Source organism: Cupriavidus sp. 96C5-1, assembly GCF_057798855.1.
This window is the reverse complement of the sequence record NZ_JBYOJU010000065.1, coordinates 1-43,532: the sequence shown is the minus strand read 5'-3', so window position 1 is coordinate 43,532 and position 43,532 is coordinate 1. Positions and strand designations below refer to the sequence as shown.

Below are 43,532 nucleotides of genomic sequence, written 5' to 3'. Positions count from 1 at the left end.
GCGTTCACCTACGGCATGAACGTGGGCCACAGCGGTGGCGGTGATACCCGCGATGTCACCAGCGTGGGCGGCAATGCCTCCTATGTATCGCCCGTCGCCTCGGTCAACGTCAACGCGAGCCGGAGCAGCGTCTACCGGCAGGTCGGCGCCGGCATCTCCGGCGGGATTGTCGCCTACCCGGGCGGAGTCGTCTTCGCGCCCAGCATGAGCGACACGCTGGCGATCGTCGAGGCGAGGGATGCCATCGGCGCCCGCGTCGCCAATGCCAGCGGCCTGCGCATCGATCCATGGGGCCGTGCGGTGGTCCCCAGCCTGACGCCATTCGCCAGCAACGCCGTCGAGATCGACCCCAAGGGCTTGCCACTGAATGTGGAACTCAAATCGACCGAGCAGCACGTCGCACCAACAGCAGGTGCCGTCGTGAGGCTGCGGTTCGAAACCGAGAACACGGGGCGCACGGCGATCCTCCAGGCCAGGACCAGCGACGGCAAGCCCTTGCCCTTCGGCGCAGAGGTTTTCGATGTCAGCGGGCAAAGCGTTGGCACCGTGGCGCAGGCCAGCCGCATCATCGCGCGCAGATTGCACAAGGACGCTGGCGAGCTGACCGTCAAGTGGGGCGGTAGCCCCTCCGAACAGTGCGCGGTGGCCTACAGCCTGCCCGAGACGGCCCCCGGCAGCACTCCCCCCTATTCCGCAACGGCATTGGTCTGCAAATGACGCACGCAATGATGGTACCTTCGCTTTCCCGAGAGCAGCGCACTGACGGCCGGCGCATCCGGCAATCCGTCATCTGTCTGAAGACCGCCATCCTGCTGTGGCTGGCGGCCTCCTGCTCCCCCGCCTTCGCCGTCATGTCGTGTTCCGCTAGCTTTGGCGCCCTCAACTTCACTTTGCCGACCGGGCCCTATGCGGTTCCGCGGGATGCGCCGACAGGCACCCGGATCACCCCCTTCACGAACCACCAGCCAACCTACCAGAATCTCTGGACCTGCAACAAATGGGATACCGGGCAAGTCGGCCAGTGGTATAACCCACTGCTTTCCTCCTCCGGCCGAAAGTACACGGAAAACGGAACGGAATACGAGGTATTCAATACCGGTCTTCCCGGCGTAGGCTTGATCATCCAGGTCATCTCCTATCTGCCAGGCCGCACGCTCGGGCCATTCGCGATCATGGCCTACTCCTGGTGGAACGCCTACGCCGCCTTCGGGCCTTTTGGCGGCATATCCTTCGGTACGAGTATGGCATTCGCCTTCGTGAAGACCGGGCCCATTACACCGGGCACAGTGTCCCTCGGCCCCGTTGCCCAGACCGCCGTGGCCGAAGACGGCATCGTTGCGACGACACGACTACCGGTAACGGTGACCGGGAGTCCGGTATTCACTGCGGCGGCGTGCACCACGCCGGATATCCCAGTCAATCTGGGCACGCATCGGACCTCCGCATTCAGCGTCCCCAATACGTCTACGCCTTCAGTCAACTTCGATCTTGCGTTGAACAATTGCCCGGCGGGAATGCGCGCCATCCAGTACCAGGTCGACGCCGTCACACCGATCATCAGTGCGATAAATTCGGTGGTCGCGCTGGATGCCACATCCACCGCGACCGGCGTGGGCGTGCAGCTGCTGGACGGCGCCGGCTCCTCCTTCCCGCTTGGGTCTGCCCGGACCTTCAGCGGCTACAGCAGCGGCACCGGCGGCAGTTACACCATCCCCTTCAAGGCCCGCTACTTGCAGACGGGATCTACGGTGGGACCTGGCAGGGCCAACAGCGTGATGAGATTCACCATGACCTATCAGTAGCATCTGCCTACCGTCTTGGCCTCGCTTTGCCTGAGTTGCGGGCGCTCTATCGTTCGGGAAACAGTGGTCAGCACATCGACAGAAAGCGGGCGGACAGGCAGCGCGCCCATTGGAGGTTTAGGGATGACACAGACTCGAATCTCCGCACCGGGCCCTACGGAACTCGACCTCGCTTTTACGTCGTTCTTTGGAATGGATGGCGGCAATCCCGATGCGGCCATCTGGGTGTGCGATGTGGCTCCGTTGTTCAGCTGCATGCCATCGCTGAAAGCACTGCGCCCGGAGAAGCAGCCCGGCTCCTGGAACGCCGCCTTTCGTCGAGCCAATGCTCACTTCTTCCAGCAATGGCAAACGCACTACCGAATTGCGCGCGTCATCGCAGCGGCCCACGCATCGACCCTGGCGCCAGAGCATAGCCCAATCGACGCGACGGAGTATTTCTACCACTATCTCTATGCGCCGCATGGCTGGGAGTTCAAGTTGAATCTCTTTCCATTTCCAGAAAATCCACGTCCCAGCCGGCCATGGAACGAGGCGTTCGAAGAGAATTCCGTCCTGCGCTCCAAATCGGCCTACTTGCACTTGTGCCGCAATGGTGGCCGATTCCGCTTCATCTCCAAGCTGCGCCATCAGCATCAACCGCGCATCATCCTGTGCTTGGGCCAACGGCACAGGTACGATTATCTGCGTGCGTTCGGCTTCGAAGGTATCGATGGAATTGAGGAAATTCTGCAGCCAGCGGATATGCCTCAATCGCTATATGTCTTTGAACATGAACGAACTGCGCTGGTGCTTAGCCCTTCACTCGGCGGCCCCAAAGGGCTGAGTTCCAATGTGCTTCTTGACGCGCTGGGAGCCTACTTGGCGCGGCGGCTGGACGCATCGGATTTCCCTTCCCATCCGGACGCACGGCTGACCGCCTTTTCCCTTTCCGCACCACAGTGAGCCTCCACCGCATTGACCCGGACCCCGAACCAGGCCGAGTCCAAAGCAGGAATGCCGGGCCACTGGATCCATGACTTGGAGTCGGGCTGACCGGCAGACAATTCGGGAAGACCTGAAACTCCTTGAAGCGAAACACTTCATCAGCGTCCTTGTCTCGTTTGGTATCCGGCGAGACGACGCCAGCGGCATGGGCGGCGGGTTAGGTGGCCGATCAGCACGTTGGCGCGCTGGGTTAGCTGGGCGCATTAAGCTGTAAGGGGAGCAGTATGGAAAATGCCGTGTTTACAAGGTCTGAGTTGGACGGCTATTTTGCTTCGTATGTCGGGATGGAAGGGGGGAATCCGGGGGCGTCGGTGTGGTTCTGCGACGGAAGCCCACATCCGTGGTTCGAACATCTGACCGCGCCGCTGAGGCCGCGCATGTCCCCTCCGGCATGGGATGCAGCGTTTCGCACAACGTATCGCGAGAGCCTCGGAAAATGGATGGGCCACCAGCATATTGCCCGCATCATGGCGGCGGCTCGCGCCGAAGTGTTGGGCCTCCCCCTGGGTGCCACTGACTGCCAGCAGTATTACGAACAGCAGCTGTATGGGCCCTGGGGCGCCGAGTTCAAGCTGAGCCTGTTTCCGTTGCCATTGCATCTCGATGGCCTAACGCCGTGGTCCAAGGTGTTCCGCGGACAAAGGGAGTTGGTACCCAAGCAGCGCTACCTGGACCTTTGCCGCCATGGCGGGCGTTTTCGCTTTCTGTCCGAGATCTGCACGCGTTGGCAGCCAAAGCTCGTGGTGTGCTTGGGCCATCGGCATACGGAAGACTTTGTTCGAGCCTTCGCGCTCGGCGATGTGGTCGCCGAAGAACTGCTGTTGCAGCCAGCCGATCAGGCGAAACACCTGCGCATGTTCAAACGGCGTGGAACCGGCTGGATCATCTGCCCCGCTCTGGCAGGCACATCGGGCATGAACTCAGATGCACTGCTGAATGCATTTGGCAGGTTGCTTGCCACTTACCTCAATCCGTCTGACTTTCATATTCCGAAGGACAGAGGCTGACTGATATGGATACTCGCGCAACGAGCGACCTGGCAACCCGCGTCTCGCCTTAAAACAGCAAATCAAGCCACCGCCATGCCAATCGCTGCTCCGACCTTTTCTGTTTGCATTGCTTGTCAAGGCCGGACTCAAATATCGTACGGCTGGCCAGCTTCAAAATTCCGGCACAGGCTCTGCGGCTGCGTCCGCCTCGACGCCATTCTGTAGCAGCCTTACGCCCACAGGGCCAGGGCAGACATGGGAGCGCCATCACGCCAGACCATGTTCGAGCACTTCCGGCGCTATCTGCTGACCGCCGGCGTCACGCTGGCCACGTTCAGCGCCGACCGCATTGACGCCTTCTGGCAGACGCCCAAAGCAGTAAGCGTCTCGCCGCTCCACCTTGCCAGTCAACGACGTTTGGGAGAACACATCGGCTTGCAGCGGTCTCATCGCGGGTGATACTTGGAGATGTCGTCCAGTCGGCCGACTGAGGATATCTCCCGAGATGACAAACACCAAGTCCCTGCAGCTTCAAGCCAACGCCCTCGCTGCCATGCTGGACTGCACACCCGGCGCCCTCTTGGCGCTCGCGCATGCCGGCTACCGCCAATGGACAAAGGCCCGACACCTGAATTTCCAGCCCGCGCTGCCGCCTCGCAGAGGCGGTAAGGTGTTGGAATACTCGATTCTCAGTATATAAATTCCGGCATGAACAGATCTGACCGCCTCTGGCTAACCAATCCCACCTTGGCCTATGCCGACTGGCAAGCCCGCGAGGCCGCGGGCGGGGACCGGCGCCCATTCTCCGCACGGTCCATCGTCCAGCACGAGGCCATGTTCGAACGCTTCCGACGGCACCTGCTGGCGGCCGGAGTCACCCTGCCCACCTTCGGCTCCGACCACATCGATACCTTCTGGCAGGCGCCGGAGGCCGAAGGCTACACCGCTGCCACCCGCAGGCGATACCTGAAGCTGCTCGACCGGCTGTGCCGCCACCTGGTGGCCATCGGCGTGCGACAAGGCAACCCTGCCGAGAAATTGGTATGCGACGGCCAGTGGCCACAAGACGATCCCCTGCCGATCTTCGTCCCGGAAGACGCCGATGCCCGGCTGCAGGCCCATGTGCAGCCGCGCGCCGGCGACGATCTGCCAACGCTGCGAAGCCGCGCCATCGTCGCCTTGTTTCTCGGCACCTGCGTCACGGTTGCAGAGGGCCGAGCTGCCCAGGTGGCCGACCTGCAGCCCGCGGCCGCACCGCCCTATCTGCATGTTCCCGCGCACGGCGCGCGTGATGCCCGCACCGTGCATCTGGACGCGTTCGCCGTGCCCATCCTTTCGGCCTGGCTCGTACGCCGCGCCACCCTGCCGATCGCCAGCGATCTCTTGTTCTCGCTCAAGGCCAGCGGCACGCCGATCACGGAGATGAGCCTGGGCAAGATCGTGCGCGCCGCGCTGGAAACCATCGCTTTCGAGGCGGACGACATGAGCCCCCGAATCCTGCGCAATACCTTCTGCCGGCGCCAGCTGCTCGCTGGCCGCTCGAACGAGGATGTCAGCAAACTGATGGGCTTGGCCGGCTCCTGCAGGATGGCCAACAGGTGCCTCCAGAGAAAACCCTGTCAGGGTTTTCGCAACAGGTCAAAATCGAAGGCTCAACGGAATCGGGACGCAGGACGCGCGCGAGAATTGCTTACTTCGTTCGCGTGGGCGCAGCTTGACTCAAATCGGGTCAGACAAACCTGATCCGCGGGCGCGATCCAGATACTCACGGCTCCGTCCTAGTGATCATTATTTTCGATCAATAGTTAGATAAATGCGAATTTACGCAAGGGTGCCAGGCGCATATACTCGCACTCATCAAGTCCGCCAGGTCATAGCTGGACTCGACCGACGGATCGAAAAAACAAAGGCAATGGGCCCAAGCAAAGTCGAAGGAGCGGAGACACGAATGCGGAAAAAATTAACTCTCACCTATGTAGGGCTGCTATTGACCTTGTCCGGCGCCTACCCGCTTGGCGCCGCGGTTGCAGCTGATGCCTATCCGACCAAGTCAATCCGCTTTGTGGTGCCTTATCCGCCAGGCGGGCCGACCGATCTAATGGCAAGGCTGCTGCAGGCCAGCATGCAGGCCCGCCTTAGCGTACCGGTAGTCGTGGAAAATCGCGCCGGTGCGGGTGGCAATATCGGGACTGACGCCGTCGCCAAAGCAGCGCCTGACGGCTATACGATCCTGCTCGCGGCCAGCGGGCCGATGGCCGTGAATCCGACGCTCTACAAGAGCCTGCCGTTTAACCCGCAGAAGGATCTTGCACCGGTGATCCAGTTATCCGCGTTCCCGCTGGTGCTGGAAGTCCATTCCAGCAGCCCGATAAAGGACGCGAAATCATTCATTGCCGCAGTCAAGAGCAAGTCCGGCGCCTATAGCTTCGCCTCGGCCGGGAATGGCACGCCTCAGCACCTGGTCGGCGAATTGTTCAACACCGCTGCATCCGCGAAGATGCAGCATATTGCTTACAAGGGGGCTGGCCCCGCCCTGAATGACGTGCTGGGCGCGCAGGTGCCGGTGATGTTCGATATTCTGGCCAGCTCGCTGCCCTATCTCAAAGCGGGCAAACTGCGCCCGCTCGCCGTTACCACCAAGGCTCGCGTACCGGCGCTACCGGATGTTCCGACCCTGGCGGAATCTGGTCTGTCAGGTTTCGAGTTCGTGGCTTGGCACGGAATTGCCGTACCTGCAACCACGCCGCGTGACATTGTTCTCAAACTCAACAGCACCATCAATGCAATCTTTGCCGATCCTGAATTCCGCAATCGTTGGGAGGCTATCGGAACTCCGGCGGTAGGTGGCACGCCTGAGGCCTTCGGCACGCTTATTCGCGGCGAGACGATCCGGCTCGGGAAAATCGTGCGGGACACGGGTGCGACGGTGGATTGAGTGATGGGCTTTTCGAGGCCGCAACCCAAATCTCACGATGAGAGGAGGAAATGATCAACTGTGATCATAAGTACGCACATCCCAGGTGCGCATGCCGGCACGCGCTTCCATGAAATAGCAAAGCGCCATACGCTATGGTAGCCGCTGCATCCATTGGAATACCACTCTCCTTGCGTCCGTGCAGGGCATCTGGGCTCCGCGTACTATGAAGGGTCGAGTGCGTCAATGTCTTAAAAACGTATATGCTGCTCAATTAACGCATAATTTTCTGTTCCGCTGCTGGTGCGGTATTCACAAAGTTAAGTGGCTGTTTGAAAATCTCCGGCAGATGTGGCTTGACGTGCCGATGTGGGAAAAAGAACAACGCCAGCTCAATAACGCGATGACAAAGTCAATTCGGATGACTTCAATACGCGTTGATACTCTTGAATAAGGTCGACCACATGCCGTCCGAAATCGCTACCGGTTTTGGCAAGTGGCAGCAGTCCTTTTTCCGCCCGTAGCTGGATGAACGCCGGATTCTCTAACAGCTTGTTTATCGTCGCCACCCACCGAAGGTAGTCGACATCACCGACGTGCGGCCCCATGTACACCCCTCGAATGTTCGGCCACACGATGTCGATGCCCTCTTCTCTGGCCGTGAGCACGTCCTTAGACTGGTTCGGCAGACGCGATGACGATAATACCGAGAGAATACGCAGCTCCGCGCCGTTGCGAATCAGCCCGAGAGCCTCGGAGTAGTCACCGGAAACCACGTCGACGTATCCCTTCAAAAGCGCCTCGCTGGCTTCGCCACCGCCCTCGAAGCCCACGAAACGAAAGGCGTTGCGGCCAACTTTGGCCGCCTTGGCGATCAGCGCGACCTTCATCCAGTCCTGGCTGCCCACCGTTCCGCTTCCGCCCAGCACCACCTTCTCCGCGTTTCTTCTCAAGGCGAGGAGCAGGTCCGTCAGGTTGCGAAAGGAGGAATCGCGCCGAACGATCAACACGCCGTGGTCGACACCAATGCCAGCCAGCCAGCGGACGTCCTGTGCGCCGTACTTGCCGAATCTCCCTTGCGAGATGCCGAACAGGGAGCCTCCCGAAAAAGCCACCAGGGTATCGGGTTCCGCATTACGCTGGGTGATGATGGCGTTGAAGGTGACCGCCCCAATGCCACCCGGCATGTAGCTGACGGTCATCGGTGCCGCCTGCGGTTCGCTCCAGCGCAGCCCGGTTTTGATCAGTTCACAGGTAAGGTCAAATCCTGCTCTCGGCTTGGCTGGCGCAATGCACTCGCTGCCCTGCGCTAAGGCCGTCGACAAGGCGAGGCCACCGGCACAGATCCAGCGGCGCAGCGAGGGGAGGTCATGTGGTTTCATTGGGGGGCTCCTTGATGAAGCGCTCTGGCACTTTCTTACAAGCGGGCAAAACCAGTTGTATCGTCAGACCAGGCGTCTCGGAGTCATCGACGATTTGCAAACTGCCATGGTGTTGCTCCATGATGGTCTTGACAATCGCCAACCCCAGGCCGGCGCCCCCGGCCGCCACAGACTTTCCCCGGCGAAACCGCTCGCCGATATGCGGTCGCTCGGCAGCAGGAATGCCCGGCCCACTGTCGGAGATGCTGACACGTGCATCACCGTTCTGCCGATCCACCATCAGGCCGATGTGCCCACCTTCCGGTGCATATTTGATCGCGTTGTCCACCAGATTCATCACAGCCTCGCGCAGCAGCACTTCCGCGCCCTCGACGAAAACACCTGGCACCGGCGCCAGGAAGGAGAAAACCTGCCGCTTACGCCGAGCCTGCGGCAGCAGGGTGCGCGCCACATCGTCGACTAGGCTGGTCAGACACAGCGGTTCGGTGGACTCAGCCCAGGCGTCAACGTTGTTCGCGCGTGCCAAGGCCAACAACTGGTTGACCAATCGGGTCGAGCGTTCGATGCCGTTGCGCATCGCGTGAAGCGCGTCCTGCACGCGTGACAAATCTGGCTCGCGCAACGCATACTCGACCTGCGTGCGGAGGACGGCCAGTGGCGTGCGCAACTGGTGCGAGGCATCCTCCAGAAACTGCGAATGGAACCTCGCGAGCTGCACCCATTGGATCAGATGATGGTTGATGGCTTCCACTAGGGGACGTATTTCCCGGGGAACCCAGGTCGGGTCCATGGGGGCAAGGTCGTCCTGTGCCCGCGCCAGCACCTCTGCCCGCACGCGCAACAGCGGCCGCAAAGCCAGGACCACCGCGACCGTCATCAAAGCCGCGATCACTAGCACCAGCAACACATCCAGCATGGCATCCTGGCGCATCAAACCGGCGACGAAGGTCGAACGTGTCTCCGTCGACTCGGCGACCTGGATTACCACGTTCTGCGCCTCCGTTCCATACAACGGCTTGTCCAGACGCCGCATGTACGCACCGATGCGCACCGGTTCGCCAAAATACTCCGAGTCATAAAAGTGAGGCACTCCCGGCCGCAACACGTCCTTGGGTTCGGGCAGGTCCGCATTGCCCAGGGTCACCAGGCCATCTTGCGTGCTGATGCGGTAGAAGACCTTGCCGTTGGCCGTCAGTTGGAAAAACTCCAGCATCTGGTAAGGCAGCTCCACGCCCAGGCCGCCGCTGTCGGTCGAGATCCTCGCGTCGATGCCCTTGATGGCACCCGCCAGGGAGCGGTCATAGGCCGCGTTGGCGGCGCTGCGCAGTTCCCGGTAGCTGAGCCAAAGCTCGCCGCACATCAGCAACACCAGTGTCGGCAGCAGAAAAGTCAGCAGGGTCCATCTAATGGATTTCACGGTTGTCGGTGCTTACTTCGAGGCAATAGCCGAATCCCCGCATCGTCACGATGGTGACCCCGCCACCCGCCAATTTCTTTCGCAGGCGGTAGATGAGCACTTCGATGGCCTCAGTCCCAACATCATCGCCGACGGAAAAAACGCGGTCGAGCAAATGGGTCTTCGAAACGGCTTCGCCGCAGCGAACGATTAGCGCGCTCAGTAGCGCATATTCTCTGGGCGTCAAAGGAAAGGGCGTGTTGGCGAGCAGGAAGGTCTTGCTGTTCGCATCAAAGACCAGGGGACCACAGACCAGGCGCGAATGGTCGCGCCCCCGGCTGCGCCGGACCAAGGCGACCAAGCGGGCCTCCAGCTCGGCGAGCGCAAAGGGCTTGGCCAGGAAATCGTCCGCACCGCCATGCAAGGTGGCAACCCGTTCCTCCAAAGAGTCGCGCGCGGTCAGGATCAGCACCGGCACGCGGTTGTCGACCGCGCGCATGGACGCCAACACCGCGTTCCCGCTTTTCCCAGGCAGTCCCAGATCTAGGACCACCGCGTCAAACTCCTCACAGGCCAGCATGACCTCCGCCATCTTGCCGTCGTTCGTCCATTCCACCGAAAAATCGCTCTGCGCAAGGGCCTTGCTGAGCCACGTAGCCAACTCCGCCTCGTCTTCCACCAAGAGTATTCGCATGTCTTCCACGTATCCAGATCGGGCACCTGGCCGCACAGGCCCCGGGGAATCAAGGTCTGCGCGCGAAGGTCAGCACCGTGAATGTACCGGGAACGAAGGTGTTGGCATAGAAAGGGGAAACACTGGTAAGCACCGGTTTTGCATAGTCGGCACTGCCCTGCGCCGAGAACGAAAAGAGCTTCTTGCTGCGCGAATCCATGGCGATGGTCCGCACGCTGGCGCGCGTGCCAACCGCCTCCACCGGCTTGTAAGTGTCGGCATTCACTTGTTCGAAAACATTGAGCACTGCGTGCACGCTGTTCGAGAGAAAGATGCGCTTCAGGTCGCGGTCGTAGATGAGGCCATCGTTGCCGCCGCCGATCTCGCTGGTGTAAAGGATGCTGCCGGTGGAGGCGTTCATTACGGCGAACGCCGGCTTGACGTCGCCGCGGCCGCGGCACCCAAGAAACAAGCGGTCGCCGGCGGCGTCCATCGCCAGACCATTGGTCTGAGCGCATCCCGGGGTCGACCAGGTGGCAGTCAGCTTCATCTGCCGCAAATCGATGCGAAACACCTTGTCCACGTCGCGCGCGGCAACGAAGAGATTGCCTCGACCATCAGAGTCGGCGTGTTCGGGCTTGCCGGACGGTACGGTAATCTTCCCGATCACGGCCAACGACGGCAGTTGCAGAACCATCAATTCCGCATTCTCCCCTTTCTCTGCGTCCATGTTGACGACCAGGCGCTGCGTCGCGGGATCGTAGTGGCTGGTGTCCAGGCCAGCCCCGAGCTTGATGACCGGGCCGGCCACGTCCAGCGTCGACAATTTGAACGGGGTGAGTGTGCCGTCCTGGTTATTGGACACTCCCAAATCGAACTCGGGAACCAGGGTCGCACCGTTGGAGCCCCCGGCCTGGGTCTGCGCCACCACCTTCAGCAACGTCTGAGTGCGCAGATCAAACACCTTCAAACCCTCACTGCGATGGCCGATGAACAGCCGGTCCCTTGGCTCGTCCAAGGACAGATAGTCCCAGCTCGCGCCTTCTCCGGGAATCGGCACCGCGCTCTCGATGTACCAGCCGTCGAAGGCGTTGGCACCGGCCGCAAGTCCGGCCCACAACAAGGTGGCAAGAATGAGTTGCTGGGTTCCCTTCATGAGTGTCTCCGCCTGTTGTTTGGAAACGGCCATCGTAGTCAGCTCTAGCTGTCGAAAAGCTGTCAAAGACTCGGCCCGCCATCCGCCAGCGAACGCTGGCATCGGCCCAATGCCGACACGGCAGCACGCTGACAGGTTTTTTACAGCTACGGCCTTCTAAGCTCCTTCCCGGGTCGCGTGGAATCAGGACGTTCCACCTGCCCATCCTCCCCGGAGCGACCGTCTGCACAATCGCTCGGAGGGGCCTGATGATCCGGACCCGTTCCGGGTCGATCAATGACGGAGACAACCATGAAGAAAAAGAAGCACGATCTTTCCGGCGGGTTGCGCCGGGCAGCGGGCATGATCGCTTTGGCTGCGTCATGTACGCCGGCCATGGCCGCCGACCCCGACCCCGGCGGAGCGCCGGGCAAGGAAGAGAGCAGCGAGGTCAACGCCCTGCCGATGACCAAAAATGTCATCTCGCGTGGCGCACTCGACAAGGAGAACCCGCAAGACGGCTATGAAGCCCTGAAGAGCGTTGCAGGCGTAACCAATGCCAGCGCGAAAGGCACCATCTCCGACAATCTGAACATCCGTGGCATCCCGCTCGACACCTACTCGAGCTACCGCCTCAACGGTGGCGTGTCCCTTGTCAACATCATTGCGATTCCATCGGAAAACAAGGAACGCATCGAAGCCCTGAAGGGAGCGAACGCGCTGATGTATGGCCTTGCCAGCCCTGCTGGCATCGTGAACCTCGTGACCAAGCAGGCCACCGCGCAAGACGTCTCCACCGTGGGGCTGTCGGGCAATGCCTTCGGACAATACGGGGGCAACGTGGACATCGGCCGCCGCTTCGGTCAGGGTAAGCAATTTGGGGTGCGTGTCAATCTCGCGGCCACGCATCTGGAAACCGGTGTCGACGGCGGCAATGGCCATGGCCACTTCGGCAGCCTCGCGGCCGACTGGAATGCCAGCGAGCGGTTGAAGTTCAAGTTCGACTTCGAACGCTACAGTCGGGATGTGATCGAACAGTCCCAGATCCAACAGCTCAAGCCCGTCAATGGCGTGGTGTCGATCCCGCGAGTTCCCGATCCGACACGGCTGTTGTCTGGTACCTGGGCGCACTACCGCCCCACGATAGAGAACACCCAGTTGCGCGCGGACTTCGCCCTGAACCAAGCCTGGAGCGTGCTCGCCGAGGTGGGCCGCTCCACGGGCGAGCGCTCTCGATTCATCAGCCGCATCAATGGCTACAACGTCGATACCGGTGAAGGTGTGAACAACATCACCTTCGTGAAGAACCAGAAATACACCAACACCTACGCCAAGAGCGAACTGCTGGGGAAATTCGCCACGGGAAGCCTCTCGCATGCCTTGACCCTCGGCCTGATGTTCGCCGAGCGCGATGCCAATACGCCCAACGTGACCACCATCAAAGTGGCGCAGAACATTTACAACCCTCGGGTGCTGCCGGAACCCACCGCGCCGAGCGGACCGCTGACCTATTCGCCGCAGAATGTCAAGAACGTCGGCGTCTATTTCTACGACACGGTCTCGATCGGCTCGCAATGGAAGGTGCTCGCCGGTATGCGCCGCACGCAATACGATGGGACCAACACCCTACCCAACGGCACTACGACCGCGACTTCCACGACCAAGCTCTCGCCGGCATTGGGTGCGATCTACCAGCTCACGCCCGCGGCCTCGCTCTACGCGAGTTTCATGAAGGGGCTTGAGGAAACCGGCACGGCCCCTGTGGGCACCGTGAACCAGTTGACGTTCCTGCCGCCCGCCGAGGCAACACAGAAAGAGGTTGGCCTGCGCGCGACCTTGGCACCCGGCGTGGCCGCCACCGCGGCGTACTTCGACATCACCCGCGCCAACGCCGTGACCGACGTGAAGTCCAACGTCTTCCTGATCGACGGGACGACCCGCTTCCAAGGACTGGAGGCCACCTTGAACGCGGAGCTGAACCGGGAGTGGTCGTTCAACGCCGGCGGCCAGTTGATGAAGGCCCGGCAGAATTCGGAACGCGACCTGTCGATCAAAGGCCTGACGCCCGAGAACACCCCGAAGGCTTCGGGAAATCTCTCGGTGTCCTATCGGCCTGCGGCGCTACCCGGCCTGTCGATCTCGACCGGCGCCTCCTTCAACGGCAGCCGGTTTATCAACCCACAGAACCAGGGCAGCATTCCCGCCGTCACCGTGTACTCGGCCGGGATTGGCTACACCACCAAAATCGGCGGCCGCAAGACCTCGTTCCAGATAAACGTCGACAACCTGACCAACAAGTCCTACTGGAATTCCGCCAGCGGCGGGGCCTATGGCATTGGCATGGCGCGCAGTGTCAAGTTTAGCGCCAAGGTCGATCTTTGAACCCCTTCCTTAGACAAGGAAAAGCCATGAAACTCCTCTATACCCGCTGCCTTGACTGGTTGGCACTGGTACTCATCTGCACCTCCAGCCTGTGTGCCTCTGGTCTTGCGCAGGCCCAGGAAAAATCGCTGCGAGCCACCGGTCCGGTCACCCTGGTGCTGTCCTACTATGTCACACCGGCCAACCGGCCCGCATGGCGGCAGGAGATGCGCGAGAATGGCCTGCGCCAGCTTCAAAGCTGGAAGGAACAAGGCGTGTTCAAGAACTACCGCGTCCTGGTGAACCGCTATATGGACTCAGGAGGGTGGGACACCATGGCCATCCTGACCTTCGGCCAGTACTCGGATGCGGTGCAATGGAAGAAGATCGAGCAGACCATGCCCGCCGGGTTGAGCCCCAAAGCGTTGCAACTCACGTCCCGCATCGAATCGACTCCGGTCGATCTTTCGCGCTCCAACCTCTCCAGCGACGACGCGAGCGCCTCCGTCTACCTCGCCATCGGCTACGACTCAGTCGGAACATCCGCCGACTATCTGCGCTACGCCGACGGCTACCTCGTTCCGCAACTCGACGGGCTGGTCGCTGCGCAGGTGCTGCGCAAGTACCGCCTGTACGAGAGCCGGTATGCCGCCGGTGCCGGCCGGCCCTGGTCCACCATGGCGCTGTTGCAATACAAGAACGACGAAGCGCTGGGCAACAGCGATGCGGCAACTGACCACGTGCGCGCCCGTCTGCAAGAACAAGCCGCCTGGAAGGCCATCGCGGAAGAAGTTCGCAGGACCGGCAAGGAAAAGCCGGTGCAAGTCGTGCTTGCCGACCAACTCGCGCTGCCTTGAATCACGCTTCGCTCTTCACCACCCCATTTCTCGGATCCAGCCAATCATGAACAAGACACTCGCTTTCTGCGCCCTGGCCCTGACGGCCTTCTGCACCACCGCCTGGGGGCAAGCCGCTTCGGGCTACCCAGCCAGCTATGCTCAGACCGTGGAGGCGGCCAAGCGTGAAGGCAAGGTCGTGGTCTACAGCGTGCTGAGCAACAAGGCGGCCGCGCCACTGATCAAGGACTTCAACAGCCTCTATCCCGAGATCCAGGTCGAGTACGACGGCGAGAGCGGCTCCACCGAAACCTACGATCGCTTCAAGGCCGAGGTCGCAGCGGGCAAGAGTTCGGCGGACGTGATGTGGAGCTCTGCCATGGACTTGCAGATGAAGCTGGTGGCCGATGGTTACGCCATGCCCTACCATTCCCCTGAGGCCGCGAAGCTGCCGGCCTGGGCGGTCTATAAGGACTTGGCCTACGGCACCACGTTCGAGCCGGTGGTTTTCGTCTACAACAAAGCGCAGGTCAGCCCCGTCGAGGTGCCGCAAGACCGCGCTTCCTTTGCCCGCTTGCTGGCCACCCAGCCCGACAAATACCGCGGAAAGATCACGACATTCGACATAGAGAAGAGCGGCGTAGGCTTCATGTTCGCCGTGCAGGACCAGAAGCACGACCCAGCCCCAGGGCGCCTTCTCGCGGCCTTCGGGGCGGCCGATCTACGCAGTTCCCCCGGTACCGGGGCAATGCTCACCAAGGTGGCCTCCGGAGAATACCTGCTCGGCTACAACATCATGGGCGCCTATGCCCTGGTGCGGGCCAAGAAGGACCTGCCTGGCCTGGGCGTGGCCATTCCCAAGGACTACACCGTGGTGCTGTCGCGGGTGATGTTCATCAGCAAACATGCGAAGAATCCGAACGCGGCAAAGCTCTGGAACGACTACATACTGTCTCCGCGCGGGCAAAAGGTGATCGGTAATGCGCTGGAGCTGTTTGCGATCCGCGAAGATGTGGACGCGGAATACACGGCCGGCAAACTGGCGCAGCAACTCGGGGGGCAGGCCAAGCCGATCCCGCTGAGCCTGGAAATCACGGAGTACCTTGATCCCCAGAAGCATCGTGACTTCATCACCAACTGGAAAGCAGCGATGCGGCCCGCATCCAACCGTTGATCCTCAGCAGATTCATGAAGTTCGCCCCTCGGAGTTGTGTAAGAAAGCGGTATTGCAACTGCCGAGGGTCAAATTGTCACGCGGCCGCGCTGCTGGAAGTGGCGCGGCGGCCAAACTACACGGGTAGCCCGGTTCGCTTGGCATCCGTAATCCAGCCATGATAGAATTCGCGTCGTCTTAGGGGAGTAGCTACCCTCCGTCCCCCGGAGGAGGCCGACGTCAACATACTTGGTAAAACTACCATGGCGCCGGCAGCCGATTCGGCCTTGCGAGACCTTTGACTTTCCGTCCACCGGCTGGGGCTGGCAATGGACCGTAAAGTCAATGGTGATTGCATTGCCAGCCCCAACGGACCTTCCATGCCTGCGTTGATCGCGGCGTTCGGACTGGCCGCCCTGACGGAAATGGGCGACCCGCCCTACCGCCCCTTCCCTGCTGTTGCCTCGCGCCTCCCTTTTCGGGGCGGGCATCGGCACGCCTTTGCAATGGGGGCCTAACATGCGCCCTCGCACCAAGCCCGTCTCCCTGATACGTATCTGGCTGCTATTGCTATTGATCGCGGTCCAACTGGTGGGACCGCTGCTGCATGCGCATATGGGAACGCCGAAACAGACTGGTTTCCATCTCGACGTTCCGCTGCTGGGCCTGCTCGATGCCGTAAAAGCCGAGTGCGCCAAGGACAACGATCCCTGTGCCGGGGAGTCCGAGCCTTTCTCCGTCGACGTCGAGAAGGGAATTGGTCATTGGGCCGCGTCCCTGCATCTCGACCCTGCCCACGTGCAAGCGCTGCTCGCACTCTTCGCCGCCTGGCTTGCACCGCTGGTGCTGCTGGTAGTCCCCTTCCGTTCCCGCGCCGAGCCGGCGTTGCCGCGCTGGCGAGGCGGTAGCGGCAGGCCGCCACCTGCGCAGGCTCCGCCTTCTCACTCCTGACAGATGCTCGCCGGCCATGCCGGCCTTCTTTCAATGCGCGCGCCGCCAAGGGCGCGCCCAATGCATTCGTCTTATCCGGAGTCAGGGATGTTTGATCAACGTGGTTTTCCGGCCTTAGCCATCGCGGCGTCGGCCCTAGTCTGGTTCGTTCCCGCGAGCGCGCGAACCTTGCCCGTGTCGGCCACGCAGGCCGAAGCGCTAGGCGTGAAGTTCGCGCCAGCGGCAGACGCCTCGCAAATCGAGATCGGTGCCACAGCGCGAGTGGTACTCAGGCCCGACGCGCAGTATGTAGTCGCTGCGCCCTATCCGGGCATGGTGCCGCAGGTGCTGGTCACCATCGGCCAAGCCGTCAAGAAGGGCCAACCGCTGGCCAGCTTCGCCAGCCCGCAGATGTTCGAGGCCAGTCGCTCGCTGACCGAGGCACGCTCGCAGGCGGACCTGGCCCAGCTCGCGCTGGCGCGCGACAAGCAGTTGAGCGACGATGGCGTGATCTCCGGCAGCCGCTGGCAGACCACACAGGCGCGCGCCCGCGAAGCCGCGGCCATGCAGCGCGCCCGTGAGGCGGAGATGTCCGCCGCCGGCATCGTCTTCGGCGGCAAGGGCGAGGCACGGCTGGTGGCCGGCCGCGCCGGGCTCGTCGCCGAGATCCACGCCGTGCCGGGCACGCGGATCGACGGCTCGGCGCCGCTGTTTCGCATCGTCGACCCGACTGCGCTGGAACTGGACCTGCTGGTCGGGCGTGATGTGCCTGCCCTCAAGGGCGGCGAGAGGCTGGAGATTCGCCAGCGCGGCGTCAACGGCCGGATCGCAGGCGTAGTGCCGCTGAGCGATGGCACTGGGGCCGTGCGCGTGCGCGCCACGCTGGACCAGCGAGGCAACCTGCAGGCCGGTGAAAGCGTGGCCGTGGTGATCCACCTGCCGCCAGAGTCAGATGCCGACGGCAGCCGGCGTATCCGCATTCCGGTCAGCGCGCTGTTGTACTGGCAAGGAAAGGCCGGCATCTTTGCGCAGGCCAAGGATGGTGTGGTGTATCACCGGGTTGTCGTGGATGCGGTCGACGATGCATTCGCCACGGTGCGTGGTGCGCTGCCCGCCAACACGCGCGTGGCCACGGCGGGACTTGGCGCCCTGAAGGGCTTACTGACCGGAGCGCCGTGATGCTGTCCCAGATCGTAGATTTCTCGCTGCGCCAGCGCGTGCTCGTGCTGATCACGGCGCTGGCGCTGGCAGCGGCCGGGGCATGGGCCTACGTGCAGTTGCCCATTGATGCCTTCCCGGACATCGCGCCCACGCAGGTCAAGGTCATCCTTAAGATCCCCGGCATGACGCCGGAGGAAGTGGAGCAGCGCGTCTCGACGCCGATCGAGCAGGAGCTGCTGGGCATTCCGCAGAAAACCATAGTCCGCTCGATCTCCAAGTACGGCATCAGCGATGTCACGGTGGATTTCGAAGAGGGTGTGGACCCGTACTGGGCGCGCCAGCAGGTCACGGAGCGTTTGTCCGGCCTGATGCGCGACCTGCCCGCCAACGCGGTGGGCGGCCTTGCGCCGATCACCACGCCTCTCGGTGAAATGTTCATGTTCACCGTGGAAGGCGAAGGCCATACGCTGGCCCAGCGCCGGCAGGTGCTGGACTGGGTGATCCGGCCCGCGCTGCGCACGGTCAGCGGCGTGGCCGACGTGAACGCACTGGGCGGCGAGGTGCGCAGCTACGAGGTTATCCCTGACCCGGCCCGGCTGCGCGCGCGCTCGGTCACGCTGGAGCAATTGCGCCAGGCACTGGAAACCAACAACCGCAACGACGGCGCCGGCCGCGTGGAGCAAGGCGACGAGACCTGGGTAGTGCGCGTCGAAGGTGGCGTCCGCAGCCTGGACGACCTACGGCGCATCGTGGTGACGCCAGGCAACGATCTGGCCCAGGTCACCGTGGCGGACGTCGCCACCGTCAAGCTCGGGGCGACCACGCGCTACGGTGCAGTGTCGATGGACGGCAAGGGCGAGGCCGTGCAAGGGCTCGTGCTGGCGCTGCGCGGCGCCGATGCGTCCAAGGTGGTGGGCACCGTGCAAGCCAAACTCGACGAACTGGCCCCGCGCCTGCCCAAGGGCATGAGCACCAAGGTGTTCTACGATCGAGGCGAGCTGGTCTCGCGCGCGGCCAACACGGTGGTGCGCGCGCTGGTGGAGGCCAGTCTCTTGGTGGTGGTTACGCTGTACCTGTTCCTCGGCGGCCTACGCGCCGCACTGGTGGTGGCGACCACGCTGCCGCTTTCAATCCTGGCGACCTTCCTGTTGATGCGCTACGTGGGGTTGACCGCCAACCTGATGAGCCTGGGCGGCCTGGCCATCGCGCTCGGCATGCTGGTGGATGCCGCGGTGGTGGTAGTCGAGAACATCGAGTCCGCACTCGCAAAGGCACACGCGCGCAAGACCGATCCCGTGCTGCGCCCAGCCATCATTCGCCACGCCGTGGCCAGCGTCGCGGTGCCCATGCTGGCCGGCGTGTCGATTATCGCCATCGTGTTCCTGCCCCTGCTGTCGCTGCAAGGGCTCGAAGGCAAACTGTTCGGCCCGGTGGCGCTGACCATCGTGCTGGCGCTGGCTGCCTCGGTGGTAATCGCGTTCACGGTGGTCCCTGCCCTGTCGTCGCTGCTGCTGCAGGCGCATGCCGACGAGGCGCCATTCCTGATGCGCTGGATCGCCACGCGCTTCGACCGCCTGCAGACCTGGAGCCAGCGGCACTCGCGGCTGGTGTTCGGGCTCGCAGGCGTGGCGTTGGTCGTGGCGGCGTGGCTCTACACGTCCGTTGGGAAAACCTTCATGCCATCGATGGACGAAGGTGACCTGATCGTGCAGATCCAGCGCGCGCCCTCGGTTTCGCTGGCTACCTCGCTGGAACTGGACCGGCGCGTGCAGGCGGCGCTGCTGAAGGAAGTGCCCGAGATTCGCTCCATCGTGGCCCGCACCGGCTCGGACGACCTGGGCCTGGACGCGATGGGCCTCAACGAAACCGACTCGTTCCTGGTGCTGCGCCCCAAGGCTGAGTGGCGCGGCAGCAAGGAGGATATCGCCATCGCCATACGCCATGTCATGGAGCGCTTCCCGGGTGTGATGTACAGCTTCACCCAGCCCATCGAGATGCGCATCTCAGAGATGATGACCGGTACCCGTGGCGACGTGGCTATCAAGATCTTCGGCAGCGACCTCGCAGCCATCAACAAGGCCGCCACCGAGATCTCCGAGCAGATGCGCACGGTCCCGGGCGCGGCGGAAGTGATCGCTGCCAACAACGACGGTGTGCAATACCTGACGCTCGCGGTGGACCGCGCCGCGGTGGGACGGGCCGGGCTGACCAGCGACGGACTCCAGGCCCTGCTGCGTGCCCAGGTTGAAGGCGAGCGCATCGGCATCGTGCCTGAAGGCATGGTGCGCACGCCGCTGATCCTGCGCGGCAGCGATGCACACCGGCAGACTCCTGAGAGCTTTACCAACCTGCAGGTGACAGCGCCGGACGGCAAGACCTGGCCGCTGACGTCGCTGGCCCAAGTGCGCCGCGTGGAAGGTCCCGTGCGGATCAACCACGAGGACGGAGCACGATTCGCCGTCGTACAGGTCAATGTCGATGGCCGCGACCTGACCGGATTCGTGGAAGACGCCAAATCCGCGGTAGCCAGGATCCCCGGCTTGCCGAAGGACCTGCAGATCGTCTGGGGCGGCCAGTTCGAGAACCAGCAGCGCGCCGCCGCGCGGCTCGGCCTGGTGGTACCGCTCGCACTCGCGGCCATCTTCCTGCTGCTGATGCTGACATTCCGTTCGGTGCGTCAGGCGGTGCTGGTAATCGGCAACATCCCGTTTGCGCTGGTTGGCGGCATCGCCGCGCTGCGGCTGTCGGGTGAGTACTTGTCCGTGCCTGCCTCGGTTGGCTTCATCGCGTTGCTGGGCATCGCTGTGCTCAACGGTGTGGTGCTGGTCTCACATTTCAACTTCCTGCTCGAAGAGGGCCTGGACCTTGCCGCCGCCGTGCGGCGTGGCGTGCGCGACCGCCTGCGGCCGGTACTGATGACGGCCTGCATTACCGCGCTGGGGATGATTCCGCTGCTACTGGCCACCGGCCCGGGGTCGGAGATCCAGCGGCCGCTGGCCATCGTCGTCTCCGGCGGCCTGGTCACGTCGACCGCGCTGACGCTGTTGCTGCTGCCGCTGCTGTTCGAGCGCTTCGGCCTGTCGCGCGCGGCCCGCAACGACGACGCCATGGTGACCAGCCCGGAACCTGCCGGTGCCGCCACCGGGGAGAACCGCCAATGAATATCAAGAGCATTGACATGAAACGCAATCCCCTGCTTGCTGTGGCCGTGGCGCTTTGGTTACCCGGCGCTTACGCGCAGCAAGCCGCGGCAGACCCCATGCCCGCCGATGACACCTTCCTCCCTTCTCCGGCCGCAGCGAGGGCTGCACTTGATGCAGCGCCGGATGTCGCCGCCGCCATGGCGCGGCGGAACAGCAGTCTTGCCCGCGCTGACGGCATCCGCGCCGGCTCGGCGGAGTTCGTGGTCCGCGCCACCGGGCAGAACCGGAACGTGCGCAACCCCACGGATAACTTCGCCGAGGGCCAGGTGGCGCTGGAGCGTCCATTGCGCCTGTGGGGCAAGTCCGGTGCCGATGCGGCGCTAGCTGATGCCACCATCGAAACCGGGGCCCACGCGCTGGAGGAAGCGCGGCACACCGTATCGCGGCAGATGCTGTCGCTATGGTTCGGCGTGCTCCGTGCTCGGCAGGCAAGCCTCGCCATGCAGCGCAACGGCGAGCTGGCCGCGGAACTGGTCACCGCCACGGGCAGGCGGGTACAGGCCAAGGACGCTGCGCCGATGGAACTGGAACTCGCGCAGGCCGAGCAGGCACGCGCGGCAGCCGCGTTGGCCGGCGCACGTTCCGTCGAGAGCGCGGCCGAGGCCGAGCTGCGCGCGCGATTCCCCGCGCTCGGGTTGCCACCGGCGACCTCGGTGGCCATACCGCTGACGGCGTCGGACGCCCTGCTGGCCGGCGATGCGCGCGGCCGCTACCTCGACGAAAGCCACGCGCTGAAGCTGGCGCTGGCCGAGGAATCGCAGGCGCAGCGCCATGCCCGTCGCTCCGACCTGGAGCGCAAGCCCGATCCCACGGTGGGCGTATTCGTCACGGTGGAGCGCGGCGGCGCCGAGCGGATCGCGGGGGTGTCGGTGTCCATGCCACTGGGGTCCGTGCAGCGCCGCGCCACGGCAGTCGCAGCGGCGGCGGACGCAGAAGCTGCGGCGCGGCGCCGTTCCAGCGTGGAGCAGAGCGTGGGCGCGGAGTTCGACGTGCTGTCGCATACCGTCACTGGTCTGCGCAAGGCGGCACAGGCGCAGGCTACCGCGCTGGATCTGGACCATAATGCGGCCGCTCGCGCCGGCCGAGCCTATGCAGCCGGCGAAACCAGCCTGAGCGAATTGCTGGTGATCCGCCGCTCACTGGCCGACACCGCGCTTGCCGCCCGACTGGCCGCCGTCAATGCGCGCGAGGCCGAGGAGAAACTGCGACTGGACCTGCATCTGCCATCCCGCTTTGATTAGCCGCTGCACGCGGCGCGCCCGGGCAGGACGCGCCGCGCTGCCGTGCTAATGTCCCCCTGGCCAGTCGGCCATGGTGGCACCGCATGCGACCGAACCAACATCCGGTCGCTCCCATCCGATCTGACTAAAGCAACGCCAATGAATATCACATCCACCCTTCTACTCGCTTTCGCCATGTCGACCGACGCCTTCGCGGCAGCCATCGGCAAGGGGGCGACTCTGCACAAGCCACATTTCCGCGAGGCACTCAAGACGGGGCTGATCTTCGGCGTGATCGAAGGCATCACGCCGCTGGTGGGCTGGGCGCTGGGCAAGGCCGCAGCCATCTATGTCACCGAATGGGATCACTGGATTGCCTTTGTGCTGCTCTTCGTCCTAGGCGCGCGAATGATCTATGCGGGATTCTCCACACCCGACGCCCCGGAGGAAGAAAAGCCAAACTCTCACTCGTTCTGGGTGCTGGCCATTACGGGCTTCGCCACCAGCATCGATGCCATGGCAGTGGGCGCCGGACTGGCCTTCGTCAATGTCAACATCGTCTCCACGTCAATCACCATCGGCCTGGCCACGATGCTGATGGTGACCATCGGCGTGATGCTGGGGCGGGTGATCGGCGCCAAGGTGGGCAAGCGGGCCGAAGCACTAGGCGGCCTGATCCTAATCGGCATCGGCAGCGTAATCCTGGTAGAGCATCTGGGCTTGGCCGCTTGATATCGCTCCTTTGGCACGCGCTAAGCGCAAACTGGCGCGTTGATGCACCGCGGCGGTAGGCGTCGATCGTGGCATCACGGTGTTGATCCATGCTGGAGCGCCGAACGAATGGATCGGCGGGCTGGCGCAAGGCCAAACGCCGAGCGACGCCGTGCCAGCAATATGCCCATAGCGAGCACGCCGCAGCGTCTTGGTAGTCGAATCGCGCCCGAGGTGGCATCGGCTTGCTGCGGTCTCATCGCGGGTAATATTGGAGATGTCGGTCAACCAGCCGGCTGAGGAAATCTCCCAAGATGACAAACACCAAGTCCCTGCGGCTTCAAGCCAACACCCTTGCCGCCACGCTGGACGGCACACCCGGCGCCCTCTTGGCACTCGCGCATGCGGGCTACCGCCAATGGACAAAGGCCCGACATCTGAATTTCCCACCTGCGCGCCGCGAGGAATTGCTGCAGGAGATCCTGCATTTCTGCGCGGACACGCATCTGCTCGAGTGCCCGCCCGAAAACGGGTGCCGTCCACAGGCGATCGCGGACATGCCGGACACCCGCTATCCGCGCTACGCACGGCGCAGGCCTCGTCGCATCGCGAGCGATGAGTTTTCAGCTATCCATTGACCCCTCTTTCCTGGAAGCCAATGCCGCCTCGCAGAGGCGGTAAGGTGTTGGGGGCTTGGTTTTCAGTATATAAATACTGGTATGGACAGATTTGACCGTCTCTGGCTAACCAATCCCACTTTGGCCTATGCCGACTGGCAAGCCCGCGAGGCCGCCGGCGCGGACCGGCGCCCATTCTCCGCACGGTCCATCGTCCAGCACGAGGCGATGTTCGAACGCTTCCGACGCCACCTGCTGGCGGCCGGAGTCACCCTGGCCACCTTCAGCTCCGACCACATCGATGCCTTCTGGCAGGCGCCGGAGGCCGAAGGCTACACCGCTGCCACCCGCATGCGATACCTGAAGCTGCTCGACCGGCTGTGCCGCCACCTGGTGGACATCGGCGTGCGACAAGGCAACCCTGCCGAGAAATTGGTACGCGACGGCCAGTGGCCCCAAGACGATCCCCTGCCGATCTTCCTCCCGGAAGACGCCGATGCCCGGCTGCAGGCCCATGTGCAGCCGCATGCCGGCGACGACCTGCCAACGCTGCGAAGCCGCGCCATCGTCGCCTTGTTTCTCGGCACCGGCGTCACGGTTGCAGAGGGCCGAGCTGCCGAGGTGGCCGACCTGCAGCCCGCGGCCGCGCCGCCCTATCTGCATGTTCCCGCGCACGGCGCGCGTGATGCCCGCACCGTGCATCTGGACGCGTTCGCCGTGCCCATCCTTTCGGCCTGGCTCGTACGTCGCGCCACCCGGCCGATCGCCAGCGATCTCTTGTTCTCGCTCAAGGCCAGCGGCACGCCGATTACGGAGATGAGCCTGGGCAAGATCGTGCGCGCCGCGCTGGAAACCATCGCTTTCGAGGCGGACGACATGAGCCCCCGAATCCTGCGCAATACCTTCTGCCGGCGCCAACTGCTCGCTGGCCGTTCGAGCGAGGATGTCAGCAAGCTGATGGGCTTGGCCAGCTCAAGGACCTGCGACCGGATCGCCGCCACGATCGAATAGGCGTCGGCGCAGGATGCGAACCAGTACTGGTCGTCGGTCGTCTTCTTCGAATGCATGGCAACTGGAATGCTCGCCGCCGCGGCCAGCGTCATGATCGGCATCAATCCCTACGCCAGCCTGGCCCTCGCGGCGCTGGTCGGCTTCCTCGTGCTGTCGAGCCAGCGTGCGCGCCGGCTCATCGGCTGGATCTCGACCGCGCTCTATACGCTCATGGGCGCCTATGTCGGCTATGCCTGCGAGTCCTGGTCGCTCGGGATCATCCTGTCGATCCTCGTCTTCCTGGTTTCCTCGGCCCTGCACGACATGGGCAACCAGCACTACGACGACCTGCAGTCGCCCTCTCGCTGAGCGTCGAACGGTCGAATCGGCACGCTTTTCCCCTGCTATTTGAACCGCCCCGCCAGCGACGGCGGGCAACAATGAACGAACCCACCCGCCGTCGCTACCCCGAAGGATCATCCTATGCCTAAACATCCTCTTGCCGCGGCTGCCCTGGTCGCAGCGACGCTGCTGCCAGGGCTGGCACACGCGTTCAGCTTTGGATTCCCCGAAGCGACCTCTGCCGTCCTCACCACATCGACCGATATCGAGGCCGCCTTCTCGCCCGATGCCGGAGCGCTCGAATTGGTCCTGAAGGTCATTCGCTCGGCCAAGCAGTCGATCCGCGTCTCCGCCTACAGCTTCACCTCCGGGCGGCAGCATCGTGATCAACATCGGGAATGACGTGCACCTGGCAGGAAGTCCTGCGCGATCCCTCTACGCCGAGCGGTTGCTGCTGGCGCTGCATGATCGGCTTGGCCTCTCTCTCATGGACCGCATTCCATGGGTCAACTACAGCAAGCCGCCTGGCCCAACCTGGTTGGCTTGCGTCAATCGCGTACGGTTAGGCAGCGCGCACGAGCTGGTCTATTGGCTGACGAATGACCCTGCCCGCGTACGCTCCGACAACCGTCGCGTGCTGCAAGCACATACCGAACGGCATAGAAAGCTGATTGCCGCCGGCGGCGAGACGCGGACGGCAATCTATGGCGATGGCGCGTACCGTCTGGGGCCGGGCTCCTTTGGCGGCGACACCGCGGGCCGACTGCCGCGCAACGTCATCCAGCGTGGCCACGTCTGCCCGGATACCCGGCTATATCGGCAGCGCGCGAAAGAACTCGGCCTCCCTATCCATGGGGCGATGCAACCGACGGACATCCCGGATTTCTTCGTGCGCTTCCTCACCGAGCCGGACGACCTGGTCGTTGATCCGTTTGGCGGCACGGTCCGGACTGGGCTGGCAGCGGATAGGCTGGGGCGTCGGTGGCTGGTAACCGACTGGATGTTGGAGTATCTGCGCGGCGCGGCGGAGTTCTTCCGCGGTGCCGACGGATTCTCCATGCATCCTGCATTCGCCTAGATTCGCGGCTCGATTTGGCAGTTGCGCCGGTCAATTTCGGCTCGACAATATCTGGCATGGACCTCGATACGCCCCTCCCTGAAGCCGAGCTGCATACGGCGCACGTGGCCACCACCATTGGCCTTCCCCAAACGGTTTTCCGCAACGCTGACTCCGGTGGCTGGTGGCACACCAATCCGATGGCCAGCCTCCTCGCGAGCGCCGAGCTTTCGGTCACCGTGCTTCCGGCCAACTTTTTCAGGTAGAGCGTCATGCCTTCCAACGCGTGGCTCCCTATCCAGTTCGCCGGGCATCTGCTTCGCTGCCTGCCAATCGCGAATGGAAGCGCCGGGCAGGCATTCACGCGCTACGCCGAGGATGGGCGTCTGGAGATCGACAACAATAGTGCTGAGCGGGCGCTGCGCGGTGTCGCTTTAGGTCGGAAACTACCTCTTCGCCGGTGCGGACAGCGGTGGAGAGCGAGCCGCCGCGAAGTACACGCTTATCGGCACTGCCAGGCTCAATGGCCTCAACCCGGAAGCGTACCTGCGCCTTGTATTGAGCCGCATCGCCGACCACCCCATCAAACGGATCGCCGAACTCCTGCCCTGGGCCGTCGCTGCTGAACTGCCGTCCCTCGACGTGCCCGCTGCCTAGCTCCCTGCTACGCCAACAGTGAATCGTCCGGTGCCGTCAAGGACGGTGCTGACCGGGCCGTTACGACAATGCGCAGTGTACTTCGCGAGATCTGCTTCCACCCACACGTTGACTGCAGCGCCCAGGCCCATCTGGCCTTCGGTGGGAAATCCAAGCTCTTCGACGACGCTGCTGTCGCCGTCAGCACCAATCGCGTACTGCGAACTTCGGGGGCTTACCGAGTAGGCATCTAGCCCATCTAACCCAGTACTTCACGATGCTCCTTCACATAGTCCATCAGCACCTTCAGCAGGATGGACGTCGCCGGCGACGGACTGCGCCTTGTCAGATGGAAAGCGCCCACTGCTCTATGGAGCATCGGTGGACCCAGCTTTCGGAAAGCGAGTCCCTTTGCGTCGGCAAGCAGTTGCGCATTTGCAGGGAGGACAGAGACTCCCATGTCGTGACGGACCATGGAGAACACGGTCGCCGGGAACGATACTTCAAACGCATAGTTGGGCACGATGTCCAGTTGCGTGAGGTGAGTATCTAGCTGCTGCCGCAGGGGACTACGAGGGGAAAGCGCGATGATTGGCTCCCGACTCAGCATCTCCCATGAAATCTGCCGCTTGTTCGCAAGCGGATGAGCGGCATGGAGCACGGCCAAGTAGGTATCGGTGAAAAGCGGTATGCAGGTTATCTCCCGATGAGCGCCAAGGGATGTCCCTATTCCGATGTCAATCTCTTCATCAATCAAGGCTCGCTGCAGGTCTTGCTCCGCCATGTCAACAAACTGCAACTTGATGCCGGGATAGCGCTGACGAAACATCGCCATGAATGGCACAAGCAAGGTAGTGGACAGCACGGTGGCGCTGGCAAGAGCGACTCGTCCCCGTTCATAGCTCACTGTCTCCCGCGTGCGCTGGACACCGTCCTCAATATCCCGGAGCACCCGTCGCGCCATCCCGAGGAATTCCAGTCCGGAGGCGGTCAATCGCACCATCCGGGTATGCCGGTCAAATAACTTGAGTCCTAACTCTTCCTCCAAGTCCTTGACCAGCATGCTAAGTGCCGCTTGTGTCACGTGGAGGGTATCGGCCGCCGCTGTGAACTGGCTGCAGTCCGCAACCGCAACGAAGGCCCGAAGCTGCCGCAAGGTGATATTCATCAGATAGTCTTAGAAATGAATAAAATAAATTGAATTGTATGATGAAAGATAGCTTGCTTAAATACGGCCATCAAGGATTACAAAGGAAGTCGCCCCATGACTCCCACATCTTCATCGCCCCTGATGCCTGTCTGGGTTCGTGGAATTCGTGTCGAAGCAGAAGGAATTCGCAGCTTCGAACTGTGGCCAAGAGACAGCGAACTCGCCGAGGTGGAGGCTGGAGCTCATGTTGACGTCCATCTTCCGGGCGGAGTGATTCGTCAGTACTCCCTGACGAATCCGGGCGAATCTCATCGATACATCATTGGTGTCAACCGTGACCCGAAGAGTCGGGGAGGCTCACGCTATCTTCACGAGCAAGTTCGAGTCGGTGATGAGCTGGCGATAAGCGTCCCACGCAATCACTTCCGCCTCGATGAAACGGCACAACATTCCGTTCTCGTGGCCGGCGGCATTGGTGTCACGCCGCTCTATGCGATGGCAAGGCGGCTAACGGAGCTGGGGCGACCCTGGACGTTCTACTACTGTGCTCGATCTCAAGAGCGAGCGGCATTCCTGCCCGAGCTATCCAGCCTGGCCGCAAGTGCAACGCAAGGGATCCTGCACCCCATATTTGACGGCGAGCCTGGACAGATGCCGCTTGATGTCAGGAGCGTTGCGCAGCGTTACCGCGATGCCGACCTGTATTGCTGCGGCCCGACGCCACTCATCGACGCGTTCCGCGAGGCCTGTGCCGGCTTGCCGCAAGAGCGGGTCCACGTGGAGTTCTTTAGCTCGGGTGCAGCCAGCACGGCAACCGGCGAGGCGGTGCCGCCTCGCAAGGCCTTCCAGATCGTCCTCCAACAGTCCGGCAAGACACTGGACGTTCCGCCGGAGAAGTCCGTGCTCGACGTTCTGCTGGCAAACGGACTGCTCGTCTTCAGTTCCTGCCGGGAAGGCGTATGCGGTTCTTGCGAGACCCGCGTGCTCGGGGGCGCTCCGGAGCATCACGACCGGGTCTTGTCGCCGGAAGAACGCGCGTCCGGAAAGACCATGATGGTGTGTGTGTCCCGTTGCAAGGGCGAAAAACTAGTTCTGGACCTATGACTGCACCCCGCACGCAGTGGGGTATCGATAACGTTGAAGAGAGCGGGAGAGAAGAGCATGACACGCGAATTTGAGAACAAGACCATCATTGTTACGGGCGCCGGCGGCAACATCGGCCGAGCTTACTGTGACGGGCTGATTGCAGCCGGAGCCAACCTCGTGATGGCCGACTTGGGCGACCTCACGGGGTTGGCGAGCGAGTATGGGAGCAGCGGCGCCCGGGCCATTGCCGTCAAGGTCGACGTTGCCGACCCCATGTCGGTCCAGGCGATGGCCGACAAGGCGATGGAGACGTTCGGGCGAATCGACGGACTCATTAACAACGCCGGCTTCTTCAAGGGCTGTTCGTTTGGCTCCTTCATGGACATTCCGCTGGAGGAGTGGGACCTGTGCTTTGATGTGAACGTCCGCGGTGTATGGCTGTGCTGCAAGGCGGTGGTGCCCTACATGAAAGCGGCCGGCGGTGGAAAGATCATCAACGTGTCCTCGAATACGCCTTACAAGGGGGTGCCGAACTTCCTCCACTATGTCTCGTCGAAGGCCGCCATCATCGGTCTGACGCGTGCCCTGGCGCGCGAGGTTGGCGAATTCAACATTCAGGTCAATACTCTCTGCCCCGACCTGATTCCCGACGCCGATATTACCGCCAAGCAAGGTACAGCCGCCGACGAAAGGACGATCGCAGGTCGCTGTCTCAAGCGCACGCAAAAGCCAGACGACATGGTGGGCTCGGCGCTCTTCCTGCTCGGCAAAGGCTCCGACTTCGTGACGGGTCAGAGCCTGCTTGTCAACGGCGGGGCGTTCTTCAACTGAGCCTCCGCGCAATCCGAACATCTCACAAGACCTGACGCAATGAGCGAAGCCGGACCGGAAGGTCTGGCATTTAGTGGAGTTCCCCATGACAGACCTCTCCAATACCGGCAATCCGCTGCGCGACCTGCGCGGCAAAGCAGAAAGTCCGCCTCTATTCAAGGCACTCAGGAAGTACTGGCACCCCGTAGCCTATGCGGCGGAACTCTTGGACAAGCCGATTGACGTGACCCTGTTGGGACAGTCCGTGGTTATCGCCAGGCTGAACGGTGAAGTTCGTGCCTTGAATGGCCGCTGCCCTCACAAGGGAACAAAACTGGCGTTGGGCCAGATTGTGGATGGCGCGATCGAGTGCCCGTACCACGGATGGCGTTTTGACGGCGAAGGCGCCTGTGTTCGCATTCCGGCCCGTGAGGAACTGACAGATACCATGAAGGTATCGACGTCGTGTTACCACGCGACGGAGCAGGCCGGGATCATCTGGGTAGCGCTTGAGAAGCCCTTATTTCCTACGCCGGTTTTCCCGGAACTGAATGACTCGGCGTACCGCGTCTTGCAGGGCGAAACATACGATTGGGCGACGAGCGCACCGCGGCGGCTCGAGAACTTCGTCGACTTCTGCCATTTTGCCTATGTGCACGACGGCTCCATCGGCAGCCGGGCGAATCCCCGCGTGGAGCCGGTCAGGGTCTGGCGCGAAGAGTCGGTACTGCGCTTTGACCGGAGTGGTATCAAGGAACCCGGAGTTGGGTTGAAGAAACAGTTGCTTGGCCTGACCGAAGAGTGGATCGAGCCCAGGAACGAATATCACGTGACGATGCCGGCGACCGTGCATCTGAAGCGGACGTTCCCCAACGGGAAGCGCTATGTCCTGTTCATGGCGGCATGTCCCGTTGACGAACATACCACCCGCAGCTTCTGGTGGCAGGCGCGCGACTTTGGGACGGAGCCGGTTTACGACAAGTTCTTCATGGACTTCGAAGCCCAAGTGCTTGCCGAGGACAAGCCCATCATCGAGTCTCAGCGCCCGCTGTGGTTCCACCTCTCGAACGCTCCGGACTCGGAGCGTGAGATTCCGGTGCGGGGCGCCGATGTCGTCACGATCGAGTATCGGCGCTGGCTTGCTGAAATTGCTGCGTCCGAAGGGGGCGCACCATGATGCCGGTGAGATCCGCAGCAGTGCGCCACCTCAACGTCCAGCTTGATGGCCAGATCTTGCACGTGCTCAGTTTCGGCGAACACACAACAAGCGCACCGCCGTTGCTCTGTCTCCATGGGGTAACTGGCAATGCGTGGATCTGGCACGATGTCGCCAACCATCTGTCGCGGGAACGGCAGGTCCTTGTCCCGGACCTCCGGGGGCACGGCGATAGTCAGTGGTCCGCCATTGAGGCGTATGCCACCAGTGATCACGTCCGAGATCTGGCCGGCCTCCTTGAGGCGCTGGAAATCGAGGAATGTGATATTGCGGGATTGTCGTGGGGCGGCCTGATCGCGCTCGAATACACGGCGCATCATCTCCGCCGGGTGCGTAGATTAGCGGTTCTTGATGTTGAGCCGTCCTCCCGGCAGGCGGATGATGCGGTGCCGCCGCGCCCCGCACAGTTTCCGGACCTCAAATCGGTCTACATGTGGGAGCGTGCCGCGAATCCAAATGCGCCAGATCCGCTACTGGACCTTTTTGCGGCGAGCTCAGTACGTCCCGGGGATGATGGTACCTGGGCACGTAAGCATGACCGCTTTTTCTTTACCCGCTGGCCATTTCGCAATGACGATTCCTGGGCGACTCTTGAAAACCTGAGGGTACCCACGTTGTTCCTGCATGGGGAGCGAAGCTTCGTTCGACGGCAGGTGATGGAAGAGATGGCGGCGCGGGTCGACGACGCGGTCTTTCACAGCTTGAAGGACACCGGGCATCTGTTGCCACTTGAAGCGCCGCAGGCCGTTGGCGAGCACCTGGAGGCATTCTTTCGGATTTAGTGCACGCGCTTTGCCGGAGCCAGGGGGCGTTGCCCCGAGCTCTGGCTCCTCCACCACATCGAGCCTCAGTAGAAGACAGCAGGAGACAATGATGCCCCCAGTTCATGCAGTAGACGAGAGGATGCCACTCGGCCGGCTCTTATCCCTCGCGTTTCAACATGTTCTCGTACTCTATGCCGGCGCAGTAGCGGTACCGCTTATTCTGGGCGGCGCGCTCAAGCTGTCGCCGGACAAGGTCGCCATTCTCATCAACGCCGACCTTTTCGCTGGCGGTGTGGTGACCCTTGTGCAGTGTCTTGGCGCGTGGAAGCTGGGCGCGCGTTTGCCAGTGATGATGGGGGTGTCTTTCGTGTCAGTCGGCCCAATGATTGCCATGGCGGCAAATCCCGACATCGGTATCACCGGCATCTATGGGGGGGTTATCGCTGGTGGCCTGTTCGGCATGGCAATCTCGCCGCTCGTAACGCGGCTCCTCCCTTACTTCCCTCCGGTGGTAAGCGGCTCAATCATTCTGCTGCTCGGGCTCTCCATTGCCCCGATTGGGATACGGTGGGCGGGAGGAGGCGTTGGCGCCGCCGACTTCGGTAGTCCTGCCAACATCGGGATAGCTCTGACCGTACTGCTGTTCATCGTACTCCTCCACAAACTTGGGAAGGGCATCGTCAAGAACATTTCCGTACTGTTGGGTCTCGTCTTCGGTTATGCGCTCTGCGTGTTGCTCGGCAAAGTCTCGTTTGCCGAAATCAGTAGTGCCCCGATGTTCGGCCTGGTATTGCCGTTCCAGTTCGGCTTGCCAACCTTCCATTTCGCGGCGATTGTCAGCATGTGCATCGTCATGACGGTAATTCTCGTTGAGTCGACGGGCATGTTCATTGCCATTGGCGATATCGTCGGGCGGCCGGTGGACAAGCGGACGATGACGCGAGGTCTGATGGCTGATAGTGCGGGCGCGGTGTTCGGCGGAGTATTCAATACGTTCCCCTATACCTCTTTCACCCAGAATATCGGTCTTATCAGCATGACCGGTGTTAAGAGCCGCTATGTCTGCGCTGCAGGCGGCGTCATCATGATGGTTCTGGGGGTCATGCCAAAGCTGGCGCACGTTATCGCAACCGTCCCGCCTTATGTCCTGGGTGGAGCCGGAATTGTCATGTTCGGCATGGTCATCGCCGCAGGCGTCAGAATGCTCTCAGCGGTGGACTTTACGAATAACAAAGACAATCTGCTGATTGTGGCCGTCAGTTGCTGCGTGGCCTTGATTCCGATGGCCGCACCGTCGTTCTTTGCACAGTTCCCAAAGTGGCTGACTCCCCTTACACACAGCGGCATTCTGCTCGGTGCAATGTCGGCATTCAGCCTGAATCTGCTGTTGAACGGCAAGCCACGCAGTTGCGAGGCGACGCTTGCAGAGCATGGGGCCGCTATTCGCAGGAGTGAATCCTAGTGCGGTAACCTTTGCGCTAACGACACAATCGCCCCGCGCCAGCTCGCTGTCTACGACGGTCCTCAACTCCATTGAAAACGAAGTCAACCATGGATGTCTTTATGCAACACAAGTTCAAGCCGGTCGTGAAACCGGCGGTCTTGGCCGCGGCCTTGCTGTGCGGCAACGCGATGGCACAATCCAGCACCACCTTGTACGGGATGGTCGACGCCTATGTCGGCGCCACCAAGGCACGCGGTGCCGACCGTGCCTACGGCGTCAACAGCGGCGGCATGCAAACCTCGTACTTCGGCATCAAGGGCACCGAGGATCTTGGCACCGGCCTGAAGGCGATCTTCGACCTGAACGGCTTCCTGCGCCCGGACTCCGGCAAGCAAGGCCGCTTCGACGGCGATGCGCTGTTCACCCGCAACGCCTTTGTCGGCCTGCAGAGCGCAACGCTTGGCACGGTGAAGCTCGGGCGCAACACCACGCCCTACTTCATCTCGACCATCCTGTTCAACCCGCTGGTGGACTCCTATGTGTTCTCGCCGGCGATCTTCCACACCTACTTCTCGGCCAGCAATGGCCGCGTCTATGACCCGGGCATCATCGGCGACTCGGGCTGGAGCAACTCGCTGGTGTACTCCACGCCGAATTTTGGCGGCCTGACCGCCAACGCGATGTACTCGTTCGGCGAGCAGGCAGGCAGCGTCGGCAAGAACAAGTGGGGCGGCAACGTGCTCTACTTCAACGGCAACTTCGGCGCCACCGTAGCCTTCCAGCAGGTCAAGTTCAACAGCACTCCGGGTGATGTGACCTCGCCCACGGCGCTGGCCGGCTTCGACAAGCAGAACGCCGTGCAGGTCGGCGTGAGCTACGACTTCAAGGTGGTCAAGCTGTTCGCGCAGGGCCAGTACATCAAGAGCGACGTCAACAGCGCCACGGGCGACATCAAGCACACCAACGGCCAGGTTGGCGCTTCGATCCCGGTGGGCAACGGCAACGTGCTGGTCTCCTATGCCTACGACAAGACCAAGAACAGTGTCGCGGACTTCAAGCGCAACACGGTCGGCGTCGCCTACGACTACAACCTGTCCAAGCGCACCGACGTCTATGCCGCGTACTTCTACGACAAGCTGAGCGGCCAGTCGCACGGCGACAGCTTCGGCGGGGGCGTGCGTCACCGCTTCTGATTCTGCGCTCCGCGCTCGCCGTGTAAGGACAACGGCCGGTGCCTACCGACCGGCCGTTTCGCATTTGCGCACGCCCCGCCCCATATCTACATAGTCAGCCCTGCGGAATCCCGGCCGTCCAAGCGTGGCAAGGCTTGGATGGCATTTGCGCGGATCGAGGTAAGCGCCCGGTGAACCCGTCTTGAAGGGAAAAAAGAGAGAGCAAGGAGCATCGTGTCCATCTAAATTCTTGGTGGACACGTGAACACTATCGAAGAGAACGCACCGGCACGACGTCGACGCCGGCACAGCGCTGAGTTCAAGGCCAAAGCCGTCCAGGACTGCATGCAACCTGGTGTTTCGATTGCGGCGGTAGCCCTGCACCATCGGCTGAATGCGAATTTGCTGCGGCGCTCGGTCGCTGAGCACGAAGAACTAGATGCCGCAAGCGAAGCCCGCGAGTTGATGACGGTGCCGCAAGCTGAGTTCATCCCGCTGCAGATCGGCGAGCCCACGCCGACGCATTCAATGCCGGAGATACAGATCGAAGTGCGACGCGGTGCAGCGACGATCAGTATTCATTGGCCTGGATCGGCCGCAGCAGAGTGTGCCGAGTGGCTGCGGGGGTGGCTGCGTTGATCCGCATCGAGGCGATCTGGTTAGCTACCGAGCCGCTGGACAATGCGAGCGGGGACCGACTCGGTACTGGCGCGGGTGGTGAAGGTATTTGGGGCCGGCCGGCCACACCATGCTTGCTGAACCTGGCTGCGCATGGCCTGCCTGTACAGTTCAGTAGGGCCGCCTATGATCGCGGCCATATGAAGCTGATCGTGGGCTGCGAGACGGGTAACGTCAGCTCCAGCTTTGCCACGAGGCAGAGCTAGTACACGACCAACGTACCGCCGGACCACGCGTAGTCCGGCGGCGGCCATTTATCCGCGGTGCACCCAGCCTGTCATGCGCTTCTCGATGACGGCAAACAACTCATACATCAGCATCGCCATCACCGCGATCACCACCAGCCCGGCAAACGCCAGCGGCATCTTCATCGCTGAGCCCGCCGAAACCAGCAGGTAGCCGATGCCTTCGTTGGCTGCATTCATCTCCGACACCGTAGTGCCGACAAACGCCAGCGTAATCGCGACCTTCAGCGATGCGAAGAAATACGGCATGGCGCGCGGCAGCCCGACCTTGAACAACACGTCGCGCCGTTTGGCGCCCAGCACGCGCAGCACGTCTTCCAGCTCCGGCTCCAGTGTGGCCAGCCCGGTGGCGATATTGACCATGATCGGGAAGAACGAGATCAGGAACGCGGTCAGGATCGCCGGGCCGGCGCCCAGGCCGAACCACACCACCAGGATCGGCACGAAGGCGGCCTTGGGCAGCGCGTTGAAGGCCGTCATCAACGGATAGCTGGCGGCATAGAGCAGCCGCGACGAGCCCATCGCCAGCCCCAGCAACACGCCCACGGCAATGGCCACGCCAAAGCCCACCATGGTGGTCCAGAAGGTGCGCCACGCGTGGCCGGCGATCACGCCGGCGTATTCCACCAGCGAGGCCACGATCGCCGACGGCGTCGGCAGGATAAAGTCGGACACGCCGAAGGCCATGCAGGCGCCCTGCCACAGCACTAGCACGGCACCCAGCAGCAGCCACGGCGCCACGCGCTGCACGCGGCGCTCCTGTGCGGAAGTAAGAGTCGTCATCGTTGGGTTGCCTCAGTGTTGCCGCACACGGCCGATCTTCTCGCGCAACACGTGAACCAGGTCGGCAAAGGGTTCGGTATAGGTAAGTTCCAGGTCGCGCGGGCGCGGCAGGTCGATCTCCCTGCGCATCAGGATGCGGCCCGGGCGCTGGCTCATCACGTAGACGGTATCGGCCAGGAACACGGCTTCGCGCAGGTCGTGCGTGACAAGGATCACGTTGAACCGCTGGGCCTGCCACAGGTCACGCAGCACGCACCAGAGTTCTTCGCGGGTAAAGGCGTCGAGCGCCCCGAAGGGCTCGTCGAGCAGTAGCATGCGCGGCTCGTGGATCAGCGCGCGGCAGATTGAGGCGCGCTGCTGCATGCCGCCGGACAGCTGCCACGGGTACTTGTCCTCGTAGCCGGCCAGGCCCACGGTATGAAGCAACCGGCGCGCACGGTCGACATATTCCTCGCGCTTCGCGCGCAGCGTCGAGCGGTACGGTTCGACGATCTCCAGCGGCAGCATCACGTTGTCCAGCGTGGTGCGCCACGGCAGCAACGTGGGCGCCTGGAACGCCATGCCGACCAGCTTGAGCGGGCTGGTGACTTTCTGGCCCGCGATCTTCACGGTGCCGCGCGTGGCTAGCTTGAGCCCGGTCGCCAGCTTCATGAAGGTAGACTTGCCGCAGCCTGACGGGCCAACGATGGCGATGAACTCGCCCGGCGCCACCTGTAGTGAAACATCCTCGACCGCAAACTCTCCCTTACGCGCGAGATCGTCGTTGTAGGCGAGCCAGACGCGATTGAATTCCACGAAGGGCTCTGCGATCTCCGCGGGCGCGGCACTGCAGCCGGAGGCGGGCAAGAAAGTAGCCTGGCGCGTCATCATCTCAGTACATCCAGTTCAGCTGCGCTCGGCAGGAACGCGTCGGTCCACAGCACATCGGGGTTAATGCGGCCCTTGGTGCCGAAGGCATCGGCCACCTGCGAAGCCATCAGCGAGAGGCGCGGCTTGTTGACACGGCCGAAGCCCTCGGCCTTGGCGTCGGGCGACTTGACCACGCTGTCGAGTGCCAGCTTCAGCCGGCGCACTTCCAGCTTCTCGTCGATGATGCCGTCGCGCGCCTTGACCGCCTTGATGCCCTCTTCCGGACGCGCGATCACGTCGCGCGCGGACTTGGCAAAGGCGCGTAGGAAGGCCTTTACCGCCCCCGGGTTCTTCCTGATGAAGTCCTCCGAGGCAATCACCGCATTGCCGTACAGCTTCACTCCGTATTGCGGATATGGCAGCACCACGATGTCCTCGTCCTTCACTCCGCGTGCGTTCAGATTCAGGATCGACGAGAACGAGAATCCGGTAATGGCATCGAGGTCACCGCGCGCGAGCATGGTCTCGCGCAGCGTCGGGTCCATCGCCTGCCAGTTGAACGAGGCCGGCTGCAGGCCGTTGGCCTTGGCGAAGATTGGGAAGGCGCGGCGGCCGGCGTCAAACACCGGCGCGCCCATGCGCTTGCCGGCCAGATCCTTCGGCGCGCGGATTCCGGACTTCTTCAGCGCGAGGATCGCTGCCGGCGTGTTGTTGTAGACCATCATCACGGCCACCGGCTTGTTCTTCGCGTCAGGGTTGTTGCCGTAGAACTCCATCACTGAGGCCATGTCGGCGAAGCCCATGTCATAGGCGCCGGAGGCCACGCGGTTGACCACGTTGCCCGAACCGTTGCCGGCGTCGATCGACACATCGAGTTTCTCGGCCTTGTAGTAGCCCTTCTGCTCGCCGAGCAGGAACAGCGCGGACTGGCCCTCAAAACGCCAGTCGAGCTGGAAGCGAACGTTGGTCGGCGCCGACTGAGCGTGGGCCGCACCAGCAAACTGTGTCGACAGCACCAGGCTGATGCCGCCCATCACGCCGAGTTTCAGCAGGCGGCGGCGCTGGCCAGCAACGCTGCGAGGCGCGGCAGCACTGCCGGCCTCAACACCGGACGGATTGACGCGGGAACGTGGCATGAACTCTCTCCATAAAGTTGATCACTTGAAGAGAGTCGTCCGCAAGTTACGTGCCTGCATTTTCAGCCCATTTTCAGGGCATGGCCGCTACGGATTGTCTGCCACAAAATGTGCAATTTGCTTTACCGACGAGCGTTGCCGAATCTAATTGTCGGCAATTCGCCGCGGCGTGCTGGTGCACGAATGGCTTCACGGCAAATGCCGGCGCCGCCGGGCACGGCGAAGCGACCCGCATGCGAGACGTCAAGCTGCTCGACCGGCTCTGCCGGCATCTGGGCTTCGCCGGCGTACGAGCATCCAACCCCGCGGAGTAGCAGGCGCGCACTGGCCGCTGGGCGACCCCGATCCGATCTTCCTACCGGAGGATGCCGACGCCCGCCTGCAGACCTATCTCCAGCCCTCCACGGAGCACGACCTCCCGGCCCTGCGGACCCGCGCCATTGTTGCCCCCTTCTCAGCACCGGCGTGACGGCAGCCGACGGCCGCAGTGCCCGAGTCGCCGACTTGCAACTCGGCGACCGCCCCCCTATCTCCACGTGCTCGCGTATGGCCCCCGGCACGCGCTGCTCGATTTCCACAATGCCGCTACCACAGCGCAGGTCCGCCAGGACGCGCGCGCCCTCGCCGCGCATGCGGCGCGGACCAGCGCCGACCTGCAGGCCGGTGGGGCGCAGCCGTCGGCAAGTGAAAGCGCGCAGCGCCCCGCGGCTGCCGGCGCGATGACGTCATGGGACGGGAGCCCGCAGAGGGCGAGATCGTGATGAACGCATTTCAGAAGACGGACTGTCGCAACGCAGGTAAGTACGTCAAAATCAGTGCGTTGAAGCTAGAAGGTGAAGCTGTGTTGACAATCGAGGCAGTTCGCGATTTCTCATTCCACGTCCAGACTAACGGCCTGCTACGGCAAAGAACGCTAATCTTGAACAGGCTTTTGCCAACGCATTCCCCCTCCTGAGCCTACCGGCCCTAGGGAGGGGGAATGCGTCGGCAGAAGCCTGTTCAAATCAGCCGCTTAGCGGAGATGTGGCGGATTTTTTACGAATAGCGGCCAACCCTCGATGCGCCTTCCGGAACGGCGCCGGCATATCGCATTTACGCATCTATTCAACCAATAACGCAGATATTCCAATTGACCCATCGTGGGCAGGGTATTCATCCGGGATGGACGCCCAATGCTCTCCCTGCGGAACTGATCTCCCGCGGTTGACGGAAAGGCGACCCGCCACACCACATTTCTCCATGTGGCGGATCGCCTTCTTTTTCGCCCAAATATCAAAATAACGCACAACACGCTCAACATGCGCAGGCATTTCGATTGCCCGATCGATGGCAGGGTAGTCAGCCAGATATGGCACATCTAGTATCCGCGCTGCGAGGTTTCTGCTAATAGCGCCCAGACGATCCGTCGCTTTCCGCGGGAGGATCGTCTGGTTTTTTTGCCGGCGGGACGGGATCCTCCCTACCGCCTCGCAATCCGACGTGTCTGCGATGGCAGCTCGCCGAACGCGTCGCGATACACCTTGGCGAACATACCGAGTTGCTTGAACCCCCAGTGCATCGCGACTTCAGCAACCGACGCATGATCGCTGTGCAGGAGTTCATTGCGCACGCCCTCCAGGCGAATTCGCTTCAAGTACGCCATTGGCGTGGTGTTCTTGAACGTGGCAAATCCGACCTGCAGGGCGCGCACGCTGACGCCGGCGGCCTTGGCAATATCCTCGACGAGAATGCTGTCCCGCGCATAGGCATGGATGAACTCGATCGCGGATCTTACATGCCGTGGTGACGGTCCCGGCGCCTTGCCTAGCAGCCTGTCGGCATAATTGTGCGGCAAGCCCTCTAGGAAGACCCCCACGGCAACGTCACGTATGCTGGCCGCCGTGGCCATCGCCGTCACCCTGGATCCGTCATCGCCGAAACACGACTGCATCAGCTGCATCACCGCACCACCCAGTCTCACCCCGTCCGACTTCGGGGAAACCTCTGCCTGGAACATCAAAGGGCGCGTCACGGGTGCTTCCAGCAGGGTCGAAAGCCGCTGCGTGATATCGCTCGCCGAGACCAGCAGCATGTCGTAGCTGCCCGCCTGCCATTGCCATTGGCTGACCTGCGTCGCATCCAGAATTGCGCAAGCGCCTGCCGACCAGGTGCGCTCCTGTTGCCCAATCCGCGCCCGCAGACCGCCCTCATGGAGCAAAACGAGCGCGTAGCCGTCGAACTGCCTGTCAAATCGGAATTGAACGCCCGTCGTCGTCTGGATTTGATGCGTCACCGCACCGCCGGCGAGACTCGACGCCAGCCGCACATCAAAATGATCTCCCCTCCCCGAGTCGATCTCGACATTGCCCCAGATCGGTCGCAGGCGCGCCGCAAATTCGTCGGCGTCGCTCGCGATCAGCTTCTGGGCATAGATCTCTGGTCTCTCATTCATATTTTCTCGCCAATCACCCACTCTGCTGGGGCGGTTCGCAAAGACGGTGCGCATACTTGAGCGATGCGCTTTATTCTCATCATTCCCCCCTCACTTCCTGAAACGATCAAATTCTGCCATTAAAGACAGTCACATGGTATCGTGATTGAACCAATAAGAAGAGCAGAATCCCCTCAAGAGGCTATTTGCTCACTTCATTCAAAAGTCGCGCTTTGGTGAAATTCCGGCAATGAAGTCGATGCTGGGATAAGAAACGGGAGAGAGCTGTGAACGGGCAGCTTAGGGACATTCTCACTACACTACCGAAACTTTCGGTTTCTCAGATCCAGAAGCCGTTCAATGTGATGCACGCCGAAGGCATCTCACACGCTCGACACGGCCTGAGCGAACGTCAACAGGTCGTGCTCGTCCTGGTTCTGGAGGGACTGCCCAATAAGCTCATCGCACGCCGCTTGGGCTTGGCGGTGAATACCGTCAAACAACATGTCGCCGCCATCCTGAAGCGCCTTGGCGCTCGCAAGCGCATAGAGCTTGTATCGAGGATGAAGCCATTCCTTGACGACAATAGCGGCCCATCTGTCTGCCCACCGAGCGACGTACCTAATCAACCTGTCGGCGCGACTCTGGGCTGCACATTCGAGACAAGGGCCCTCGGCCTCACGAACCGCCAAGGTACTGTGCTGCTCCATTTGCTCGATGGCATGTCCAACAAGGCAATCGCGCAGCGTCTTGGATTAACGGAAAGCACCGTCAGAAAACATGTTTCGGCCATTCTGCTCCAGCTTGGTGCATGCTCGCGACTACAAGTCATATCCAGAATGCGACAGCTCAGCTTAGCTTCGCCGGCCTCGATCGATTAATTCAATGTCTTTAACACGCACTAAATATCTATTCTGCGCATTCTCTTCTACTCCCCCTCCGGTGCGGGGTAGAACGCCGTTGTGCTCGCCGATCTGCCCGGCGCATGCTATTGCTTGGTAAATCACTTCTTCCCAATTGCGGCTTTCGGCGGCGTACGCTCTTGTCGTCTGACCTATGCGCATCACTATTGATCTCGCCACGACGCTCCTGCTTCACGGTACCTCGACATTGGCGGGCGCCATTGGCATCCTGAACACTCGCCGGAAATCCACCAAACCAGACGGGTTGGCAATGCTGGCCACGGGGTTCAGCGCATTGACTGTGGGCGCCACCCTGTCCTCCCTGGGCGAGAGGGCCGCGCTGCCTCCATGGCTATGGGCACACCTTGGCCTGCTGCTCGGCATCACGGGCTACGTACTGGTCTGGTGCGGCATCCGCAGCGTGAGCGGCCGGCGCAGAATCCATCGCTGGCTGATGCTCTCGCTCCCCGCGGGATGGTTCCTTGCTGGGATCATCACTCGTTTTCCACTCGTCGACACACTACGAACCAGCTCCTACCATCTCACTGCCGTATGCTTTCTCGCCGCTGCGGCCGTCAATCTCTGGAGAGATCGCCTCAGTGAACCGCTCCCTTCGCGGCTGCCCCTGGTTGCCTGCCTGGCAACCAGTGCGGCAATCGAAGCGGCTCGTCTCATCTTTGTCGTCGGCAACATCGCTAACTCGTTCGACCTGGCCACGGCCCTTTTCCTGCAGATTTTCTGCAATTTCTTGATCGCACTTCTCGTGGTAGCCCTGGTCAGTGAACGCGCCGAGGCAGCACTCCTGCTCGCGGCACAGACTGACAATCTGACCGGTGTCGGCAATCGGCAGTGGTTCCTCTCCCGTCTGCCGGCCAAGGTGCTCCCTGGTGGTGCCGTCGCCTTCCTGGACCTCGATCACTTCAAGTTGATCAACGACCGTTTCGGCCATCCCGTTGGGGATCAGGTGTTGGCCGCCTTCGCCAGAACCATTCAGGGTGGTCTGCGCACGAGTGATGCCTTCGCGCGATTCGGTGGCGAGGAGTTTGCGCTCTATCTGCCCAAAGTCAGCGCGGACAAGGCCGTGGAAATTGCAGAGCGGTTGCGAAAACGCGTCGAAGCCATGAGCGTCGATACGGCCGGCACAAAGGTGAAGGTAACGGTGAGCATCGGCGTCGCATGGGTCAACGCCAGCGACAAGCGCTGGGACCACTGGATTCAGGCTGCGGATAGTGCCTGCTACGCAGCAAAGCAAGCCGGCCGGAATCGCGTCGCGCGGTCTGACTGCAACGCATCCCAACTCGAAGAGTTGAGCATTTGCTGAAACGCGAAAGCCCGCGCGGCGCCAATCGAGCGGGCTTTCATGTGATCTTGTTGCGGAGGCAGGACTTGAACCCGCGACCTTCGGTGCACTTCCCCGACGAGCTTCCAGCTGCTCCACTCCGCTGCCTACCAGCATAGACCGATTCACCTCGCCTTAGAACTCATTTCAAAATGAACTCTCTTCACGCTGAAGGGTGCGCCAGCAAATAAGGCAACAGGCCAGCTTGAGAAGAGCTTCGTGAATGTCTGCGCGACGCTCGAAGCGGGTGCGCAGACGACGGAATGCGTGCAACCAGGCATGAGTACGCTCGACGACCCAGCGGATCTTGCCGAGTCCACTACCGTGGGGCTGACCACGCCGGGCGATCGAAGTCGGGATGCCGGCAGCATGAAGCGGTCGACGATACTTGTCGTGGTCGTATGCGCGGTCTGCGTAGATCCGACCTGGCTTGCGCAAGGGACGGCCTCGACATCCCCGGATCGCAGGAATCGCTTCGATCAGAGGCAAAAGCTGGGTGATATCGTTACGGTTCGCGCCGGTCAGGATGACCGCAATCGGCGTGCCGTTGGCGTCGGTAGCGACGTGGTGCTTGGAACCGGGTCGCGCGCGGTCGGTGGGGTTCGGTCCTGTTTTTGGCCCGCCCCAACCGCCCGAACTGAAGAGGAGTCGATGATGACGCGCGAGAAATCGATGCGGTCCGCTGCACGCAACTTTGCCAGCAAGATCTCGTGCAGGCGATCCCATACCCCCGCGCTTTGCCAGTCGCGCAGCCGCCGCCAGCAACTGACCCCGGAGCCGCAGCCCATTTCGATGGGTAGTTCGTTCCAGCGAATGCCGCTTCTCAGCACAAACAGGATGCCGGTCAATGCGGCCCGGTCCGACACCGGCATACGACCCGGATACCGGAATCGCCGCGGCTTGGCTGGCGGCAGAAGCGGTTCGATCAATGCCCACAATTCGTCGTCGATGATCGGCTTGCCCATCCTCTCTATCCTGTTGTCACAACGGACGAGGTTAACAGCTTCGCCTTGCGGTTAACAGTACCCAGCTGGTCTTTTTGAAACAGGTTCT

42 protein-coding genes, 3 pseudogenes and 1 riboswitch are annotated in these 43,532 nt (G+C 62.2%); of the genes and pseudogenes, 32 read left to right on the top strand and 13 right to left on the bottom strand.

Annotation, left to right across the window (positions count from 1 at the left end):
* The 8 genes from AC3FOF_RS40930 to AC3FOF_RS40895 all read left to right on the top strand — a co-directional run.
* Positions 1–717: fimbria/pilus outer membrane usher protein (locus tag AC3FOF_RS40930; protein WP_488729892.1), on the top strand; the 717-nt coding region annotated here is incomplete at its 5' end.
* An 8-nt stretch (positions 718–725) separates the two neighbouring features.
* Entirely contained in the window at positions 726–1,802 is a 1,077-nt protein-coding gene (locus AC3FOF_RS40925; RefSeq protein ID WP_488729891.1) for a fimbrial protein, read from the top strand.
* A gap of 123 nt (positions 1,803–1,925) precedes the next feature.
* Positions 1,926–2,747 carry a transcriptional regulator gene (locus AC3FOF_RS40920; protein WP_488729890.1) on the top strand — a complete coding sequence of 274 codons (822 nt, stop codon included), beginning with the start codon at positions 1,926–1,928 and terminating at the stop codon, positions 2,745–2,747.
* 266 nt (positions 2,748–3,013) lie between these two features.
* Complete coding sequence (locus tag AC3FOF_RS40915; RefSeq protein ID WP_488729889.1) at positions 3,014–3,796, top strand: transcriptional regulator; 783 nt, start codon at positions 3,014–3,016, stop codon at positions 3,794–3,796.
* 261 nt (positions 3,797–4,057) lie between these two features.
* On the top strand, positions 4,058–4,237 hold the full coding sequence (locus AC3FOF_RS40910; protein WP_488729888.1) for a hypothetical protein: 180 nt from the start codon (positions 4,058–4,060) through the stop codon (positions 4,235–4,237).
* Positions 4,238–4,283: 46 nt separating this feature from the next.
* On the top strand, positions 4,284–4,478 hold the full coding sequence (locus AC3FOF_RS40905) for a hypothetical protein (RefSeq protein WP_488729887.1): 195 nt from the start codon (positions 4,284–4,286) through the stop codon (positions 4,476–4,478).
* 8 nt (positions 4,479–4,486) lie between these two features.
* Positions 4,487–5,521 (top strand): tyrosine-type recombinase/integrase, encoded by a 1,035-nt coding sequence (locus AC3FOF_RS40900; RefSeq protein ID WP_488729886.1) that lies wholly within the window; start codon positions 4,487–4,489, stop codon positions 5,519–5,521.
* A 205-nt stretch (positions 5,522–5,726) separates the two neighbouring features.
* The gene (locus AC3FOF_RS40895; RefSeq protein WP_488729885.1) at positions 5,727–6,713 is read left to right on the top strand and encodes a Bug family tripartite tricarboxylate transporter substrate binding protein; all 987 of its coding nucleotides are present in this window, start codon (positions 5,727–5,729) and stop codon (positions 6,711–6,713) included.
* A 371-nt stretch (positions 6,714–7,084) separates the two neighbouring features.
* Here the strand turns inward: AC3FOF_RS40895 and AC3FOF_RS40890 are convergent, their stop codons facing one another.
* From AC3FOF_RS40890 to AC3FOF_RS40875, 4 genes are read right to left on the bottom strand one after another with little or no spacing between them, the layout of a single operon-like run.
* Entirely contained in the window at positions 7,085–8,074 is a 990-nt protein-coding gene (locus AC3FOF_RS40890) for a Bug family tripartite tricarboxylate transporter substrate binding protein (protein WP_488729884.1), read from the bottom strand.
* A complete protein-coding gene (locus AC3FOF_RS40885; RefSeq protein ID WP_488729883.1) occupies positions 8,061–9,491 on the bottom strand; it encodes a sensor histidine kinase in 1,431 nt (476 codons plus the stop codon). The genes AC3FOF_RS40890 and AC3FOF_RS40885 overlap by 14 nt, the downstream gene beginning before the upstream one ends.
* Entirely contained in the window at positions 9,478–10,164 is a 687-nt protein-coding gene (locus tag AC3FOF_RS40880) for a response regulator (RefSeq protein ID WP_488729882.1), read from the bottom strand. Before AC3FOF_RS40880 ends, AC3FOF_RS40885 begins: the two co-directional genes overlap by 14 nt.
* Positions 10,165–10,213: 49 nt before the next feature.
* Positions 10,214–11,299 carry a YncE family protein gene (locus AC3FOF_RS40875; RefSeq protein ID WP_488729881.1) on the bottom strand — a complete coding sequence of 362 codons (1,086 nt, stop codon included), beginning with the start codon at positions 11,297–11,299 and terminating at the stop codon, positions 10,214–10,216.
* A 291-nt stretch (positions 11,300–11,590) separates the two neighbouring features.
* Here AC3FOF_RS40875 and AC3FOF_RS40870 point away from each other — a divergent pair, with 291 nt between their 5' ends.
* From AC3FOF_RS40870 to AC3FOF_RS40800, 15 genes and pseudogenes are all read left to right on the top strand, one after another.
* Positions 11,591–13,660, top strand: coding sequence for a TonB-dependent siderophore receptor (locus AC3FOF_RS40870; RefSeq protein WP_488729880.1), 2,070 nt, complete (start codon positions 11,591–11,593; stop codon positions 13,658–13,660).
* Positions 13,661–13,686: 26 nt separating this feature from the next.
* On the top strand, positions 13,687–14,496 hold the full coding sequence (locus tag AC3FOF_RS40865; protein ID WP_488729879.1) for a hypothetical protein: 810 nt from the start codon (positions 13,687–13,689) through the stop codon (positions 14,494–14,496).
* Between the two features lie 46 nt (positions 14,497–14,542).
* Positions 14,543–15,649 (top strand): ABC transporter substrate-binding protein, encoded by a 1,107-nt coding sequence (locus AC3FOF_RS40860; RefSeq protein WP_488729894.1) that lies wholly within the window; start codon positions 14,543–14,545, stop codon positions 15,647–15,649.
* Positions 15,650–15,817: 168 nt separating this feature from the next.
* A riboswitch (yybP-ykoY riboswitch) is annotated at positions 15,818–16,004 on the top strand.
* A gap of 143 nt (positions 16,005–16,147) precedes the next feature.
* Entirely contained in the window at positions 16,148–16,579 is a 432-nt protein-coding gene (locus tag AC3FOF_RS40855) for a hypothetical protein (RefSeq protein ID WP_488729878.1), read from the top strand.
* 87 nt (positions 16,580–16,666) lie between these two features.
* Positions 16,667–17,737: an efflux RND transporter periplasmic adaptor subunit gene (locus AC3FOF_RS40850; RefSeq protein ID WP_488729877.1), complete on the top strand. Its 1,071-nt coding sequence runs from the start codon at positions 16,667–16,669 to the stop codon at positions 17,735–17,737.
* Entirely contained in the window at positions 17,737–20,880 is a 3,144-nt protein-coding gene (locus tag AC3FOF_RS40845) for an efflux RND transporter permease subunit (protein ID WP_488729876.1), read from the top strand. Before AC3FOF_RS40850 ends, AC3FOF_RS40845 begins: the two co-directional genes overlap by 1 nt.
* A gap of 17 nt (positions 20,881–20,897) precedes the next feature.
* The gene (locus tag AC3FOF_RS40840) at positions 20,898–22,163 is read left to right on the top strand and encodes a TolC family protein (protein WP_488729875.1); all 1,266 of its coding nucleotides are present in this window, start codon (positions 20,898–20,900) and stop codon (positions 22,161–22,163) included.
* 138 nt (positions 22,164–22,301) lie between these two features.
* Positions 22,302–22,874, top strand: a complete 573-nt coding sequence (gene mntP, locus AC3FOF_RS40835) for a manganese efflux pump MntP (RefSeq protein WP_276266019.1) — start codon at positions 22,302–22,304, stop codon at positions 22,872–22,874.
* A 293-nt stretch (positions 22,875–23,167) separates the two neighbouring features.
* Positions 23,168–23,491, top strand: coding sequence for a hypothetical protein (locus AC3FOF_RS40830; RefSeq protein ID WP_488729874.1), 324 nt, complete (start codon positions 23,168–23,170; stop codon positions 23,489–23,491).
* 81 nt (positions 23,492–23,572) lie between these two features.
* On the top strand, positions 23,573–24,481 hold the full coding sequence (locus AC3FOF_RS40825; RefSeq protein WP_488729873.1) for a tyrosine-type recombinase/integrase: 909 nt from the start codon (positions 23,573–23,575) through the stop codon (positions 24,479–24,481).
* A gap of 54 nt (positions 24,482–24,535) precedes the next feature.
* The gene (locus AC3FOF_RS40820; protein WP_488729872.1) at positions 24,536–24,829 is read left to right on the top strand and encodes a hypothetical protein; all 294 of its coding nucleotides are present in this window, start codon (positions 24,536–24,538) and stop codon (positions 24,827–24,829) included.
* A 114-nt stretch (positions 24,830–24,943) separates the two neighbouring features.
* Entirely contained in the window at positions 24,944–25,204 is a 261-nt protein-coding gene (locus tag AC3FOF_RS40815) for a hypothetical protein (RefSeq protein ID WP_488729871.1), read from the top strand.
* The gene (locus AC3FOF_RS40810) at positions 25,185–25,880 is read left to right on the top strand and encodes a DNA methyltransferase (RefSeq protein WP_488729870.1); all 696 of its coding nucleotides are present in this window, start codon (positions 25,185–25,187) and stop codon (positions 25,878–25,880) included. Before AC3FOF_RS40815 ends, AC3FOF_RS40810 begins: the two co-directional genes overlap by 20 nt.
* Positions 25,881–25,936: 56 nt before the next feature.
* Positions 25,937–26,125 (top strand): hypothetical protein, encoded by a 189-nt coding sequence (locus AC3FOF_RS40805; protein ID WP_488729869.1) that lies wholly within the window; start codon positions 25,937–25,939, stop codon positions 26,123–26,125.
* A 90-nt stretch (positions 26,126–26,215) separates the two neighbouring features.
* Positions 26,216–26,516 (top strand): annotated as a pseudogene (locus tag AC3FOF_RS40800) (transposase domain-containing protein); the annotation flags it as partial.
* On the opposite strand, the pseudogene AC3FOF_RS40795 reads toward AC3FOF_RS40800, so the two are convergent.
* Together AC3FOF_RS40795 and AC3FOF_RS40790 are read right to left on the bottom strand one after the other, a co-directional pair.
* Positions 26,513–26,710: pseudogene (locus AC3FOF_RS40795) on the bottom strand (hypothetical protein); the annotation flags it as partial. The pseudogenes AC3FOF_RS40800 and AC3FOF_RS40795 sit on opposite strands and share 4 nt — an antisense overlap.
* A 44-nt stretch (positions 26,711–26,754) precedes the next feature.
* Entirely contained in the window at positions 26,755–27,663 is a 909-nt protein-coding gene (locus tag AC3FOF_RS40790) for a LysR family transcriptional regulator (RefSeq protein ID WP_488729868.1), read from the bottom strand.
* A gap of 96 nt (positions 27,664–27,759) precedes the next feature.
* On the opposite strand from AC3FOF_RS40790, the gene AC3FOF_RS40785 reads away from it, so the two are divergent.
* The 7 genes from AC3FOF_RS40785 (at position 27,760) to AC3FOF_RS40755 (ending at position 34,776) form a co-directional block, all read left to right on the top strand.
* Entirely contained in the window at positions 27,760–28,749 is a 990-nt protein-coding gene (locus AC3FOF_RS40785) for a PDR/VanB family oxidoreductase (RefSeq protein ID WP_488729867.1), read from the top strand.
* A gap of 57 nt (positions 28,750–28,806) precedes the next feature.
* On the top strand, positions 28,807–29,562 hold the full coding sequence (locus AC3FOF_RS40780) for an SDR family NAD(P)-dependent oxidoreductase (RefSeq protein ID WP_488729866.1): 756 nt from the start codon (positions 28,807–28,809) through the stop codon (positions 29,560–29,562).
* A gap of 85 nt (positions 29,563–29,647) precedes the next feature.
* Entirely contained in the window at positions 29,648–30,718 is a 1,071-nt protein-coding gene (locus tag AC3FOF_RS40775) for a Rieske 2Fe-2S domain-containing protein (RefSeq protein WP_488729865.1), read from the top strand.
* Positions 30,715–31,539, top strand: coding sequence for an alpha/beta fold hydrolase (locus AC3FOF_RS40770; protein WP_488729864.1), 825 nt, complete (start codon positions 30,715–30,717; stop codon positions 31,537–31,539). The genes AC3FOF_RS40775 and AC3FOF_RS40770 overlap by 4 nt, the downstream gene beginning before the upstream one ends.
* An 88-nt stretch (positions 31,540–31,627) precedes the next feature.
* On the top strand, positions 31,628–32,983 hold the full coding sequence (locus AC3FOF_RS40765) for a nucleobase:cation symporter-2 family protein (protein WP_488729863.1): 1,356 nt from the start codon (positions 31,628–31,630) through the stop codon (positions 32,981–32,983).
* Positions 32,984–33,084: 101 nt separating this feature from the next.
* Entirely contained in the window at positions 33,085–34,158 is a 1,074-nt protein-coding gene (locus tag AC3FOF_RS40760; RefSeq protein ID WP_488729862.1) for a porin, read from the top strand.
* A 240-nt stretch (positions 34,159–34,398) separates the two neighbouring features.
* Positions 34,399–34,776 (top strand): transposase, encoded by a 378-nt coding sequence (locus tag AC3FOF_RS40755; RefSeq protein WP_488729861.1) that lies wholly within the window; start codon positions 34,399–34,401, stop codon positions 34,774–34,776.
* Between the two features lie 293 nt (positions 34,777–35,069).
* On the opposite strand, the gene AC3FOF_RS40750 is transcribed toward AC3FOF_RS40755, so the two are convergent.
* The 5 genes from AC3FOF_RS40750 to AC3FOF_RS40730 all read right to left on the bottom strand — a co-directional run bounded on the left by AC3FOF_RS40750 (position 35,070) and on the right by AC3FOF_RS40730 (position 40,259).
* The gene (locus tag AC3FOF_RS40750; RefSeq protein ID WP_488729860.1) at positions 35,070–35,843 is read right to left on the bottom strand and encodes an ABC transporter permease; all 774 of its coding nucleotides are present in this window, start codon (positions 35,841–35,843) and stop codon (positions 35,070–35,072) included.
* Between the two features lie 12 nt (positions 35,844–35,855).
* Positions 35,856–36,713 carry an ABC transporter ATP-binding protein gene (locus AC3FOF_RS40745; RefSeq protein ID WP_488729859.1) on the bottom strand — a complete coding sequence of 286 codons (858 nt, stop codon included), beginning with the start codon at positions 36,711–36,713 and terminating at the stop codon, positions 35,856–35,858.
* Complete coding sequence (locus AC3FOF_RS40740) at positions 36,710–37,726, bottom strand: ABC transporter substrate-binding protein (RefSeq protein ID WP_488729893.1); 1,017 nt, start codon at positions 37,724–37,726, stop codon at positions 36,710–36,712. The genes AC3FOF_RS40745 and AC3FOF_RS40740 overlap by 4 nt, the downstream gene beginning before the upstream one ends.
* 1,202 nt (positions 37,727–38,928) lie before the next feature.
* A complete protein-coding gene (locus tag AC3FOF_RS40735; RefSeq protein WP_488729858.1) occupies positions 38,929–39,183 on the bottom strand; it encodes a hypothetical protein in 255 nt (84 codons plus the stop codon).
* A gap of 104 nt (positions 39,184–39,287) precedes the next feature.
* On the bottom strand, positions 39,288–40,259 hold the full coding sequence (locus tag AC3FOF_RS40730) for a helix-turn-helix domain-containing protein (RefSeq protein WP_488729857.1): 972 nt from the start codon (positions 40,257–40,259) through the stop codon (positions 39,288–39,290).
* Between the two features lie 266 nt (positions 40,260–40,525).
* On the opposite strand from AC3FOF_RS40730, the gene AC3FOF_RS40725 reads away from it, so the two are divergent.
* Both AC3FOF_RS40725 and AC3FOF_RS40720 read left to right on the top strand, forming a co-directional pair.
* Complete coding sequence (locus AC3FOF_RS40725; RefSeq protein ID WP_488729856.1) at positions 40,526–41,119, top strand: response regulator transcription factor; 594 nt, start codon at positions 40,526–40,528, stop codon at positions 41,117–41,119.
* 175 nt (positions 41,120–41,294) lie between these two features.
* Complete coding sequence (locus AC3FOF_RS40720; RefSeq protein ID WP_488729855.1) at positions 41,295–42,461, top strand: GGDEF domain-containing protein; 1,167 nt, start codon at positions 41,295–41,297, stop codon at positions 42,459–42,461.
* Between the two features lie 50 nt (positions 42,462–42,511).
* Here the strand turns inward: AC3FOF_RS40720 and AC3FOF_RS40715 are convergent.
* Positions 42,512–42,584: pseudogene (locus AC3FOF_RS40715) on the bottom strand.
* Positions 42,585–42,626: 42 nt separating this feature from the next.
* A protein-coding gene (locus AC3FOF_RS40710; protein ID WP_488728592.1) for an IS5 family transposase occupies positions 42,627–43,444 on the bottom strand; the annotation gives its coding sequence in 2 pieces (ribosomal slippage) (positions 42,627–43,096 and positions 43,096–43,444; 819 coding nt in all).
* Positions 43,445–43,532: the final 88 nt, after the last annotated feature.

Excerpts from the sequence above, each read along its gene's own strand:
- AC3FOF_RS40900 (WP_488729886.1), top strand. The coding sequence starts at position 4,487 with ATGAACAGATCTGACCGCCTCTGGCTAACCAATCCCACCTTGGCCTAT.
- AC3FOF_RS40760 (WP_488729862.1), top strand. The coding sequence starts at position 33,085 with ATGCAACACAAGTTCAAGCCGGTCGTGAAACCGGCGGTCTTGGCCGCG.
- AC3FOF_RS40745 (WP_488729859.1), bottom strand. The coding sequence starts at position 36,713 with ATGATGACGCGCCAGGCTACTTTCTTGCCCGCCTCCGGCTGCAGTGCC.
- AC3FOF_RS40895 (WP_488729885.1), top strand. The coding sequence starts at position 5,727 with ATGCGGAAAAAATTAACTCTCACCTATGTAGGGCTGCTATTGACCTTG.
- AC3FOF_RS40905 (WP_488729887.1), top strand. The coding sequence starts at position 4,284 with ATGACAAACACCAAGTCCCTGCAGCTTCAAGCCAACGCCCTCGCTGCC.
- AC3FOF_RS40785 (WP_488729867.1), top strand. The coding sequence starts at position 27,760 with ATGACTCCCACATCTTCATCGCCCCTGATGCCTGTCTGGGTTCGTGGA.
- AC3FOF_RS40805 (WP_488729869.1), top strand. The coding sequence starts at position 25,937 with ATGGACCTCGATACGCCCCTCCCTGAAGCCGAGCTGCATACGGCGCAC.
- AC3FOF_RS40825 (WP_488729873.1), top strand. The coding sequence starts at position 23,573 with ATGGACAGATTTGACCGTCTCTGGCTAACCAATCCCACTTTGGCCTAT.
- AC3FOF_RS40780 (WP_488729866.1), top strand. The coding sequence starts at position 28,807 with ATGACACGCGAATTTGAGAACAAGACCATCATTGTTACGGGCGCCGGC.
- AC3FOF_RS40720 (WP_488729855.1), top strand. The coding sequence starts at position 41,295 with ATGCGCATCACTATTGATCTCGCCACGACGCTCCTGCTTCACGGTACC.
- AC3FOF_RS40770 (WP_488729864.1), top strand. The coding sequence starts at position 30,715 with ATGATGCCGGTGAGATCCGCAGCAGTGCGCCACCTCAACGTCCAGCTT.
- AC3FOF_RS40855 (WP_488729878.1), top strand. The coding sequence starts at position 16,148 with ATGCGCCCTCGCACCAAGCCCGTCTCCCTGATACGTATCTGGCTGCTA.
- mntP (WP_276266019.1), top strand. The coding sequence starts at position 22,302 with ATGAATATCACATCCACCCTTCTACTCGCTTTCGCCATGTCGACCGAC.
- AC3FOF_RS40830 (WP_488729874.1), top strand. The coding sequence starts at position 23,168 with ATGACAAACACCAAGTCCCTGCGGCTTCAAGCCAACACCCTTGCCGCC.
- AC3FOF_RS40890 (WP_488729884.1), bottom strand. The coding sequence starts at position 8,074 with ATGAAACCACATGACCTCCCCTCGCTGCGCCGCTGGATCTGTGCCGGT.
- AC3FOF_RS40920 (WP_488729890.1), top strand. The coding sequence starts at position 1,926 with ATGACACAGACTCGAATCTCCGCACCGGGCCCTACGGAACTCGACCTC.
- AC3FOF_RS40875 (WP_488729881.1), bottom strand. The coding sequence starts at position 11,299 with ATGAAGGGAACCCAGCAACTCATTCTTGCCACCTTGTTGTGGGCCGGA.
- AC3FOF_RS40730 (WP_488729857.1), bottom strand. The coding sequence starts at position 40,259 with ATGAATGAGAGACCAGAGATCTATGCCCAGAAGCTGATCGCGAGCGAC.
- AC3FOF_RS40740 (WP_488729893.1), bottom strand. The coding sequence starts at position 37,726 with ATGGGCGGCATCAGCCTGGTGCTGTCGACACAGTTTGCTGGTGCGGCC.
- AC3FOF_RS40880 (WP_488729882.1), bottom strand. The coding sequence starts at position 10,164 with ATGCGAATACTCTTGGTGGAAGACGAGGCGGAGTTGGCTACGTGGCTC.
- AC3FOF_RS40845 (WP_488729876.1), top strand. The coding sequence starts at position 17,737 with ATGCTGTCCCAGATCGTAGATTTCTCGCTGCGCCAGCGCGTGCTCGTG.
- AC3FOF_RS40820 (WP_488729872.1), top strand. The coding sequence starts at position 24,536 with ATGGCAACTGGAATGCTCGCCGCCGCGGCCAGCGTCATGATCGGCATC.
- AC3FOF_RS40790 (WP_488729868.1), bottom strand. The coding sequence starts at position 27,663 with ATGAATATCACCTTGCGGCAGCTTCGGGCCTTCGTTGCGGTTGCGGAC.
- AC3FOF_RS40775 (WP_488729865.1), top strand. The coding sequence starts at position 29,648 with ATGACAGACCTCTCCAATACCGGCAATCCGCTGCGCGACCTGCGCGGC.
- AC3FOF_RS40915 (WP_488729889.1), top strand. The coding sequence starts at position 3,014 with ATGGAAAATGCCGTGTTTACAAGGTCTGAGTTGGACGGCTATTTTGCT.
- AC3FOF_RS40815 (WP_488729871.1), top strand. The coding sequence starts at position 24,944 with ATGCCTAAACATCCTCTTGCCGCGGCTGCCCTGGTCGCAGCGACGCTG.
- AC3FOF_RS40750 (WP_488729860.1), bottom strand. The coding sequence starts at position 35,843 with ATGACGACTCTTACTTCCGCACAGGAGCGCCGCGTGCAGCGCGTGGCG.
- AC3FOF_RS40925 (WP_488729891.1), top strand. The coding sequence starts at position 726 with ATGATGGTACCTTCGCTTTCCCGAGAGCAGCGCACTGACGGCCGGCGC.
- AC3FOF_RS40765 (WP_488729863.1), top strand. The coding sequence starts at position 31,628 with ATGATGCCCCCAGTTCATGCAGTAGACGAGAGGATGCCACTCGGCCGG.
- AC3FOF_RS40860 (WP_488729894.1), top strand. The coding sequence starts at position 14,543 with ATGAACAAGACACTCGCTTTCTGCGCCCTGGCCCTGACGGCCTTCTGC.
- AC3FOF_RS40870 (WP_488729880.1), top strand. The coding sequence starts at position 11,591 with ATGAAGAAAAAGAAGCACGATCTTTCCGGCGGGTTGCGCCGGGCAGCG.
- AC3FOF_RS40910 (WP_488729888.1), top strand. The coding sequence starts at position 4,058 with ATGTTCGAGCACTTCCGGCGCTATCTGCTGACCGCCGGCGTCACGCTG.
- AC3FOF_RS40865 (WP_488729879.1), top strand. The coding sequence starts at position 13,687 with ATGAAACTCCTCTATACCCGCTGCCTTGACTGGTTGGCACTGGTACTC.
- AC3FOF_RS40840 (WP_488729875.1), top strand. The coding sequence starts at position 20,898 with ATGAAACGCAATCCCCTGCTTGCTGTGGCCGTGGCGCTTTGGTTACCC.
- AC3FOF_RS40850 (WP_488729877.1), top strand. The coding sequence starts at position 16,667 with ATGTTTGATCAACGTGGTTTTCCGGCCTTAGCCATCGCGGCGTCGGCC.